This is a genomic window from Flavobacterium sp. MR2016-29, from assembly GCF_015350695.1.
Classification (GTDB): Bacteria; Bacteroidota; Bacteroidia; order Flavobacteriales; family Flavobacteriaceae; genus Flavobacterium.
The window spans coordinates 1-57,671 of the sequence record NZ_JADKPU010000012.1 but is presented as its reverse complement, the minus strand read 5'-3'; the positions used below and the strand labels follow the sequence as shown (position 1 = coordinate 57,671).

At 32.9% G+C, this 57,671-nt stretch carries 52 protein-coding genes (1 of these 52 running past the window's edge); 17 read left to right on the top strand and 35 right to left on the bottom strand.

All coding sequences use genetic code 11. The features are described 5' to 3' along the window. From clpP to IR010_RS19515, 5 genes are all read right to left on the bottom strand, one after another. Positions 1–91, bottom strand: partial view of an ATP-dependent Clp endopeptidase proteolytic subunit ClpP gene (gene clpP / locus IR010_RS19535; protein ID WP_029273195.1) — the beginning only. Its footprint begins 584 nt before the window's first position; 91 of the gene's 675 nt are visible here — the first part of the coding sequence; it begins with the start codon at positions 89–91; the stop codon falls past the left edge of the window. A 325-nt stretch (positions 92–416) separates the two neighbouring features. Beyond that, positions 417–1,739: a trigger factor gene (locus IR010_RS19530; RefSeq protein ID WP_194606034.1), complete on the bottom strand. Its 1,323-nt coding sequence runs from the start codon at positions 1,737–1,739 to the stop codon at positions 417–419. Positions 1,740–1,853: 114 nt separating this feature from the next. Beyond that, the gene (locus IR010_RS19525) at positions 1,854–2,198 is read right to left on the bottom strand and encodes a phage holin family protein (protein ID WP_029273193.1); all 345 of its coding nucleotides are present in this window, start codon (positions 2,196–2,198) and stop codon (positions 1,854–1,856) included. Between the two features lie 52 nt (positions 2,199–2,250). Then, complete coding sequence (locus IR010_RS19520) at positions 2,251–3,015, bottom strand: alpha/beta fold hydrolase (RefSeq protein ID WP_029273192.1); 765 nt, start codon at positions 3,013–3,015, stop codon at positions 2,251–2,253. A gap of 130 nt (positions 3,016–3,145) precedes the next feature. Continuing rightward, entirely contained in the window at positions 3,146–3,859 is a 714-nt protein-coding gene (locus IR010_RS19515) for a pyridoxine 5'-phosphate synthase (RefSeq protein WP_194606032.1), read from the bottom strand. 117 nt (positions 3,860–3,976) lie between these two features. Here IR010_RS19515 and IR010_RS19510 point away from each other — a divergent pair, with 117 nt between their 5' ends. The 8 genes from IR010_RS19510 (at position 3,977) to murI (ending at position 12,410) form a co-directional block, all read left to right on the top strand. Then, complete coding sequence (locus tag IR010_RS19510) at positions 3,977–4,636, top strand: CBS domain-containing protein (RefSeq protein ID WP_029273190.1); 660 nt, start codon at positions 3,977–3,979, stop codon at positions 4,634–4,636. Between the two features lie 91 nt (positions 4,637–4,727). After that, a complete protein-coding gene (locus IR010_RS19505) occupies positions 4,728–5,615 on the top strand; it encodes an NAD kinase (protein ID WP_029273189.1) in 888 nt (295 codons plus the stop codon). Between the two features lie 173 nt (positions 5,616–5,788). Further along, positions 5,789–6,472 (top strand): DUF6089 family protein, encoded by a 684-nt coding sequence (locus IR010_RS19500; RefSeq protein ID WP_029273188.1) that lies wholly within the window; start codon positions 5,789–5,791, stop codon positions 6,470–6,472. Between the two features lie 4 nt (positions 6,473–6,476). Then, complete coding sequence (locus IR010_RS19495; protein WP_029273187.1) at positions 6,477–7,217, top strand: isoprenyl transferase; 741 nt, start codon at positions 6,477–6,479, stop codon at positions 7,215–7,217. Beyond that, positions 7,150–9,906 carry an outer membrane protein assembly factor gene (locus IR010_RS19490; RefSeq protein WP_194570553.1) on the top strand — a complete coding sequence of 919 codons (2,757 nt, stop codon included), beginning with the start codon at positions 7,150–7,152 and terminating at the stop codon, positions 9,904–9,906. Before IR010_RS19495 ends, IR010_RS19490 begins: the two co-directional genes overlap by 68 nt. Positions 9,907–9,949: 43 nt before the next feature. Continuing rightward, positions 9,950–10,960, top strand: a complete 1,011-nt coding sequence (locus IR010_RS19485) for an OmpH family outer membrane protein (protein ID WP_194570554.1) — start codon at positions 9,950–9,952, stop codon at positions 10,958–10,960. A gap of 15 nt (positions 10,961–10,975) precedes the next feature. Continuing rightward, positions 10,976–11,479 carry an OmpH family outer membrane protein gene (locus IR010_RS19480; protein ID WP_228515207.1) on the top strand — a complete coding sequence of 168 codons (504 nt, stop codon included), beginning with the start codon at positions 10,976–10,978 and terminating at the stop codon, positions 11,477–11,479. 154 nt (positions 11,480–11,633) lie between these two features. Further along, complete coding sequence (gene murI, locus IR010_RS19475) at positions 11,634–12,410, top strand: glutamate racemase (RefSeq protein ID WP_194606030.1); 777 nt, start codon at positions 11,634–11,636, stop codon at positions 12,408–12,410. 4 nt (positions 12,411–12,414) lie between these two features. Here murI and IR010_RS19470 read toward each other — a convergent pair whose 3' ends face one another. Together IR010_RS19470 and IR010_RS19465 are read right to left on the bottom strand one after the other, a co-directional pair. Further along, positions 12,415–13,650 (bottom strand): aromatic hydrocarbon degradation protein, encoded by a 1,236-nt coding sequence (locus IR010_RS19470; protein ID WP_194570556.1) that lies wholly within the window; start codon positions 13,648–13,650, stop codon positions 12,415–12,417. Continuing rightward, a complete protein-coding gene (locus IR010_RS19465; protein WP_228515206.1) occupies positions 13,651–14,979 on the bottom strand; it encodes a DUF4270 family protein in 1,329 nt (442 codons plus the stop codon). Between the two features lie 281 nt (positions 14,980–15,260). Between IR010_RS19465 and IR010_RS19460 the strand changes: the two genes are divergently transcribed. The 5 genes from IR010_RS19460 to IR010_RS19440 all read left to right on the top strand — a co-directional run bounded on the left by IR010_RS19460 (position 15,261) and on the right by IR010_RS19440 (position 19,322). Then, complete coding sequence (locus IR010_RS19460) at positions 15,261–16,049, top strand: DUF6268 family outer membrane beta-barrel protein (RefSeq protein WP_228515205.1); 789 nt, start codon at positions 15,261–15,263, stop codon at positions 16,047–16,049. 16 nt (positions 16,050–16,065) lie between these two features. After that, on the top strand, positions 16,066–17,073 hold the full coding sequence (locus IR010_RS19455; RefSeq protein WP_029273179.1) for a Kelch repeat-containing protein: 1,008 nt from the start codon (positions 16,066–16,068) through the stop codon (positions 17,071–17,073). Beyond that, the gene (locus tag IR010_RS19450) at positions 17,063–17,395 is read left to right on the top strand and encodes a DUF4907 domain-containing protein (protein WP_194570558.1); all 333 of its coding nucleotides are present in this window, start codon (positions 17,063–17,065) and stop codon (positions 17,393–17,395) included. Before IR010_RS19455 ends, IR010_RS19450 begins: the two co-directional genes overlap by 11 nt. Continuing rightward, the gene (locus tag IR010_RS19445) at positions 17,396–18,502 is read left to right on the top strand and encodes a sensor histidine kinase (protein WP_194570559.1); all 1,107 of its coding nucleotides are present in this window, start codon (positions 17,396–17,398) and stop codon (positions 18,500–18,502) included. 103 nt (positions 18,503–18,605) lie between these two features. Then, positions 18,606–19,322, top strand: coding sequence for a LytR/AlgR family response regulator transcription factor (locus tag IR010_RS19440; RefSeq protein ID WP_029273176.1), 717 nt, complete (start codon positions 18,606–18,608; stop codon positions 19,320–19,322). 93 nt (positions 19,323–19,415) lie between these two features. Here IR010_RS19440 and IR010_RS19435 read toward each other — a convergent pair whose 3' ends face one another. Together IR010_RS19435 and IR010_RS19430 are read right to left on the bottom strand one after the other, a co-directional pair. Continuing rightward, entirely contained in the window at positions 19,416–19,934 is a 519-nt protein-coding gene (locus IR010_RS19435) for a gamma carbonic anhydrase family protein (protein WP_194606026.1), read from the bottom strand. Between the two features lie 6 nt (positions 19,935–19,940). After that, a complete protein-coding gene (locus IR010_RS19430; RefSeq protein ID WP_029273174.1) occupies positions 19,941–20,930 on the bottom strand; it encodes a type IX secretion system membrane protein PorP/SprF in 990 nt (329 codons plus the stop codon). A 144-nt stretch (positions 20,931–21,074) separates the two neighbouring features. On the opposite strand from IR010_RS19430, the gene IR010_RS19425 reads away from it, so the two are divergent. From IR010_RS19425 to IR010_RS19415, 3 genes are all read left to right on the top strand, one after another. After that, complete coding sequence (locus IR010_RS19425) at positions 21,075–21,974, top strand: NifU family protein (RefSeq protein WP_029273173.1); 900 nt, start codon at positions 21,075–21,077, stop codon at positions 21,972–21,974. A 153-nt stretch (positions 21,975–22,127) separates the two neighbouring features. Beyond that, positions 22,128–22,532, top strand: a complete 405-nt coding sequence (locus IR010_RS19420; RefSeq protein WP_194606024.1) for a YtxH domain-containing protein — start codon at positions 22,128–22,130, stop codon at positions 22,530–22,532. Between the two features lie 90 nt (positions 22,533–22,622). Next, positions 22,623–23,435 (top strand): mechanosensitive ion channel family protein, encoded by an 813-nt coding sequence (locus tag IR010_RS19415; RefSeq protein WP_029273171.1) that lies wholly within the window; start codon positions 22,623–22,625, stop codon positions 23,433–23,435. 6 nt (positions 23,436–23,441) lie between these two features. On the opposite strand, the gene tsaB is transcribed toward IR010_RS19415, so the two are convergent. The 7 genes from tsaB to IR010_RS19380 all read right to left on the bottom strand — a co-directional run bounded on the left by tsaB (position 23,442) and on the right by IR010_RS19380 (position 31,260). Continuing rightward, on the bottom strand, positions 23,442–24,110 hold the full coding sequence (gene tsaB / locus IR010_RS19410; RefSeq protein ID WP_029273170.1) for a tRNA (adenosine(37)-N6)-threonylcarbamoyltransferase complex dimerization subunit type 1 TsaB: 669 nt from the start codon (positions 24,108–24,110) through the stop codon (positions 23,442–23,444). Positions 24,111–24,134: 24 nt separating this feature from the next. Next, positions 24,135–25,427 carry an efflux RND transporter periplasmic adaptor subunit gene (locus IR010_RS19405; RefSeq protein WP_029273169.1) on the bottom strand — a complete coding sequence of 431 codons (1,293 nt, stop codon included), beginning with the start codon at positions 25,425–25,427 and terminating at the stop codon, positions 24,135–24,137. Positions 25,428–25,433: 6 nt separating this feature from the next. Continuing rightward, positions 25,434–26,819 carry a TolC family protein gene (locus IR010_RS19400; RefSeq protein ID WP_029273167.1) on the bottom strand — a complete coding sequence of 462 codons (1,386 nt, stop codon included), beginning with the start codon at positions 26,817–26,819 and terminating at the stop codon, positions 25,434–25,436. Between the two features lie 79 nt (positions 26,820–26,898). Next, positions 26,899–28,014, bottom strand: a complete 1,116-nt coding sequence (locus tag IR010_RS19395) for an efflux RND transporter periplasmic adaptor subunit (protein WP_029273166.1) — start codon at positions 28,012–28,014, stop codon at positions 26,899–26,901. 39 nt (positions 28,015–28,053) lie between these two features. Beyond that, the gene (locus tag IR010_RS19390; protein WP_194570562.1) at positions 28,054–29,319 is read right to left on the bottom strand and encodes an ABC transporter permease; all 1,266 of its coding nucleotides are present in this window, start codon (positions 29,317–29,319) and stop codon (positions 28,054–28,056) included. Positions 29,320–29,321: 2 nt separating this feature from the next. Continuing rightward, positions 29,322–30,566: an ABC transporter permease gene (locus IR010_RS19385; protein ID WP_194606022.1), complete on the bottom strand. Its 1,245-nt coding sequence runs from the start codon at positions 30,564–30,566 to the stop codon at positions 29,322–29,324. Next, positions 30,559–31,260: an ABC transporter ATP-binding protein gene (locus IR010_RS19380; protein WP_029273163.1), complete on the bottom strand. Its 702-nt coding sequence runs from the start codon at positions 31,258–31,260 to the stop codon at positions 30,559–30,561. The genes IR010_RS19385 and IR010_RS19380 overlap by 8 nt, the downstream gene beginning before the upstream one ends. Positions 31,261–31,436: 176 nt before the next feature. Here IR010_RS19380 and IR010_RS19375 point away from each other — a divergent pair, with 176 nt between their 5' ends. Then, a complete protein-coding gene (locus IR010_RS19375; protein WP_029273162.1) occupies positions 31,437–32,843 on the top strand; it encodes a DUF4403 family protein in 1,407 nt (468 codons plus the stop codon). A gap of 29 nt (positions 32,844–32,872) precedes the next feature. Here the strand turns inward: IR010_RS19375 and IR010_RS19370 are convergent, their stop codons facing one another. From IR010_RS19370 to IR010_RS19280, 19 genes are all read right to left on the bottom strand, one after another. Beyond that, positions 32,873–33,145, bottom strand: a complete 273-nt coding sequence (locus IR010_RS19370; RefSeq protein WP_194606021.1) for a hypothetical protein — start codon at positions 33,143–33,145, stop codon at positions 32,873–32,875. Continuing rightward, a complete protein-coding gene (locus tag IR010_RS19365) occupies positions 33,135–33,719 on the bottom strand; it encodes a DUF420 domain-containing protein (RefSeq protein ID WP_194606018.1) in 585 nt (194 codons plus the stop codon). The genes IR010_RS19370 and IR010_RS19365 overlap by 11 nt, the downstream gene beginning before the upstream one ends. A 1-nt stretch (position 33,720) precedes the next feature. Then, a complete protein-coding gene (locus tag IR010_RS19360) occupies positions 33,721–34,410 on the bottom strand; it encodes an SCO family protein (protein ID WP_029273158.1) in 690 nt (229 codons plus the stop codon). A gap of 11 nt (positions 34,411–34,421) precedes the next feature. Beyond that, positions 34,422–35,063 carry a hypothetical protein gene (locus tag IR010_RS19355; RefSeq protein WP_029273156.1) on the bottom strand — a complete coding sequence of 214 codons (642 nt, stop codon included), beginning with the start codon at positions 35,061–35,063 and terminating at the stop codon, positions 34,422–34,424. Positions 35,064–35,143: 80 nt separating this feature from the next. Beyond that, positions 35,144–35,494, bottom strand: coding sequence for a cytochrome C oxidase subunit IV family protein (locus IR010_RS19350; protein WP_029273155.1), 351 nt, complete (start codon positions 35,492–35,494; stop codon positions 35,144–35,146). Between the two features lie 18 nt (positions 35,495–35,512). Then, complete coding sequence (locus tag IR010_RS19345; protein ID WP_029273154.1) at positions 35,513–36,505, bottom strand: cytochrome c oxidase subunit 3; 993 nt, start codon at positions 36,503–36,505, stop codon at positions 35,513–35,515. A 42-nt stretch (positions 36,506–36,547) separates the two neighbouring features. Beyond that, entirely contained in the window at positions 36,548–37,135 is a 588-nt protein-coding gene (locus tag IR010_RS19340) for a heme-copper oxidase subunit III (RefSeq protein ID WP_029273153.1), read from the bottom strand. Between the two features lie 2 nt (positions 37,136–37,137). Beyond that, positions 37,138–38,040: a heme o synthase gene (gene cyoE / locus IR010_RS19335; protein WP_029273152.1), complete on the bottom strand. Its 903-nt coding sequence runs from the start codon at positions 38,038–38,040 to the stop codon at positions 37,138–37,140. Positions 38,041–38,197: 157 nt separating this feature from the next. Next, positions 38,198–40,336, bottom strand: a complete 2,139-nt coding sequence (locus tag IR010_RS19330; RefSeq protein ID WP_194606016.1) for an energy transducer TonB — start codon at positions 40,334–40,336, stop codon at positions 38,198–38,200. Then, positions 40,337–41,080 (bottom strand): deoxyribose-phosphate aldolase, encoded by a 744-nt coding sequence (deoC, locus tag IR010_RS19325; RefSeq protein ID WP_194606014.1) that lies wholly within the window; start codon positions 41,078–41,080, stop codon positions 40,337–40,339. 115 nt (positions 41,081–41,195) lie between these two features. After that, complete coding sequence (locus tag IR010_RS19320) at positions 41,196–41,516, bottom strand: VanZ family protein (protein WP_228515204.1); 321 nt, start codon at positions 41,514–41,516, stop codon at positions 41,196–41,198. A 55-nt stretch (positions 41,517–41,571) separates the two neighbouring features. Then, the gene (gcvH, locus tag IR010_RS19315) at positions 41,572–41,952 is read right to left on the bottom strand and encodes a glycine cleavage system protein GcvH (protein ID WP_029273148.1); all 381 of its coding nucleotides are present in this window, start codon (positions 41,950–41,952) and stop codon (positions 41,572–41,574) included. Between the two features lie 84 nt (positions 41,953–42,036). After that, positions 42,037–49,236, bottom strand: a complete 7,200-nt coding sequence (sprA, locus tag IR010_RS19310; protein ID WP_194606012.1) for a cell surface protein SprA — start codon at positions 49,234–49,236, stop codon at positions 42,037–42,039. Between the two features lie 23 nt (positions 49,237–49,259). Continuing rightward, positions 49,260–49,841, bottom strand: coding sequence for a Holliday junction branch migration protein RuvA (gene ruvA, locus IR010_RS19305; protein ID WP_029273146.1), 582 nt, complete (start codon positions 49,839–49,841; stop codon positions 49,260–49,262). Positions 49,842–49,907: 66 nt separating this feature from the next. After that, on the bottom strand, positions 49,908–52,199 hold the full coding sequence (locus tag IR010_RS19300; protein WP_194606010.1) for an NADP-dependent malic enzyme: 2,292 nt from the start codon (positions 52,197–52,199) through the stop codon (positions 49,908–49,910). 160 nt (positions 52,200–52,359) lie between these two features. Further along, positions 52,360–52,785, bottom strand: a complete 426-nt coding sequence (locus IR010_RS19295) for a CBS domain-containing protein (protein ID WP_029273144.1) — start codon at positions 52,783–52,785, stop codon at positions 52,360–52,362. A 252-nt stretch (positions 52,786–53,037) separates the two neighbouring features. Next, a complete protein-coding gene (locus IR010_RS19290) occupies positions 53,038–55,038 on the bottom strand; it encodes an OmpA family protein (RefSeq protein ID WP_194606008.1) in 2,001 nt (666 codons plus the stop codon). 10 nt (positions 55,039–55,048) lie between these two features. Continuing rightward, positions 55,049–55,954 (bottom strand): type IX secretion system membrane protein PorP/SprF, encoded by a 906-nt coding sequence (locus IR010_RS19285; protein WP_194606006.1) that lies wholly within the window; start codon positions 55,952–55,954, stop codon positions 55,049–55,051. A gap of 51 nt (positions 55,955–56,005) precedes the next feature. Continuing rightward, on the bottom strand, positions 56,006–57,671 hold a 1,666-nt coding region (locus tag IR010_RS19280), incomplete at its 5' end, for a gliding motility-associated C-terminal domain-containing protein (RefSeq protein WP_194606004.1).

The window sequence follows — 57,671 nt, the reverse complement described above, 5'->3', positions numbered from 1 at the left end:
GGTTCATCGCTGCTACGATTTTATCGTAATACATTGCGTTTACTCCTTGGTGCTTTGTAGCAAATTTTTTGAATTCTTTACCGTAGTTCATATTTTTAGTTTAAAGTTTGAAAGTCTAAGTCGGAAAGTGACTTAAACTGCTAAAACAAAGTTCATACCTTTTTATAAAGGGATGCCAATTTGTCCTATTTTTTTGGTTCCAAGTTTTAGGTTTCAGGTTTATTGAAGTTCGAAAACTTGAAACTTGAAACAAAATAAAATTTGAAACAAAAAAAAAGCGCCAAAAATATCTTTTTGACGCTCAAATATAACTTTTTTTATCTTTCGGTTTCTGTAATAAAATCTTAAATTTTAAAATAGAGCTTACATGCTGCTCTATGCTGAACAACTTTTGACTTTAAAACTTTTGACTTCAATTATTCTCCGTAAGAAGCTGCAATAAATTCTTCGTAAGTTACTTCTTTAGTTGTAGGATTTGCTTTTTCTTTAAACACCTCTAACAATTTTTCAGCAACAACTTGCTCAGAAAGTCTTTTTACTTCTTCTTGGTTAGATAAAACTCTAGCCACAATTCCTTGAACTTCTTCGTCAGTTGGATTTGTTTGTCCAAATTGAGCCATTTGTTGTCTGATAGCGTTTGTTGTAAAAGCTTTCAAATCTTCAAAAGTAATTTGGATGTTGCTTTGAGCCATTGCTTTTCCTTCGATTAATTGAAAACGTAAACCTTTTTCAGATCTTGCGTATTCAACTTCAGCTTCTTCTGCAGAAAGTTTTTTCTCTCCAACAGTTTGAAGCCACTTTTTAAGGAATGCAGCTGGCAAATCAAATTTTGTATTTTCGATCAAGAAATCTTGAACATCTAATAATAATTTTTGATCCGCTTGCTGTGCGAACTGTGCTTCAGCATCTTCTTTAATTTTAGCTTTTAAATCTTCAAGAGAAGCAACTTTTCCTTCACCAAAAAGTTTATCAAATAACTCTTGGTTCAATTCAGCCAATTCAGCTCCGTTGATAGCCTCGATAGTAAAGTTTACTTCGATATCTAAACCGTGAACGTCGTCATGAGCTACTTTTAAGTAATCCATTAATTGGTGATCGTCTTCGAATAAACCTTTTGTACTTACTGTAACCACATCTCCAACTTTTTTACCGATGAATTTATCTCCAGCTTTTTTGTTGAAAGTAGACACAGAAATTGTAGTTGTATTATTAATTCCTTTTTCTTCGTTTGAGAAAGTTCCAGTTAAATCAGAATCAGCATCAACTTTATCTTGTGGAATTGCTTTTCCGAATTGTTTTTGGATACGCTCTACTTGACCGTCGATTAATTTATCATCAGCCGTAACGATATATTTTACGATATTATTTTTTGCTTCTAAATCAATTTCGAAGTTAGGAACCAAACCAATTTCGTATTCGAAAGTTAGTTCTTCAGCATCCCAATCAAAGTTTTCGTTTTCTTTAGCAAGAGGAGTTCCTAAAAGATTTAATCTTTCAGATTGAATGAAACGCTCTAAAGCCAAATCAACTACTTTTTTAACTTCTTCTTGCTTAATTGCTTTTCCGTATTGTTTTTCAACAAGATCTTTAGGAACTTGTCCTTTTCTAAAACCTTTTACAGTAGCCAATGGCATTTTTTCGTTTATTCTTTTTGCTACTTGACCTTTATAATCCATGTGAACAACTGTCATTACAATCGTTTCGTTCACAGCGTCTATTGCTACTCTTTTAATATCCATCTTCTTCTTTAATTTACATAATAAAATTGGGTTGCAAAATTATAAAATTTTTGCAACCCAACCAAGTTTTTAATCTATTGTATTTGAAGCGGTTTTTAGTCTGCTTTATTTCGATTATTTATCGTCTCCCAATATTTTATATGTGATAGATTGAAGGATAGACAAAATGATACTGAAGAATAATGCTGTCCAGAACGAATCTACTGCAAAACCTCCAACAATATTAGTACACAGCAAAATAATGATTGCGTTTATAACTAATAAAAAGAGCCCCAAAGTAATTACTGTTACAGGCAAAGTCAAAATTACTAATATTGGTTTTATAAACAGATTTAGTAATCCTAAAACAATTGCAACAATAATTGCAGTAGTAAAACTGGCAACATGCACTCCCGGCAAAAGGTTTGCAATTAACAAAACCAAGGCTGCGGTAACAAGAAGTCTGAGTAATAGTTTCATATTTTTGTGGTTTAAATTTTTAATAAAAGTAATAAAATTTTTATCAAAATCATTACTCTTTCAAAAACCCAGCCGTCAATTCAAAAAACATTTTCGGATTTTCGGCATGAAGCCAATGTCCTGCATTTGGAATAGTTTCAAACTCGACTTTAGGAAAGTGTTGGCGTATTGAATCAAAATCTGAATCTAAAACATAGCCCGATTCTCCTCCTCTTATAAATAAGGTAGGTTTATCAAAAACCAAATCATCTGGCAAAGCTTTTCCGATGGCTTCTAAGTTATTATTGAAAACCGCTAGATTAAAGCGAAAGGCCAATTGTCCTGGCTCAATCCAATATAAATTCTTTAATAAAAACTGGCGTGTTCCAAAATCAGAAACATATTGCGCTACAATTGCTTCAACATCGTTTCTACTCGGTTTAACCGAAAAATCAACTGCATTTAAACCTGCCAAAATATCTTGATGATGCTGTTTATAAAACTTCGGACCAATATCTGCCACAATTAATTTATCTACAATTTCAGGATGTGTTGTTGCAAAAAGCATTGCAACTTTTCCTCCCATCGAATGTCCTAGCATATCTATTTTAGACAGTTGATTTGCTTGGCAATATTCGAAAACATCTTGCACCATCGCTTCATAAGACCATTCGTCTGAATGAAAACTGCGCCCGTGATTTCTTAAATCTAAAATATGAACCTGAAATCCAGCTTCTACATACTGTCCTGCCAAAGTCTTCCAATTATCAGACATGCCCAGAAATCCGTGCATGATAATAAATGGTTTTCCTTCGCCTTCTATTTTTGAGTATAACATCATATAATTTTTTATTGAAAAATTTATTCCACAAAGATTCAAAGGTTTTTTACACAGAGAAACACAAAAATTTCTTTGAGAATCTCCCTGTTTTTTTTGTGTATATCTGAGAATATGCCTTTACAAAATATTATTTCAATTTATTCAAATACATATTCACCACATTATCTAAACCTAGATATAGCGCTTCAGAAATTAAAGCGTGTCCTATAGAAACTTCTAATAAGCCTGGGATATTTTGTTTGAAAAACTGAATATTATCTAGACTTAAATCATGGCCAGCATTTATTCCCAACTCTAATTTGTTTGCTAATTCTGCAGCTTTTACGTACGGATCTATTCCGTTTTTATTTCCTAAATCGTATTGGTGTGCAAAAGCTTCAGTATATAATTCAATTCTGTCCGTCCCAGTTTTTTTAGCACCTTCAATAATTTCTAAAACCGGATCAACAAAAATTGAAGTTCTGATTCCGTTTCGTTGAAATTCCTGAATAACTTCTGTTAAATATTCCTGATTTTTTATAGTATCCCAGCCAGCAGAAGAAGTAATGGCGCCTATTGCATCAGGAACTAAAGTAACCTGAGTTGGTTTGCATTCTAAAACCAAATCGATAAAGTTATGCTGCGGATTTCCTTCAATATTATATTCTGTATATACAATTGCTTTTAAATCGCGTGCATCCTGATAACGAATGTGACGTTCGTCTGGACGCGGATGAATTGTGATTCCCTGGCCACCAAATTTCTGAATATCAGTTGCCACTTTTAGTAAATCAGGAACATTTCCGCCACGTGCATTTCTTAAGGTTGCAATTTTATTGATATTTACACTTAACTTTGTCATATAAATAGATAATTAATTCTAGTAACATTATATTTGTTACGACAAAAATACAAAGTAAAACGTAGCAGTTTTTGGTATTTTTTGATTATTTTGCAATGAAATATCTTCAATTGATTTATGACAGAAATTACAAACTATATCACCAATGATTTCAGAGCGATTGACAGCCAGGAAACGATAGCATCGGTTCAGGACTTTTTTGCTGATGTGGATTTTTCACATTTTCCAGTTTTGGAAAACGGAATCTTCATTGGAAGTATCGCTTCTGATGATGTTGAAACTTTTGATACCGACAAAAAAGCGATTGATTACAAATATACTTTAGAGCGTTTCTTTGCCAGAAAATCGATGATGTGGCTAGACGTTTTAGAGGTTTTTGCAAAAAATCACACTAACACGGTTCCCGTTCTTGATGAAAATAATACCTATATAGGCTATTATGAAATGGAAGATATCATGAAATTCTTTCAGGAAACTCCCTTTTTAAAAGAACAAGGCGGTATTATTATTGTTCAAAAAGGACTTTTAGACTATTCAATGGGACAAGTTGCTCAGATTGTAGAAAGCAATAACGGTAAAATTCTTGGCTGTTTTATATCTGAAGCGGATTTAGAAAATGTACATATTACAGTAAAAATTGGCGTAGGCCCAATGAATGAAATTATACAGACTTTTAGACGCTATAATTATGAAATTATTTCAGAGCATCAAGAAGATGCTTATATCAATAGCTTAAAAGAGCGTTCTGATTATTTAGACAAATACCTTAATATATAAATTAGAAATTGGTCAAGGAGAAAATTAGAAAATGATCTCAACTAAATAAATTATAAAATTAACACATTTCCTCATTATCTAATTAGAAAAAATGAAAGTAGCTATTTACGGACAGTATTATCAAAACAGTACCGAACCTATTATCAAAGATATTTTTGCATTTTTCAACTCAAATAATGTCGAAATGGTAATTGAAGAAACTTTTTTGAAAATGCTCTTTGAAAAAGAACTTATAAAAAAAGAATACAAAACTTTTTCCTCCAGCAATTCATTGGATGATAGTTTTGAAATGTTAATTAGTATTGGAGGCGACGGAACTATTTTAAGAGCAGCAACCTTAGTTCGTAATTCTGGTGTACCAATATTAGGTATTAATGCAGGAAGATTAGGTTTTCTAGCAACTGTTCCTAAAGAAAGCATTGACACCTTTTTACAATTTGTTATTGATAAAAAATATACCATCTCTGAAAGAACTTTATTGAGTTTAACCTGTGATCCAAAAAACGATGCAATCGAAGACCACTTAAACTTCGCAATGAATGAAGTAACAGTAAGCAGAAAAGATACTACTTCGATGATTACCGTTGAAACCTATTTGAATAATGAATATCTAAATTCTTATTGGGCAGATGGTTTGATTATTTCAACACCAACTGGTTCTACAGGATATTCTTTGAGCTGCGGAGGACCATTATTAACCCCAGAGGTTAAAAGTTTAGTAATTACACCTATTGCTCCTCATAATTTAACTGCCAGGCCACTTGTCATTCCTGATGATACTGAAATTAAACTTCGCGTATCTGGAAGGGAAGATCAATATTTAGTTTCATTAGACTCCAGAATAGCTTCTGTAAAAAATGAATCGGTTTTGACGATTAAGAAAACAGATTTTAAAATAAAAATGGTTGAAATTCCAGGCGAAACTTTCTTAAAAACATTGAGAAACAAATTGCTTTGGGGAGAAGACAAAAGGAATTAAGCCTTTTTCTAGAGACCTACTATACGATAATACTACTTTTTCTCGTTCTGCATGTATCGAATCCTCATTAAATGTCTCAAAATCATATTGTAAATTGAAAAAAAAGCACATTTAACCAAAGCGACGTTGATTCGTATCGATAATTATTATATTTGCACGCAATTTTGAATTAAATGAAGAAAATTTTTAATTTATTGTTATGTTTTTTCCCCTTTATTACACTAAATGCTCAAATCAATGAGATTGGTGTTTTTCTTGGCGGAAGCAACTTTGTAGGAGACGTAGGAAGCACAACTTATATTGCTCCTGAAAAACTGGCTTTTGGTGTTTTGTATAAATGGAATAAGAGTCCGCGTCATGCGTATCGCTTTTCCTATACACAATCGACAATTGCTGGAAATGATGCAGACTCAAAAGAAACAGGGCGAAGCAATAGAGGCTATAGCTTTGAAAATAAAGTAAAAGAGCTTTCTGCTGGGTTAGAATTCAACTTTTTCGACTTTAACCTTCATGATTATCATCCAAAAGTTACTCCTTATATATATTCAGGATTAAGTTACTTTATGTATGATGAATTATACATTTCAGGAGGCCAGACTAGAAAAGATAAAAATTCAAATTCGTTTGCTATACCTATGACATTAGGAATCAAATCAAACGTAACGCCTCATTTAATTTTAGCTGCTGAAGTTGGAGCCCGCTACACCTTCACAGATGATATCGACGGAAGTAATCCAAGCAATAGCAATTTATCGCCATTGCGTTTTGGAAATTTAAATAATAATGACTGGTATGTTTTCTCTGGTATTACTTTAACGTATACCTTTGGACAAAAACCTTGCTATTGCGCAGAATAATAAAATGAATTTACTAGACTCTATAGACCACACAAATTTACCCAAACATCTGGCCATTATTATGGACGGAAATGGTCGTTGGGCCAAACAACAAGGTTTTTTACGTGCATTTGGACATGAAAATGGAACAAAATCAGTAAAAAAAACAATTACAACTTGTGCCAAAATTGGTATTGAGTACTTAACATTATACGCTTTTTCGACAGAAAACTGGAATCGGCCAAAATTAGAAGTCGATGCATTGATGAAAATATTGATCAATTCTTTAAAAAAGGAGCTTGTTACTTTACAAGAAAACAATATCCGTCTTAATGCAATTGGAAATCTTGAGAAATTACCAAAATCAGCCCAAAAAGAACTTTTAGACGTTATTGATAAAACTAAAAACAATACACGCCTCACGCTAACACTGGCTTTAAGTTACGGATCACGAGAAGAATTAGTAAATGCCGTTAGAATCATCAGCGATAAAGTTAAAAATAATATAATTTCAATAGACACTATTGACGATTCAATTATAAATGAGCATCTTTACACGCAAAATTTACCTGATGTAGATTTATTAATACGAACAAGTGGAGAACATAGAATAAGTAATTTTTTGCTGTGGCAGATAGCCTATGCAGAATTATATTTTACTAACGTCTTGTGGCCAGACTTTAAAGATCAAGATTTATATGAGGCTATTATTAGTTATCAAAAAAGAGAACGTAGATTTGGAAAAACCAGTGAACAAATTAAATAATTTTTTAGTGTTACAAAAAAGAGTACAAATAGTCCTTACCCTACTTCTTTTGGGTAGTTTTTCACAAATAAAAGCACAAGATAGAGTTCCTTTTGATCAAGGAAAAAAATATATTCTTGCTAAAGTTTCTGTTGTTGGTAAAATAAGCTTCAATGAACAAACCGTGGTTACTTTTACTGGTCTTCAAAAAGGTCAGGAAATAACCGTTCCTGGTGAAGAAATCAGTGGCGCAATCAAAAAATTAGGCAAACTTGGCCTGTTCGATGAGATATCTTTTTACATTAATAAGGTAGAAAATGACAGCATTTACCTGGACTTAAATATTGTTGAACTTCCTAAGTTAAACGAAGTTAAATTTGTTGGTATCAAGAAAAGTAAGGTAGAAGGATTAATTAAGGATAACAACTTGACAAAAAATAAAATTGTCAACGAAAACTTAATCACAACTACCAAAAATTATATCGAAAATAAATATAAAAAAGAAGGTTTTTATAACACAAAAGTTACTATCACAAATACACCTGACACTATTGCCGGAAATCAAGTAAATATGCTTGTTCGGGTTGACAAAGGCGATAAGGTAAAAATAAGCAGTATTGATTTCATAGGAAACAAACAACTTACTGACGCTCAATTAAAAAGAGCAATGAAAGACACGAAAGAAAAAAACTTTTTCCGTGTTTTAAAAGCCTCAAAATTTATTCCTGAAAAATACAAAAGTGACTTAGAAAAAGTAGTAGCTGCATATAAAGAAAAAGGATATCGCGATGCTCGTATTATATATGACTCTGTTGCTTACAACAAAGAAAAAAATATGCTTGCTATTAAAATTAATGTAGAAGAAGGAAACAAATACTACTTCGGAAACATTAAATTCTTAGGAAATACAGTATACTCTGATCAACAATTAAACCGTTATTTAGGAATCAAAAAAGGAGAAACTTATAACGGAGTTTTACTTGAAAAACGAATTGCAGACAAAACTAAACCAGACGCTGAAGATATTACAAACTTGTACCAGAACAACGGTTACCTGTTCTCTAATATTAATGCTGTAGAGGTAAGAACCGCAAATGATACAATCGATTTTGAAATTCGAGTTACAGAAGGTCCTATCGCTTATTTCAACAAAATATACGTTACAGGTAACGACAAAACAAACGATCACGTTATTTATCGTGAATTAAGAACTAAACCAGGAAATAAATACAGTAAAGAAGAATTAGTTAGAACAATTCGTGAGATTGGTCAATTAGGTTTCTTTGACCCTGAATCTATCAAGCCTGAATTTAGAAATGTTGATGCTGCGGCAGGAACAGTTGATATCGAATACCAACTTGTAGAAAAAGGATCTAGCCAGGTTGAGCTTCAAGGAGGTTATGGTGGTGGAGGTTTCATCGGAACCTTAGGGCTTTCATTTAACAACTTCTCAGCGAGAAACATTTTTAACAAAGAATCGTACAAGCCATTGCCAATGGGAGACGGTCAAAAAGTAGCGCTTCGTTTACAAGGAAGTACATACTTTCAGACGTATAGTTTATCGTTCTCTGAACCATGGTTTGGAGGTAAAAAACCAGTACAGTTCAGCTCTTCTATTTCGTATAGTAAACAATTCTTGAACAATTATATTACAAGAAGTGTAGACAAAAGCAAAAGTTTTAATATTTTTACAATACAAGTCGGATTGGCTAAAAGGCTGACAGTGCCAGATGATTATTTCGTTTTATCACAATCAGTAAGTTACCAACATTATGATTTGAACAATTATAACACAGGGTTATTTACTTTTGGTAACGGAGCTTCAAGAAACTTAGCGTATACAATTGGACTTTCAAGAAGTAATAAAGGAGTGAATCCTATCTTCCCAACATATGGTTCAGAATTTAGTATTTCGGCAAAAGTAACACCTCCATATTCATTATTTAATGGAATTGATTATGGCGATTTGAAAAATCAAAAAGAATACAAAACACAATATACAGGAACGCCAACATCAGGCGCAAACGGACAGCCTCTTAACACTGGTGATTATGTAGTTGCCGCTGCTAGTGTTAATGGTTCTCCTCCTTATAATAGTGTTGGTTCTGACTTTGCAAGTGCTGATACAGATATTGCAAAAGTCGATCAGAAGAAATACAATTGGTTAGAATATTACAAAATTAAGTTTAAAGCAGACTGGTATACTAAAGTTTATGGTAAATTAGTATTAAGAACATTAACAGAGTTTGGTTTCTTAGGAGCTTATGACCAATCTAGAGGTGTCGTACCATTTGAACGTTTTTATTTAGGAGGAGATGGAATGGCGAATTACTCAATGGATGGTAGAGAAACGATTCAGTTAAGAGGTTATCCTAATAATTCACTAACTCCAGTAAATGCGGCTGGTGAGCAAATTGGAGCAACTATTTACAACAAATTCTCTATGGAGCTGCGTTATCCAATTACATTAAAAGCATCAGCATCTATTTATGGATTAGCGTTCTTGGAAGCAGGTTCATCATACCCAACTTTTAAAGATTATAACCCGTTTGACTTAAGTCGTTCTGCAGGTTTTGGTTTACGTGTATTCATGCCGGCATTCGGATTATTGGGTATCGATATGGGTTACGGATTTGATGCTCTTCCTGGTTCTGTTACCAATAAGGCAAATGGTTGGGAAACTCATTTCATTATTGGACAACAATTCTAGAAAATTCCCGTTTGGTTAAAAATCATCAAATAAAGTAATGTTTATGAAAAAGCAATTTTTATTTATATTTTTAGCCTTGATTGTAATCAATACAACTCAGGGTCAAGGAAAAACGACTCGAATCGGCTACATTGACATGGAGTACATTCTGGAAAATGTTTCTGATTACAAAGAAGCAAAATCCCAATTAGAGTTAAAAGCTCAAAAATGGAAACAAGAAATTGAAACCAAAAAATTAGAAATCAATACGAGAAAAGAGAGTCTAAAAGCCGAAAGAGCTTTGCTTACTAAAGAACTTATTGATGAGAGAGAAACTGAAATTAAATTTCTCGAACAAGAAATGTTAGACTATCAGCAAAAACAATTTGGATCTGATGGTAATTTGATTAGACAGAAAGCAGCATTAGCAAAGCCAATTCAGGACCAAGTTTTTACTGCCGTTCAAGATATTGCTGAAGCTAAAAATTATGATTTTATTTTTGATAAATCATCAGATTTGACAATGCTTTTCAGCAACAAAAGATTTGACATAAGCGATCAGGTTTTACGAGTTTTAAACAGAACTGACAAACGCGAACAATTGACTAAAAAACAATTGAAAGACCAAGAAGCGAAAGAAAATCTTGAAAATGCCATAGATGAGAACCCAGCAATGGCAGATCGACAAAAAGCATTAGACGAAAAGAAAGCAGCTAGAGAAAAACTAATTGAAGATAGAAGATTAGAACAAGAAGCGAAGAAAAAAGAATACGACGACAGAAGGAAAGCAATACAAGCCGAGAGAGACGCTAAAAAAAATGGCACGGTTTCTGAAACTGCTAAAACAACAACAGAAACAGCGAAAACTGATGCAACAGCCAAGCCAGCTGCAACAACAGAAACGGTACCTGCAACAACAGATCCTGCTGCCAGCAAAGCTGAAGAAAGACAAAAGTTATACGAACAACGTAAAAAAGAGTTAGAAGAAAGAAGAAAGAAAATAATCGAAGAACGAGAAGCGGCTAAAAAAGCGAAAGAAGCCGAAGCACAAAAATCAAATACGACCAATAATTAATTAATATTTTTAAAAATGATGAAACAAATCAAAACTTTACTAATTGCTGCCATACTAATTTTAGGAGCAAGTAACACAATGAACGCACAGGCGAAGGTTGCCCATGTTGATGTTAGCGAGATTATGTCGAAAATGCCTGCTATGCTTGATGCTCAAAATCAACTACAAAAATTAAGTGGTACATACGATGCTGAATACAAAAAAATGATTGAAGAATATCAAACTAAAATCAAAAAGTACGAAGCTGAAGCTGCAACAGTAAAAGAAGATGTAAATGCTGAACGTTCTAAAGAAGTTCAAGACATGCAAAAAAGAATTACTGATTACAGAGACAACGCTCAAAAAGAATTGCAACAAAAAGATTCTGACATCATGAAACCAATCATGGAAAAAGTTAGAGCTTCTATCCAAAAAGTTGGAAAAGCAAAAGGTTTCCAATATGTATTAGATGGTTCTACTCTTATCTTAGCTGATGGTCCAAACATTACTGCTGATGTAAAAAAAGATTTAGGATTCTAAGAACCGAATTCTTTATTATAAAAAAACTGCTCAATTCTTTAAAAAGTTTGAGCAGTTTTTTTTTACATTAAATTAAAATTAAAAAGCAAAAGAATTTGCAGATTTGAAGTAAATTAGAATATAAATTTATTCTAAAAAATACTAAATTTGTATTATGACGAACAACAATCCTATAGGCGTTTTTGATTCTGGTATTGGAGGAACTTCAATCTGGAGCGCCATCCACGATCTTCTTCCTTACGAAAAAACTATTTATTTAGCCGACAGCAAAAATGCTCCTTATGGTCAAAAAACCAAAGAAGAAATTGTTGCACTAAGCAAAAAGAATGTTGATTTATTACTTGATATGAATTGCAAGCTAATTGTCGTTGCCTGTAATACTGCAACCACAAATGCTATTCGAGAACTTCGTGCAGATTATGATATTCCGTTTATAGGTATTGAACCTGCCATAAAACCTGCTGCGAATAATTCTAAAACACAAGTTATTGGAATATTAGCTACTAAAGGAACTTTGAATAGTGAGCTATTTAACAAAACTGCTGAAATGTTTCAAAATACAACCATAATTGAGCAAGTTGGTCATGGTCTGGTACAGCTTATTGAAGATGGAAATTTGTATTCGCCGGAAATGACTCAATTATTAGAATCTTATCTTAGACCTATGATCGATGCTAATATTGATTATCTAGTTTTAGGCTGCAGTCATTATCCATATTTGATTCCGCAGATTAAAAAAATTCTTCCTGAACATATTCAGATTATCGATTCTGGTGAAGCTGTGGCACGTCAGACACAAAATGTACTGCGTGAAAGAGTTGGTTTTTCTGATTATCAAAAAAGCGAGCCTGAATTTTATATCAATTCAGATCCCGCTGTTTTAAAATCAATTTTAGAAAATAAGTATTCTGTAATCCAGAAGGATTTCTAATACACTATTCAAATTTTCGCTTGACGAACCAAATTCCATCTAAGGATAAATTAAGAGATATTTTGTGATAATTTTCTTTTATTAAATTATCTGAGATCCTTCCTTTTTGTCCATACGAATAGGAAATATTTAAAGTAGAAAATGTGTTTTCGATAGGCAGAGAAAGTCCGATAGAAATTGCTGCATTGCTGATTCTTTTTCCATCAACTTCTAAATAACCATTATCAAAATTTGCACCCATTGCATATTGAATTCTGTCCCAATATTTCCGAACATTCTTTTTAGAACTATATGTAAATCCAAGAGCAAATCGGTCTTGATTTACAAAATCTCCATACAATTCTGATTGACTGGTGTTATTCCACAAACTTTTTTCATAATCAAAAGTCATGTTTAAATTGTTTTTAAACCTCTTGCTGATCCCCACTCCTATTTCTAAAGGCATATAATAATCATCGACATCTGAAGCCACATCAGTTTCTACAGTAGTTGTTACTTCATCTGCAATTGTTTCTACCGATTGAACTTTTGAAGCTTTAATTTGAGCTGGCAATTTAACTGTTGAAGCTACTGTAAAAGTAGAATCTATTTTATATTGAGCTCCCAAAGTGGCACGCAAACCATTATAATTTGTTTTTTTGCTGATCGTTGTAAGGGTATTTGTAATCAAAAAATTCCTTTCATCGACAGTATTTCCAAATAATACCGATCCAGAAACCCCAGCTGAAAACTTCTTACCAAATCTGTATCCGTATGAAAAATCAAAGTTGTTTAATCCGCCGGAACCAACTGCAGTTAAATAATAATATTCTTGACTGTTTGTAATGGGCAATTTCAAATTAGAAATTTTAAAAGCTGCGCTGGAATACGGACGCAAAGCCACACTAAATCCTGAATTTTTAGTAACTGGAAAAGCAAAGGCCATGTGGGAAAACTGAAAGTTATTACGATTCTCTGTTCTTGAACCACTTTGATACGTCGTCGCAATTGCTTTTCCGCCAATATCAAACATAAAGTGATTTAAAGGCAGATAAGCTAATGATGCGGGATTTAAATTATTTATAAAAGTTGTCGATGGCAAAGCCATTCCTGATGATCCTATAGAAGGCAAAATACCAAAATCAGATTCATACAAACTTCCAACACCATACAATGAATATGGCGAACTTGAGATACTTTGAGAAAATGAAGTAAGCGACAATAAAATGAAGCAGCTTAAATAAATTATTTTATTTTTCATTTAATATGAGATGTAATAAATTTTCAATTGAATTTTGTTATTCAAGTGTTTCTGGTCTCCTAGAACAATTCTATTTACTGATTTAGAAATTCCAGGCAATGTCAAGATAAGAGATGACTTAGAATCTGTCTTTTTCAGCATTTCTTTCTGTAAAAAATTACCAACTGGAATGGTATATCCGATATTTTCATTGAATTCATCACTCTTCTTATTCAAAATACCGTACACTGCTGTTCCTGCAGAGTTTACTAATGATGCACTAATACGATTTAAGTTATCAGCGACATAAATTTTTAAGGAATCTGATAATGGATATTTCTCTGAATACGTATTATTAACAGGTTTTAAAATCAATTCAGCACTAACAATTGCGCCATTGTCTGATATATATTTTAACTGCTTAATATTAGGAAAATCAATTCGGCAGGCCACTCCTGTTCCTGATTGTATATAACCCTGCTGGTTGGTAAGAATACTTGATAATTTACTGGTTGAAATGGGCAAATTCTGAAGTATGGTTCCGGTTTTATCTAATGAAATAGAATTAAACTGTTTAGTAGCATCTAAAATGGTAAAATCTACAATATATGGCGTTTCTTCCGTATCAGCCTGATATTTGGAATAGTAAAGCCGAACCTTGCTCGTCGCCACATGAAAACCAATGACACTCGAGGAATTAGGATCTGACGGCACGAGAACGAGCCCTTTTAGATATTCTGAAAAACTATCAAAATCTGTAATTTCTCTTTTTTTGAGTTTTTGAAAAAGCGCTGCTCCAAAAGCATCGCTCATTTTTATATTGATAGAATCTTTTTCTGTAGGCCTTGGCTTATACGATATTGTACCGAGACTTTCATCGCTGTAAGTTAATGTAGAATTATTATAGAAACTTTTATCCTCTGCATTAGGCTTTACTTTTTGTGTTAATCGGTGTATGTCGAATGTCTGCACTTTTGTAGTATCGCCATAATAATAATTATCATACTTTAGAATCATGGATATAGAATCGAATACAAAATTTGTTGCTTCAGTATCTGATCCGCTAGTATTTAAATTATAAGAGGAAGATGCCAATTGAAAATAACTGTTTGATTTTACCTTTCCGTAAATCGGATCATCATAATTTCCGATTAAAATTCGGGCTTGGCTCGAAGTAACCAATGAGTCAAAATTTATTGTAGACATGTCGACTGTAACAGTATCGATCAAAATCGCTTTATTGCTTACAGCTAAATAATCTGACCCAACAACAAATTCTCCAGCATCTGTATCCGTTCCGCATGAAAGTAAGGTGATGGCAAAAAACAACATCAATATAAACTTGTGCATAATAAATTTTTTCAACAAATATAAAATGCACTCTTCTGCAGCACACTATAACATATACAGCTTAGCATATTTGCACTACAAATAGCAAAAAACCATCTATAATAGCGTTATAGAAACAAATCTTTGATTCAACCTTAAAAAAAGCGGTTTAGTCTATCAAAAAGTGCCATACATATATATTCTTTTTTTTAAAACCATTAGGCAACTACTTTTGAACCAATAAATAGGTAATGAAAATAAGGCTTTTAATATGTTCGTTTTTTACAATTTCATTTTTTAGTATGAAAGCTCAAGATACCCTTTCAGCAGAAATGAATTTAAAGACAGAACCTACTGATAAAATTGATTTTAATGAAACCAATATAATCGTTTCATATAATAAAAAGATAAACACTGAAAACGAGATAAAAAACACATTTGAGTATTCAAAATTGAATGTGAATTATGAGGAAGGAAATTTTTTATCGCAAGAAAATCTGGATCGATTTAATCAGCTTCAAAATAAAATTGAATTTTCACATTATGTTTCAAATTCAACAAAACTGATTTTCTCTGTAACCCCAATGGTAAATTTTCAACAGAATTTAAACATGTCGGATTTTGCAATCTTAGGAAGTTTTGAAATAGTTCAGCAATTAAATTTAAATACAAGTATTATGCTTGGTGCAGCTCGAACAACCGTTTTTGGTTATCCTAAAGTGATGCCAACTCTATCTTTAAATTATAAATTAAATAATGCGAGTGCGTTGTCTATTGGATTTCCAGATTCTAGATTTTCATATTCAAATAATATCCGAAACAAATTCAGTTTAACGAATAGCTTTAATGGAAACTTTTACAATTTAGATGAAAAGAATACGCTAAACAATGCCGAAAAAATGACTTTATCTCAAATGACTTCGGCTTTTGAATACGAAAGAAATGTAGATAAAAACTGGTTTTTAAATTTTAAGGCAGGTTATGATTTTAATAAAAAATACAATCTGATTGATTCCGACAATCATAAAGTATATGACTTTAATACAGGCAACGGATACATTCTAGGAATTGGCATCAAATACAAACAATAAATAAATTTAATACACTATGAATAATTTTAAAAAAGGAATATTATTCGCGACACTGTTCTCGACTCTCTTTCTTGTAAGTTGCAGCAATGATGATGACGATGATGATTTAATTGGAAACTGGGTGAAAAAATCAGCTTTTGATGGACCTGCAAGATCTAGTGCAACTAGTTTTGTTATTGGTGATTATGCTTATATTGCAACCGGCTATACAGGCGATGAATACTTAAAAGATTTATGGGCTTATAATTCTAATGGAGATTATTGGGAACAAAAAGCTGATTTTACTGGAGTAGGAAGAAGTTCTGCTTCGAGTTTTACACTAAATGAAAAAGGCTACATTGGCCTGGGTTATGACGGGACTAATAAATTGAAAGATTTTTATCAATACGATCCTACAAGTAATACCTGGACACAAAAAACAGATTTCGCAGGAACTGCACGTTACGCTGCAGTAGGATTTCAAGTGGGCGGAAAAGCTTATTTTGGAACTGGTTATGACGGAAATTATCTGAAAGATTTCTATCAGTACAATGACCAGGCAAACACTTGGACTTTGGTAAACGGATTCAGCGGAAACAAAAGACGTAATGCTACCGTATTTGTAATTGGCGATAAAGCTTATTTAGGAACCGGAATTAATAATGGTGTTTATCAAGAAGATTTCTGGGAATTTGATCCTTCGACTGACGTATGGACAAGAAAACGCGACATTGATAAAGATACAGATGATGATTACACATACAATGACGAATATGCTATAGTTCGCTCGAACGCATCAAGTTTCAGCATGAACAATTTAGGCTATATTGTTGGTGGAGAAAGTGTAAAAACAGTTTGGGAATACAATCCAACCACAGATCTTTGGGTTGAGAGAACTCCAATGGAAGGCGCAACAAGAACAGATGCTGTTGGTTTCGCAATCAATAATCGTGGATTTTATATGTTAGGAAGAGTCGGATCGACTTATTTTGATGATGCTTGGGAATTTAAACCTTTAGACGAACAAAACGACGATGATAATTAATATTACAAAACAATTCTTCTGGAGTAAAATCCAGAAGAATTTATTGTTTATTCTGCTTGTATTTCAATTTGCCGCTTGTGCAAAAAAAGAAACTCTTACAATAGAATCCTTTAAAACACAAACGGGCTGGGGATATACAATTGCTCACAAAAACAAAGTTTTAATAAAACAATCTGTGATTCCGGTGATCAATGATACCAAAAGTTTTTCTTCTGAAAACGACGCTTTAAAAGTAGGTAATCTAGTGGTTGAGAAACTGAACCAGCATATATCTCCAACGGTAACCAAAAATGATTTAATTTTATTGAAAATAAAATTCTAAATGAAGATCGATACCATTAAAAGCACAAGTTCAAATAAAATTTTATTCCATTGCATAATATGGGTTTTCTTTATATTGACCTCTTTAATTCAATTTTACGAAAGTCCGTTCCGAATCAATACTGATTTTTATGCGCAGTGGAGTACAGGAATTATTTTGTTTTATCTGAACTACTTTTACATGGTTCCTGCGTTGCTTTTAGAAAAAAAATATTGGCTTTATTTTGCTTTTGCATTTTCTCTTATTGTTCTTTTTATGGTCATCAGGATCAATTATTTTATTCCTGAATTCAGACATTTAAGACCTGAAAACATAGCGCCAAGAATGATGCCTTCTGATGTGAGATTTTTTGATAGAGGTCCGCACAGAAGAATAGAAATGAGACAGCCTCTTTTTTTTAAAATTGGCCCTTCTTTTTTCTATATTTTAATTATAACGATAAGTGCAATTATTAGAACACTGACTGAGTTTTACAACAATCAGCAAAATAAATTAATTGCCGAAACACATAGAACAAGTACTGAATTGATATATCTGCGCAAACAAACTAATCCGCATTTTTTATTCAATTCCCTAAACAGTATTTATTCGTTAGCACACAAAAAATCTGATTTGGTCCCTGATGCCATCGTGACATTATCCGAATTAATGCGGTATATGCTGTATGAAACTGATAATAAAACGGTGGCTTTAGAAAAAGAAATCAACTACATTCAAAATTACATCGAATTACAAAAACTCAGACTCAATAACATTGAAGACATTGTAATAAATGTTCATGGCGACACCCGCAATAAATTTATAGAACCTCTTCTTTTAATTTCATTTGTTGAAAATGCCTTTAAGTACGGAACAGACTATAAAGGTGCTGCACATGTAAAAATTAAGATTTTCATTCTAGAGAATAGTCTTGATTTCTGGATTGAAAATACTATAGAAAACTATGTGAAAGATCCTGAAAATTCTGGAATTGGGTTAGTGAATATTCAAAATCGACTCGATTTGCTCTATCCAAATGCACATAAGCTTGACATTACGCAAGACAATCAATATTACCGTGTTCATTTGAATTTAAATCTTGATGAAATACAGACAACAATTACGTAGTAAAATAAAATCAGGAATTTATGAAAATTTTAAAACTTAATTCACTGGTTTCAAACTACTTTTGAATGCCAAAACGATTTAAATAAATTTAATCCTTAACCAGATGAAATGTGTAATTATAGACGATGAGCCGTTAGCGGTTGAATTATTAGAAGATTTTGTCCGAAAAGTAGATTCTCTTGAATTGGTCAGCACTTTTAATAACGCTATTGATGCTGTATCATTTATCAATCAGACAAATGTAGATTTAATTTTTCTCGACATTCAGATGCCACACTTTTCTGGAATTGATTTTTTAAATACTATTGAAAAAAAACCTTTAGTAATTTTCACAACTGCCTATTCTGATTATGCTGTTGAAGGTTTTAATCTTGGAGCTGTTGACTATTTAGTTAAGCCTATTCCCTTTCATCGTTTTCTAAAATCTGTTGTTCGGGCACAACAAATATCGAATCCAGCGACGGCTGTTCAAACCATTTCTGAAAACACAATCTCACCAGAATTAGAACAGGATTTTATGTTTGTGAGAGCAGAATACGAAAATGTAAAAATGAATTTTTCAGATATTTTATTTATTGAAGGTCTTAAAGATTATGTAAAAATTTATACTACAGATAATAAATTTACATTGACTCTGATCAGCTTAATAAAATTAGAGAATTTGCTTTCCAGCAAGGGTTTTTCACGAATTCACAGGTCTTATATCATAAATATAAAACATGTTAAGTCGATTCAAAAAAATAAAGTTTTAATAAGCGACAAACGAATTCCGATCAGCGAAAGCTACAAAAATGCTTTTTTTGAGAAAATTAATTTGTAGATTTTTTAAAAATCCCAAAATAAAAAATTCCAGATTCCAAAGAGTCAATCACTCTTGGAATCTGGAATTTTTAATATTTTAATATTTAGTATTTTATTCGTCGTTTTTAAACCAGCCGGAATACATTACGTAATTATTTGAAATACGCTCAATTTCGCCTGCAAAATTAGATTGGTCTATATCTTTTACTTTTTTAGCCGGAACACCTGCATAAATAGTTCCAGAAGCCACAACAGTATTTTGTGTTACAACCGCCCCAGCCGCAATAATTGAATTGCTTTCGATTACGCAATTATCCATAACAATAGCGCCCATTCCTATTAAAACATTATCATGAATTGTACAGCCGTGCACAATCGCATTATGTCCTATTGAAACATTATTCCCAATAATAGTTGGGTGTTTTTGGTAAGTACAGTGAATAATAGCTCCATCTTGGATATTTACTTTATTTCCTATTTTAATAAAGTGAACATCGCCTCGAATAACAGCATTAAACCAAATACTGCACGAAGCTCCAAAACTAACATCGCCAACAATTGTAGCATTTTCAGCAACATAACAATCCTCTGGAATTAGAGGTGATTTTCCGTTTACAGACTTGATTAACATAAAAAATTAATTAATAGCCGGACAGTTACAATCGTAACGTTCCTTTTTACAAAATAAGTTGATTCCTAAAGTAATTTGGTGATAAGCTCCAGTATCAAATTTTACGTTGCCCGCAACTTGCGAATACGTATAAGCGAACATAAAATTATTGTAGTTGATTCCAATTATTGGCGTAAAATATTGCAGTTTTTGAGCTTGTATGCCACTTCCAGTATTATATTGTGCTCCGTCAAAACTTCTTCTATAAGAAAATGCTGCCCACAGGCTTCCAAAATCCATGTTTTTATAAGCTTTCATGTTTAAGTCAATTGACTTTTCTTTGGTTTGATCAAATATTTGAAGTAGTACAGATGGCTCCCAAGTAATGTTTTCTCTTTTTCCGAATACATATCCAACACTCAGCAAATACTTTCTTAAATTATCGCTTTCGTAGTCTGTATATAATTCTCTTCTGGTTTCAAGCAAGCCTTGAACAGTAGCATGAGCATAAAAATCTAAATAATTGTATGAAGCTCCAACATCTACATTAAAATAAGAATCTTTTTGAATCGATCCGAAAACGATCGGATCAAAACTTCCTCCAAATGTAGTTTCGTCTAATTGACTTTGAATAATGCCACCACTAATACCAAAGGAAAGCTGATTCAAATCAACCTCATCTCTAGAAAACATAATATGATGCGCATAAGTAAGCTTTACTCCTTTTTGAGAGTGATAACCGTTTTTATCATTAAAAACAATAATCCCTGCTCCAGAACGTTCTCCTATTCTTCCGTTAAAACTCAAAGTTTGAAGTGATGGTGCATCTTCTTGTCCGAACCATTGTTTTCTAGCTGTCAATCTAATTTTTGCACAATTTGCCGCTCCCGCCATAGAAGGATGAATCAAGTAATAATTATCAGACAAATAATCTGAATAAACTGGAATTCCTTCTTGAGCGTAAGAAAAAAAAGTGGTGATTAAAAAAACAATTAAAAACTTGATTCTTAATTTCATAATGGCAAATTAGTTTATAGATATTTTACACTCTCCATAATTTAATACGAATTATTTGAAAAGAGTCTTAATTATTTTATTAAAAAATCAAATATAGGTATTAGTAGAAAATAACTTTACTAAATTTGTAAAAAATCTACAACCATGACAAAAATCACTATAAAAGAGACTCAAAACCCCACTATATTAAAATTTGAATTTGAGGATTTCATCACAAAAACTCAAAATTTTGAATTCAAAAATATAGATGAAGCGCAAGCGTCTCCTTTAGCACAACAATTATTTTATCTTCCGTTTGTAAAAACAGTATATATTTCCGGGAATTTTATCGCTATTGAAAGATACAGCATCGTCGAATGGGATGATGTGAAAGATGCTGTTGCAGAGCAAATTGAAGCATTTGTAGACAAAGGTGGTATTATTGTAAATATTGACGAAAGCAAAGCTAAAAAACAGCCTATTACCGTTTATGGAGAAACAACTCCAAACCCATCAGCCCTAAAATTTGTTGTCAGCAGAATGTTAACCAAAAATGCTGTTGAATATAAAAACATAGATCAGACTGCTTCTTCGCCATTGGCAAAAGAATTGTTTAAATTTCCTTATGTAAAAGAAGTTTTTATTGATGAAAATTACATTTCTGTAACAAAATACGATATTAACGACTGGCAGGAAATCACTTTAGAAGTCAGGACTTTTATCAAACAATTTATCGAAAACGGAGGAACTGTTTTAGATGAAAGCTTAATTGAAGTTGCTACTAAAAATGATGTAACAAAAGATGAGGCTTTTGATAAATTAGATGTGACTTCACAACAAATTATAAATATCTTAGAAGAGTATGTAAAACCAGCCGTAGCAGCTGATGGAGGAAATATTGCTTTTGATTCTTATAACGAAAATGACAAAACAGTAAAAGTAATTTTACAAGGAGCCTGCAGCGGTTGTCCGTCATCAACATTTACTTTAAAAAGTGGTATAGAGAACATGCTGAAAAGTATGCTGAACGATGAAGCGATTAAGGTAGAAGCTTTAAATGCATAAAAATATCAGCTTAAAAATAGTAAAAGCGTCTCAAATGAGGCGCTTTTTTTATAAATCCATATCTTCCTAATATTCAATAAATTATTTAAACAATAAGCCGGCAATTCTTTAAAAAAGTTTTATATTGTCTTCTAAACTAATCAATGTAAAACTATGGGATTATCATCATTTTTTAAGAATTTATTTGGTTCAGCCAAAGATTCAGCACAAGATTTGGCTGTTCAGGCTGAAACGACTTTTGATCAAGCTAAAGAAACTGCTGCTCCTTATATTGAAAAGGCAGAAACTTTTGCAGAAGAAACATTCGCTAAAGCTAAAGAAGCATCAGAACCTGTATTTGAAAGCGCTGTAGAATATGCTCATAAAGCAAAAGATCTTGTAAGCGAATATGTTGAAAAAGCATCTGAATCCATAAGCGATGTAGTTGATTCTGTGAAAGAAAAAACAAGTGAAACGGTAAGCGACGGCAAACCCACAATTGTAGAAAATGTAATAGACGTCAGTGAGAGCACCAAAGAAACAGATGACATTATTGAAGGAGGAGCTGATAAGGAATAAAACTACTTTCTTTCTTATAAAAATAAATATTTTTATATTTGCAAAACTAATACGCCTTCTCAATTGAGGAGGTTTTTTTATTATCAAATCATGAACCTTAGTCCAGATCAAGTTAGCGGTTACGTTACAAAATTCATCGACATATTAGTTGATTATTCTCCAAAATTAATTTCTGCATTTCTTATTCTTTTTATTGGTTTGTATGCCATAAGACTAATAAACAGATTGATTAGAAAAATAATGGTTAAGAGAAATTTAGATCCGACATTAACCAAATTTCTTGCAGATATTTTATTATGGGCACTTCGAATTTTGTTGTTTGTATCGTTTATTTCTAAACTAGGAATTGAAACTTCGTCATTTGTTGCCATTTTAGGTGCAATGGGACTTGCTGTAGGTTTGTCATTGCAAGGTTCACTCTCTAATTTTGCCGGAGGAATGCTAATTATCGTTTTCAAACCTTTTAAGGTAGGTGATACGATTGAGGCACAAGGTGTTATTGCAACAGTATTAGAAATTCAGATTTTCGTAACTAAAATGCTTACTGCAAATAATCAGACTGTTTTTGTACCCAATGGCGCATTGTCAAACGGTACAATAATTAATTATTCGATGCAGGGAGAAAGAAGAGCCGATTTGACTTTTGCAGTTTCTTATGATTCAGATATCAAAAAAGCAAAAGACATACTTTTAGAGGTTTTAACTAAAAACCCGAAAGTACTTAAAAAGCCAGCGCCAGAAGTTTTTGTAAAGAATTTAACCGCAAGTTCAGTAGAATTTGCAGTGCGTCCTTGGGCTAAAAATGTGAATTATGGAGCTGTTTTTTCTGAGACTTTAGAGAATTGCAAAACAGCCTTAGATGAAGCAGGAATCTCTGTTCAGCCTTTTACGCTTCAAAAATAAATAAGTTTACTTTTTTGAAGTTGTCATCATAAAATCTTTTAAATAATAAGGCTCAAAATAAGCGACATCAACAGTGTCGCTTTTTTGATACTTACTATAACTGATTTTACTCATTGCGTTTGCCGAAGGATATTTTATTTCTTCTAAAAAAACAAAATTATCTTTCGTTAAAACTGCCTTGCACTTGTCGGCACAATCGCCTACAAAATATATTTTTTCTGTAAAGTCCTTAAATGAATTTTCATCTATAACTTCTGCCAGAATTTCTCTTTCAACTTGTAGATCAGCATTAAAAATTTCACTGTAAACTTCCATTCTTCGTGCATCAAGCATCGGAATAATTTTTCCTTCTGAAACATTTGCCTGCGAAGCCAAAGTCTGTAAAGTATCTACAGCAATCAACGGAATATTTAAGGCAAAACACAATCCTTTTGCTGCAGAAACTCCAATTCTTAAACCCGTATAAGAACCCGGGCCTTGACTTACTGCAATTGCAGCTAAATCCTGAACTGAAATTTTAGCTTCTTCAATTACTTCTTCAATAAAAACATGCAGTTTTTCGGCGTGGGAATACCCTTCTTCGGCGATTTCTTTGCAAATAATGGTTTCTCCATTTTTAGCAATAGATACTGAACAGTTTTTCGTAGCCGTTTCGATATTGAGAATAAAAGACAAAATGTTTATTTTTAAAATTGATTATTATTTTTTTGGAGCGTCAGCTTTTTTAAGCTTTACTTTATCCCCAGAATTTAAGTCTTTAGAAACTGTAGTGTAAGGTCCCGTAATCACAACATCACCAGGTTTTAGGCCGTCCATTACTTCAATGTTAGTATCGTCTTGAATACCTGTTTTAATGATTCTGATTTTAGCTTTATCTCCTACTTTTACAAACACACATTCGAATTTTTTATCGCTTTTTGGTGCGGCTTTTTTATCTTCGTTAGGATCTTCTACTTTAAAATCTTTTACTGCAGCTGTATCTGATTTTACAACAACAGAACTAATTGGTACTGCCAAAACATTTGGTTTTGTTTTTGTAATGATATCAACTGTAGCAGTCATTCCTGGTCTAAAAGGAGAATAAGCACTTGACTGACCTTCCAGCAAATCCTGATAGGACTCTTTTAAAATACGCACTTTAACTTTAAAATTAGTAACCTGATCCGATGTTAAAGTAGTACTTGCCGAATTAGAAATACTGGTTACAATACCTTTAAATTTCTTTTTTAAGTACGCGTCTACTTCAACATTTGCTTCGTCTCCAATTTTAATTTTAACGATGTCATTTTCATTTACGTCAACTTCAACCTCCATGTTATTAAGGTTTGCTACACGCATAAGTTCAGTTCCAGCCATCTGCTGTGTACCTAAAACACGCTCTCCTAATTCAACATTTAATAAAGAAATAGTTCCGTCTGCAGGGGCATAAATTAAAGTACGACCTAGATTGTCTTTGGCTTCAGTTACAGATGCTGAGGCACTTTGCACATTATAATAAGAACTTTGTCTTGTAGCTTTAGCAACTTCAAAAGTTGCAATCGATTTATCCCAGTCTGATTTTGAAATAACACCTTTATCATACAAGGTTTTATTACGCTCATAACTTGCTTTTGCTTCTTTGAAATTTGCTTCTGACTGTGATAAACTGGCTTTTGTACCAGACAAATTTGCAACAGATCGATCTAAGCCAGATGTATATAAATCTGGATTTATCTTTACTAATAAATCGCCTTTTTTTACAACTTGGCCTTCTTTGACATTTAATGCAATAATTTCCCCTGAAACCATTGACGAAAGTTTTACCTCAATTTCTGGCTGAATTTTTCCAGTTGCCGAAACAGTTTCGACAATTGTTGAGGCCACAACTTTTGATATTTCTACTTCTTTTCCTTCATCCTTATTTCCTATTACTCCCGATTTTGAAAGACCTACTAAAATTGCAATGATGACTAATGCACCACCTATTAAGAAATAAACTGTTTTTTTTGACATAATAAATTATTTTGTAATAATTGGAACTATTGGAATTCCAAAGTAGAATTCAAGTATTTTTATTTTAAACATGTAATCGTATTTCGTTCTGATAACATCAGACTGCGCATTAGTCAGTAAAGTTTGAGCCTGAGTAAAATCAAATGAATTCATTAACCCAACATCATACTTTTCTTTAGCATAATTATATGCCTGTTGTCTCGCTTCTAAAGTTACAGTCGATGATTCGTAAGTGTTTAATGCTCCTTTTGCATTCGTAAAAGCTGTATAAACGTTACGTTGCAAATCTAAACTTTTTTGCTCTAAATCTATTTTAGATTTTTCTAAACTTACTTTATTGCGTTCTACATTATTTCGCACAGCAAATCCATTAAAAATAGGCACATTTAACTGAAAACCAAAATTATGTCCTTTATTATCACTAAACTGTTGGAAAACAGGATCTGGACCTCCTAAAATTGGATCACCATTAGCATCTACTCCAATTACTTTATCACTATAACTTGCTCTGGTGTTAAACCCATAAAAACCAGAAAGTGTAGGCTGATAAGCACCTTTTGCAATAGCTACATTTTTCTCTGCAATTTCAAGATTAGTCTGAGCAAGCTTTAATTCTGTTCTTGTCTCTTTAGCTTTATTGTAAATCTCAGTTGGAGTTTGAGCCATGATGTTATTTTCATCCTTGGCATTTGTATCATCTACAACATCAAAATCTGCAAATTCTTTTAATTGTAAAAGCTGTGCTAAACTTAATTTTGAGATCAGCAAATTATTTTCCGAAACAGTAATTGCTTGCTGATCTGTTGCAATAGTAGCTTTTAGATCATACAAATCTCCTCTTGGAATTGTTCCTGCATTTACCATTTCTTCAGAACGCTTTAATCGTTTTTCATCAATTGATAATTGTTCTTTTTTAACTTTTAGCTCTTCTTTATAAGATAAAATTTGAAGAAATGCGTTTGCCACATTAAGCGAAATATCTTCTTGCATTTTCAGCAGTTGATATTGCGAAGCTATAATCGAAAGTTTAGCTCTTCGATACGTATTTTGGATTTGCAATCCTTTGTAAATATCAACTCCCGCACTTAATCCTACAGATGAATATTGAGTAGTCTGATTACGCAAAAGACCTGTAGTAACATCCTGATTAAGACCTATATTCCATGAGTGCGAAGCATTTCCGTTTACTGATGGCAGGTAATTCCCAAATGCATCTTTCTTATCGATATCAGCATTTTTTACATCAAGCTCTGACAGTTTAATTGTAATATTGTTTTCCAGTGCATATCGCACAGATTCTTCTAGTGTCCATTGTTTTGTTTGCGCTTGCGCCGATAATCCAAACCCAAAAAGAATGGCAAAAACAAGGCTATTATATTTATTTATTTTCATATATTTTGAATGAAAGCATAGCAAAGATACTACGCAAATTTAACATTTTTTAAACCCAAAAACTCTTTATAGTTTCAAATTATTTTTTCTCTCCTTCGCTGATCAAACCTTGATTCCAGATTTTAATTTTATCTGTGTTTTTAACCCCGCTTTTAACTTGAACGTAGATTCCGTCACTTACTCCAAGCACTACATCTCTTCTTTCAAATTTCTGAGGAGCTGTTTCAACTTCAACATAAGGTTTTTGAGTTTTTTTGTCAAACTGAACTAAAGATTCTTTAATTGCCAAAACTTTATCTGCTTTTTCTAAAATAATAGAAGCGTTTGCACTTAAGCCGGCTCTAATAAAAGTAGCATCTCTGTTCTCTAAAGAAGCTTTTATTTCGAACTGAATTGCACCATTTTCTGTCACTCCTTTTGGAGCGATATAAGTTAAAACTGCCACAAATTTTTTGTTTTCAATTGCTCCAACTGTAATTTCGATAGGCATTTTTTCTTTAATTTTCCCCACCTCAGATTCGTCAATTTTTCCAACAAAAATCATTCTTCCAACATCGGCAACGCTGGCAATTGTAGTTCCTTCATTAAAATTATTACTTTCGATAACTTGATTTCCCACTTTAACCGGAACATCTAAAATCATTCCGTTTACAGTAGAACGAATCAAAGTATTCGCATAACTCCCTAAAGACGAAGTTGTTCCTGTTTTTACGATATCTAAACTCTGTCTTGCTGCTGCATAGTTTTGTTTTGCTTGTGTATAAGCCAATTGCGCCGCATCAAAATCATTTGCAGAAATTACATCTTTATCAAATAAAGTTTTTTGTCTTTTATAAATTTTTTCCTGATTGTCTAATGCAATTTTAGCCGTCTGTACTTGGTTCTGAGTACTGCTTACATTGGATACGTTGGCAACAACTCTAATTTTAGCAATCATGTCGCCTGCTTTAATTTTTTCACCTGCCTTGATATACACTTGTTCAATAATACCTGAAATATTCGGTTTGATTAGGACCTCTTCATCAGGCTGAATGTTACCAGTTGCAATGGTGTTTTTTACGATCGTTTTAATCTCTGCTTTTTCTGTTTTAAAGACGATTGGCGACTCTTGATTTTTCGCATACAAATAGTAAAGTGCGCCAAAGAAAACTAAAGCAATAAAGATTAAAATGGTTACGGTTACTCCTTTTTTCATTTTGTTTTTGGTTTAATCGATTATATTTTGATTGATAATTTATTCTGTTCGCAAAGCATCTACCGGCTTTACATTAATTGCGATTTGCGCCGGAATAAATCCTGCAAGCAAACCTGATCCTACTAATATTAATAACGCAAAAAATACTACGCCTAAATCAACACTTGGGTTTGCAAACATCGTATTGCTTCCGGGGGGCATAGAATCCAGCGCCATATTTAAGAGGGCAATAATTCCGGTTGCGACTGCAATTCCCAACATTCCTGAAATAATAGTTAAAAAGATTGATTCTGATAAAATCTGACTTCGAATGGCTCTTGGAGTTGCGCCTAATGCTCTGCGAATTCCTATTTCTTTAGTACGTTCTTTAACTACAATAAGCATAATATTTGAAATCCCAATGACTCCTGAAATTAAAACCAGCGTTCCTACAAAATAAGCAATGACTTTTAAGATGTTAAACAAACTCTGCACTTTATTAAATTGTTCGTATAAATCGAAATTTCCAACCGCTCTTTCATCCTCCGGATTTATAGAATGAAGCGCTCTGATTAACTCTAAAATTTTTGGTTTCAAGTCAGTTATCGAAGTTTCATCTTTTGCGGTAAGTGCCATCCACCCTACTTTATCACCATAATTAAAAGCCTGCTGAAAAGTGGTAAACGGAACGAATATATTTTTTTGTTCCTGCTCTGCATTTCCGCCTTGCTGTTTAGAATTATAAACTCCAACAACCATAAAATTAATTCCGTTTACTTTTATGTAAGTTCCAATTGCTTCTTCTTCTTTTCCATAAAGTTCACTAATAACTCCTTTTCCAATTACAGCTATTTTTCTTCTTTCTAAAATATCCTGCTGATTGATAAAACGTCCTTTTATGATATCCATTGGCTGCTGTTTAATCAATTCTGGATAATCTCCATAAATCGTAAAAGCAGAAGTTTTTGTACCACGAACCACATTATTTGTTCCGTTAAAATCTCCCAATTGATTTCTTGGCGAAACATATAACAAATCTGGCATCGCCGCTTTTAGAGCTGCTACATCACTGTTTCTAAAATCGTAACGGCGTACTTTTGGCAAACCTTTATATGCTTTAGTGGTTGTCTGGCTCCACATAAACATTGTGTTTGTGGCAATTCCGTCAAAACCTTTTTTAACGCCATTTTCTAATCCATTGCCCGCAGCAAGTAATATTACCAAAATAAAAATACCCCAAAACACACCAAATGCAGTCAGAACCGTTCTGAAAACATTAGCTGTTAAAGCTTGTAAAATCTCATCCCAATTATCTTTCTTAAACATAATTATTCGTCTCTAAGTGCTACAATAGGTTTTATTTTGGCTGCTCTGTAAGCTGGAAAAAACCCAGCCAATGCACCTGCAAATACAAGCAAAACTAGCGTAGTCAAAGCCACACTAAAATCGACTTCTGGGTTTCTGAAATATTCACTTTGAACCATTGGCCCTACAAATTCAAGCAAGAGCAAACTCGCTAATAATCCTGTAAAACCAGCAATTGTCGTAATAAAAATAGATTCATGCAATATCATCGAAATAATAGAAAAAGGTGACGCTCCTAAAGCTTTCCTGATTCCAATTTCTTTTGTTCTCTCTTTTACGATGATTAGCATAATATTACTTACACCAACTACTCCGGCAATAATAGTACAAATTCCAACCCACCAAAAAAACAATCTGATATAAAGATTTAAGTCATAAAATTGTTTTGCTTCTTCCACCGAATTGTAAACACCAATTGCACTGTCATCATCTGGAGCAACAATATTTTTGCTTTTAAGCAGGTCTTTTATCCCTTGAGTAAATTGTTTTGACTGTGCTAAAGCTTGATCATAATCGGTTTTTTTATTCAAAACAAATTGCATCCCGCTTATTTTATCACCAGCTCCGTATGCACGCTGATTAGTGGTAACAGGCATATAAACTCTAGATTCTTCTCTTTCTCCCGAAGGATCTGTAAAAACCCCAATTACTTTAAAATTTATATTATTAACTAAAATCTCTTTTCCTATCGGATCTTGATCTTTAAACAGATCTTGTTTAACCTTCAAACCAATAGCAGCGACTTTTTCATTATTTACCATATCGGTATTATTTATGAAACGTCCATTAATAATAGTCGCATTTTCAAGAGACAAATAATCTGGAGTAATGCCTCGAAACTGATAATTTCCCGATTCTTTTCCATAACTTACAATACCTCCCCAAGTACTTCTGACAGAAGATTTTTTATCTATTTGGTCATTAAACTTTGTAATCGGAAGATCATAATCACTGTTTCTTAATTGAATTTGTCTTCCTGGGTTTAATCCTTTATAGCCTTTAGTAGTTACATTTGACCAAACTTCAATAATTCCTTGAGCATCATTTTCGAATTGTTTTTCAATTCCGTTCTGAAGCCCTTTTCCTGCACCAAGCAAAATCACTAAAATAAAAATACCTGAAGCTACAGATATTCCTGTAAGAAATGTTCTTAGCTTGTTTTTAGAGATTGCTTCGAATATTTCTTGCCAACGCTCAATATTAAACATATGATGAAGCTCTAACTTGTTCTACCATTTTATCATCGATAATTAATCCGTCTTTCAGGACTACATTTCTCTTGCACATTGCGGCAATATCAGGTTCGTGTGTAACGATCAAAATAGTTTTACCTTCATCGTTAATTCCTTGAATAAGTTCCATCACCTCGTAAGAAGTTTTGGTATCTAAAGCTCCCGTTGGCTCATCGGCCAATAAAACCTTTGGGTTTGAAGCTAACGCTCTAGCAATAGCAACACGCTGTTTTTGACCTCCAGAAAGCTCACTTGGCAAATGGTGCGAATGTGTACCTAAACCCACTTTCTCTAAATATCGCATTGCAATTTCGTAACGCTCTTTTCTTTTTACACCTTGATAATATAAAGGCATTGCTACATTATCAAGAGCAGTTTTATAATTGATCAAATTAAAAGATTGAAAAACAAAACCTAAAAATTTATTTCGATATTTGGAAGCTATCGTTTCGTTTAATTTTTTTATAGGAGTTTTGTCTAAAATATAACTACCAGAATCAGCCTCATCTAGAATTCCAAGAATATTAAGAAGCGTAGATTTACCTGATCCTGAAGATCCCATGATAGCAACAAGCTCGCCTTCTTCGATATTAAAATTAATCCCCTTTAACACATGCAACTCTGAACTTCCCATTTTATAGGATTTGTGTAAATCTTTGATTTCGATCATGGTATTGTTAAATTTTAAAACAATAATAACATATTTATTAAGTAATTTATTATAAGAAAACGTTAATAATTTCGTTTTGCTATTTGAATAAGACTCAATTCGTTGTGAAATGTTACACTTTTTTACAATAATATAATTGTTTTCTTAATTTTGCTTTACTTAAAAAAATCTTAATGATGAAGTTTTTTTCAATTCTCTCTTTATTTGCAGTACTTACAGTACTTTCCAGCTGTTCAACATCTCAAAAATTAGAAACCTTAAAACCAGAACCAGACGATGCAAGTCCTTTGGTTTATGATGCAAATCCATCTTTTATCAATTTGCCTATAACAGTAAAATTGAGTGATATTGAAAATCAAACCAATTCACTTTTAAATGGATTAATTTATGAGGATAACAATATTGAAGATGATGACATCGAAATGAAAATCTGGAAACAGGCTCCTATAAAAATTCAAAATGATCCAGCAAATCCCGATAAAAAGATAAAAACAATTTTGCCTCTAAAAGCAACTGTCAAGTATAGAATTGGGACTAAAAAGCTAGGGGTTGAACTTTACGATACACGCGAATTCAATTTGAATGGCGTAATTACTTTATCGAGTGAAGTTGCACTGACGAACTGGAAACTGAATACCAAAACCGAATTCAAATCACTAGATTGGAATGAAAGTCCAACAATGCTTGTTTTTGGAAAAAGTTTACCCATAACCTATTTAGTAAATCCCGCGATTTCTATTTTTAAATCTAAAATTGAAAAAAGTATAGATCAAGCTATTGAAAAATCTATGGATTTTAAACCAAATGTTTTATCTGCTTTAGAAAAAATCTGCACACCTTTTCAGATGAGTGACACTTACGAAAGCTGGCTGCGAATTGTTCCTATTGAGGTTTACTCAACTAACGCAAAACTTAAAAATGATTTGTTTCTATTAGATATGGGCATGAAGTGCAACATGGAAACCATCGTTGGAAAACAGCCCGAATCAAAATTCAGCTCCAGTAAAATTGTTTTAAAACCTGTTGCTAAAATTCCGAATCAAATTTCAGCTAATATTGCGGCTATTTCAACTTATATTGATGCTTCTAAAATTATGACTAAAAATTTTGCTGGCCAGGAATTTGGGTCAGGAAGCAAAAAAGTAACTGTGAAAAATGTTACGATTTGGCATAAAGATGGCAAAATGGTAATTGCACTTGATGTTTTAGGTTCTATAAACGGAACACTTTACTTAAACGGATTTCCACAGTATAATCCTCAAACTAAAGAAATTTATTTTGACAAACTCGATTATGTTTTAGACACCAAAAGCAAATTAATGAGAACGGCGAGCTGGCTGGGCCAAGGCTATATATTGAAAAAGATGGAAGCAAGCTGTCGTTATTCGATACAGCCTAATTTAGAAGAAGGCAAAAAGAGCATGGCTTCTTATCTAAAAAATTATTCGCCAATGCCAGGCGTATTTGTAAATGGCAAAATGGAAGATATTCAGTTTGATAAAATTCAATTAACCAATCAGGCTATTATTGCTTTTATAAAAATAAACGGAACAGTAAATGTTTCTGTTGACGGATTGAAATAGTTGACGAAATAAAAAAAGCAGTATAAAAATTATACTGCTTTTTTCTTTTTAGATTGGTACATTCTGTAAATAAGAACACCAATTATAGCAACAAGCAAATATGGAATTACCATTAAATACACAATACCATTATTTACTGCTTCGGCTTTTTTAACATTCGAATCACCTGCAAGCGCCGCGCGGCACATTGCGCATTGGGCATGCGAGGAAATTCCAATTAGGAAAACACAAATTCCGAAACACAACTTTTTAAGTTTAGAATTTGTTATTTTAAAATTTGTTATTTTACTTTTAATGTACATAATAAGGAGAAATCATTAAGTAAACTACAACACCTGTAACCGCAACGTAAAGCCAAAGCGGAAAAGTTATTTTAGCTATTTTTCTATGTCTGTCAAATCTTTCTGCGAGCGCTCTTACATAAGTAATTAATACTAAAGGTATAATTGCGATAGACAATAAAATGTGCGTTATTAAAATAAAGAAATAAATGTAACGTATTGCGCCAATCTTAGCCGTTTCAGCTAAATCAAGGATTCCATCGTGATTTAAATCTCCAAATTTAGTAGAATCAGCTGTCATATGATAAGCAACATACATAACTAAAAAAGCAACTCCTAATGCAATTGCTGAAGTCATTAAACACTCATGCAGTTTACGTTTTCCATTTTTAATAGCTATTACTGCCCAAACCAAAACGATAGCACAAATTCCATTTATTGTAGCGTAAATTGGAGGCAGAAATGAAAGAGGCTCAACATTAATTCCAAAATCTTTTAATTTAACTCCAAACAAGATTGCTACAACTAGCGGAATTACAATTGAAACAGCTATAATAAACTTGCTGAATTTTTTTTCTAATGAATTATCTTCCATTTTATTCTTCTAATAATATTTTAATATCTTCCTGAATATCTCTAACGCCTTTTTTATCTAAGCCATCATAGTATAAAATAGGGTTTCCAAAATCATCTTTTCTACAACGAATATTTCCATCTTTATCAATCAATGCAAATAGGCCTGAATGCTCAAAACCTCCATTTACTTTTGAATTTTCACCTGCATATAAATTGAATCCTTTGTTGGATAAATCCATAATCGTGGCTTTATCTCCCGTTAAGAAATTCCAATTCGAAGATTTTACACCAAGCAATTTAGCGTGATCTTTTAAAACTTTAGATGTATCATGAGCTGGATCAATGGTAATAGATACAATTCCGAAATTAGGATTACCAAAAAAAGTTTTTTCGATTTCCAACATACTCAAATTCATCTTGGGACAAATTGAAGGACAAGTTGTAAAGAAAAATTCTAAAACATAAACTTTCCCTTTATAAGTTTGATTAGAAATTTTAGCATTATCCTGATTTGTTAATTCGAATTTAGGTGCTGGGCCAATGGTCAATAATTTTGCATCTGACTTTGTCGTTTTCAAACCTACATTATCCAAACGATTTCCTTTAACGACTTCACCATTTTTTATTCTGTCTACAATTTTAGGCACAGCATAAATTCCGAAGATTAAAACAATAAACGAAATTCCGATATAAGATTTATTTTTAAACATATCTATAAAGATTAAAGTTCTTTTGTTGCGTTGTGATTCTTTTTAAGAGCTGCACGATATTCGTATAAAATAATTTTAAAATCATCTAACATGTCGTTGCTCAACTCTGACGGATGAAAAGTGTCATACCCTTCCTTGTATTCGTCTTTATCTTTTCTTCCTCTTAAATTTCTTTCTTTATCTACAATATAAACATTTGATGTTCCTAGATTTTCATCCAGTTTTCCTTTCAAGTGCAATTGATTATAAAATGTTTTGATTTCATCTGGAGAAGCAAAAACAAAATGCCAGCCAGAAACATCTGTAAAAGCACCTAGCGATTCTTCAATTTTTTTTGCATCATTCTCTGTTCCTAACGGACAGATAACTACAAACTGTAAATCTTTAAAACCGTTATAACGCTGATAAATCTTTTCGTTTAGATTAAAAAAATTACCTCTGTTTTTTAAAATTTCAGAACCAGAAAAACCAAGAATTGTAATTTTATCAGTTAAAGTTACTTTTTCGCCTTTAAGAGATTTCCAATTACCTAAATCGGCAATTTTAGGGGTGATCGTTGGAAGTTTAGTAAAACTATTTACTCCAGAAGCAAAAAACAAATACGCTACAATTGGCAGGACAAAAAGTACAAAGAGAACTATATTTTTTTTCATTGTTTATGCGGGAAGTTATTGAGGTACAAAAATAAAAAAATCCCGATAGTTATCGGGACTCTTTTCGAATTAATATCATGTTAAAAATTCCACTTAATGGTAGAATCTTTAAAAACCCCATAAATATAATGTCCTTCTGTCAACAGAATAAACAATAAATATAAAACTAGGAAAATAACTGGTGAAACAACAGACCATCTAAGACTGCTTTTTTCACCTTCCATGTGCATGAATGCCCATACTATATAATAAGCTTTGAAAATTGTTAGGATATAAAAAATCCAGTTCAACAAATTCAAACCTACAAAATGATTACCCTCTAAAAATCCAGGCTTCAAAATACCTAGAATAACTTCTACTGTAGTTACTACTGATAGTAATGCAAAAACAAACCAGATTCTTTTTGTATTTGATACGTGTTCGTGTGACATAATAATTAAAATCTAAAATTAAACTAAGTAGAAAACTGTAAATACAAATACCCAAACTAGATCGACAAAGTGCCAGTATAAACCAACTTTCTCTACCATTTCATAGCTTCTTCTTTTCTCATAAGTACCTAATAATACATTAAAGAAAATAATGATATTAATGATAACTCCAGAAAATACGTGGAATCCGTGGAATCCAGTAATGAAGAAGAAGAAATCAGCAAACAATTTACTTCCGTATTCGTTTCTTGTAAGGTTTGCACCTTCTACTACATATTTTGCAGAACTCAAACGAGATTCAGATTCTGCTCTGCTCAAAAGTTTTTTGCTCTTTTTTCCGTTTTCAACAACAATCTGTTCTGTTCTTATCAACAATTCAGGATGTGCTTTAAAACCTGCTTGAACTTCAGCAACCGAATATGTAGATACTGATTCAGCACTTTCCATAAACCATTTCCCTTTAGCTCTAGTAAGCGCTTCAGGTTGTTCAGGCAATTTTACAGCAAAATCTTCAAGAGCTACTCTTTTACCGTCCTTATCAACAAACTGCAATAAACTTCCTCCTACTGTTTCAACTGCACCATATTCTCCTTTTATGAAGTTTTTCCATTCCCAAGCTTGAGAGCCTACGAAAATAAGACCTCCAATAATAGTTAAGAACATGTAAATAGCAACCTTTGTTTTTTTCAAGTGATGACCTGCATCAACAGCCAAAACCATTGTTACAGATGAGAAAATCAAAATAAAAGTCATCAAGGCTACATAATACATTGGAGCCGAAACGCCATGCATAAATGGGAAGTGAGTAAACACTTCGTCAGCCAAAGGCCAAGTTTCAATAAATTTAAATCTAGAAAAACCATAAGCAGCAAGGAATCCAGAGAATGTCAAGGCATCTGATACGATAAAAAACCACATCATCATTTTACCATAACTTGCTCCTAATGGCTGGATATCTCCGCCTCCCCAAGTTTTTTCGTCGTTATTTGCAGTAGTAACTGTCGCTTCCATAAAAGATATTCGTTAAAAAGTTCCCAAATTTACGTTTTTTTCTTATTTAAAGAAATATAAAAATAAAAATAAATATACCCATAATAAATCCAAAAAGTGCCAATACATCGCACCTAGTTCTATACCAAGAGTTTGAGTCGAATTGTATTTTTGTTTAAAATGATTATAAATTATAATTAAAAGTGAAATTAGCCCGCCAGCCAAGTGTAATAAGTGCGTTACCGTCACAACATACAGAAAAGTTGTAGTAATTGAGCTACCTTGTCCTGTAAAATAATAACCGCTGTCTACAATTTGTCCAAAACCAACAAATTGTAAAACTACAAACAAAATTCCTAAAGCTAATGTCCCTAAAAGCAAAGCTGTCGTAGCGCTTCTATTGTCTTTTTGAATCGCTTTTTTTGCTAAATAAAAAGTAATACTGCAACCTATAATAACAGCTGTACTGTAATAAAATGCTGTTGGCAATTCAAAATTCTTCAACCAATCAGCTCTTGATTTACTTACTACAAATGCACTTGTAAGTCCGGCAAACATCATGGTCATACTTACCATTGCGAATAACAAAATCAGTTTTGCTGACTTTGATTTTCTTACTTGTTCTTCGCCTGTTGTCATTGTCATTTCCATAACTATCTTAAAAATTTATCTACTATAAATACTATCTGCAGCAACGAAATATACGAAACGCTAACCAACATTAACGTCCTTGCTGATTTTGCAGTACGCAATTGATACAATTTTACTGCGTAAAACAGCATCCACAATCCTAATAAGAACACTAAAACCGCCGCAATTGGCGAGATAAACAATTGTCCTGTATAGCCTAGAACAGGTAATAACGATGCTATAATAAGCCAAATTGTATATAAAATAATCTGCAGAGCAGTCCCTTTATCTTTTTTTCCTGTTGGAAGCATAAAGATTCCTGCTTTTTCATAATCTTCATATAAAAACCAGCCAATTGCCCAAAAATGAGGGAATTGCCAGAAAAACTGAATTAAAAATAACGTTCCAGCTTCAATACCAAATTCACCTGTCGCCGCAACCCATCCTAACATAAATGGAATTGCACCGGGAAAAGCGCCAACAAAAACAGACAACGAAGTTACTGTTTTTAAAGGTGTATAAATACTTGTATATAAAAATATTGAAATAGCGGCAAACATTGCAGACTTTGCATTGATCGTATAAAGCAAACTAATTCCAATAATAGTCAGTAAACTTGCCACAAACAAAGCCATTTTTGGAGACATACGTCCTGACGGAACGGGGCGGTTTTTAGTTCTGTCCATCAAAGAATCGATGTCTTTTTCTATTACCTGATTGAATGCATTTGAAGCTCCAACCATGCAATAGCCACCGATAGACAAAACCACCAAAACACTCCATTTAAAAGGGTGTTCATTATTTACACCTAATAAATATCCCGCAATAGAGGAAAACAAAACACTAATAGCTAAACCTGCCTTAGTGATCTCTTTGAAATCTAGAAATATTGATTTTAGTGAAATTGTATTTTTAGTAGCGTTCAAACCTTTTATTGTTTGTATATTTTTTTGAGTGGTGCAAATGTACAAATTAGATTGTAGAATCTAGAACTATAAATTTAGATTTTTTCAATAAAACCTTTACAAAATAAGGACTTGCAAATCTTTAACACAATTATTTCGAAAAATCTTATTAAAAATACTAGTAATCAAAATACCAATTAAAGATATCAGAACGCAATCCGATAGTAAACCAAGTTGTGTTTTGTTTAAAAGTTGTAGCTGTATCTTTTGTGGGATCAAAGTTTCTATAGATAAAACTTCCAAACAATTTCAGGTTTGTCATTGGGTTTATTAAATATCCTCCTTGGATATCAGCAATAAAAACATTTGTTTTATTACCCTGCCCTATTTTTACACCTGAATCATATGGACGATTTTCATCATAACTCTTATAAATATTCCCACCGTAATTATAGCTGTCTTCTGCTGTATCAAAATCTAAACCTCGCTTGCCGACTGTGAATTTTGCATCTCCAAAATAACGCCCTTTGTGATAACGCCCAATCGCAACAAATTCCTCAAAATTTCCACCCCATTGGTGCCCTATACTTTGATTATTGTGACCGTAATTTGTAATAACAGCGCTATGTGAGTACACGTACGGACGGACATGATTGTATTCTAACTGCAGCAATAAATCTTTTACTTTAAAAGCATTGAAGTATTTAGCCCCTAATTGATATCCATATTTATTTCTCCAGCTATTATTTCCTTCTTTTATATCTCCCAATGAAAATTCATCTAATAAAAATTGAGCATATAAATTAACATTATTATTCCATTTATATTTTGATGTGAATCCAAGAAGGGCATTTCCACTTCTAGACGACGATGCAAATTCTACCGAACGGTAAAAAATAATCGGGTTTACAAAATTGATATCAAAACCTCTATTGTTTGTATCTGTCCAAACAACTGATTCAAAGAAACCTAAATTAAGTTTATTCGAAACATTCCAGCTTAAATAATGATTGGCCATGAATTTTGTCGCGTATGTTTTATCAACCGTAACATCAGGACGAACATCTTTAAGCCACATATAAGTATTTGTATATTTGATTTTCCAGAAAGTAGTATTAATTTTAAAATACGGATACGGGCTTGCTCCATCACTTTCTAGCAATGAACGATATCCATCTCCAATAAAATTCCTGCCATATCCCAGCTGCAGATCAAAGATTTTACTTGGTGCGTAGGTAATATTTGCTTCTGCCAAAGGAAAGTCATAAGAATCTGTTTTGAATCGCTTAGCAATTCCAATTCCAGGAATTATGGCAGGATTTCCTCCTGAAGGCTTTAGCGTTTCAGCATAATCATTATAGTAACCTGCAAATCTTCCCTGACTTTCAAAAATGGTTGTTGTAAAATTTATTTGTTTTCCTAAGCCACCTCTAAAATTCAACGCACGGGTATTTACATAAGTATATGAAGCATCAAGATCAGAAGCTTTGCCCATTTGCAGATCTACAATAGGATTTAATGCCAGCCAATAATCTTCACCTTGAATCTGAACCAAATTTTCATTCCACCATTTTCTTCCCAACCAAGTCAAAACGTTTTTTTGAAGCGATTCATTTACTGCTTTCAAATTATAATATTTAGAAACCTCAGTATAAGTATACGGTTTTGAAGCCGTGTGATTATTAGCTCCAACTTGGTTCATTGCGCTATCAAATTGTGCATAATAGCTATGAGAAAATGGAATATTCAAATGACTTTCAAATTCAGGATTATTGTACTTTTTATACACAATACTATCTAATTCTGTCATTGGCTTTTCTACTGGACGCAAAATTTCAGCTGCAGCTAAAGCTTCAGAAGCAATTTGATCTGCGCTTTTTAATGGCAAATCAATCGAAATTGTATATTTCGAATAAGTAGGTTTACCGTTATAAGTTGAAGGTTTTATTTTAGGAAATTTACCAAAAACACGTTTTGCTTCTTCAGATAATTCATCATTTGCTGCATTTATATAAATCACTTTAAAAACACCTTCTGCATCAACTTCAAAAAGCACTTTTACCTCGCCTTTATAATTAGTTTGTTTTAAATTTTCTGGAACTTCAAAATTTTGGAACACAAAATCCTGCACTTCTTTATAAAAACAATTTTCGAGTTTTTTAGATTCTAAATTTTCACAATTAGGAAAAACAGGAAATTGCTCCGTTGTAAATCCAGGTTTAACAGAGGAATTATTTTCTTGGCAAAAGGCGGATAAAGAGGCGAATATCAAAACAAAAGATAAAGCACTTTTATTTAAGCAGATTTTGGTTTTCATTTAATATTGATTTGTAGTATTTTCTCCATTAGCAATTAATTTTGCTGCTGAAGTTCCGATACGTTTAACTCCTAAACGAATCATTTCTATTGCATCATCATATGAACGTACACCGCCCGCCGCTTTAACTGGCAAAGGAGATGCATTTTCTAACATCATAATAATTGTTGGAATTGTTGCTCCGTTTGGCAAATCATTTTCAGTTTTAAAAAAACCTGTTGATGATTTTACAAAAACCAAAGCATAATCTTCTTCCTTAAAATTTGTAATAACAACATTTTTTATCAAAGCCGAAAGCTGAATAATTTCTTTATCCGTTAAAGCTGCAACTTCTATAATCCATTTTACTGTTTTGTTATTGGCTAATCCTATTTGAGTTCCAATTAAGATTTCTTTTTTTACTAAAGTAATGTCACCATTTTTGAAAGCTTCATAGTTACAAACAAAATCCAAGTCATCAGCTCCATTTTCAATAGCCTCATTTGCTTCTTTTATCTTAGTTTCCAAATCTGAGTTACCTTCTGGAAAATCTATAACTGTACCAACCAGCAAAGTCGAATTGGCTTTTAAAATCATTTCTTTAGCCAAACTCACCTTTTCTGGGCGAATCATAATTAGCTTAAAACCTTCTATAATTGCTTCGGCAATAGTATTTTTAACTACAATATTATTTTCTTCCTCTGAAAGTCCAGCTTGAGAGGCAGTTTTTAAATAAGTCGAATCTAAATATTGCTTAACATTCATGATTATACTATTACATTGAATGGCACAAAAATACATTTTAAATTGAAAAAAAGTGCTCTTTGCAAAGCTTCATTTTATTCCAATAAAAAACCCACCGAAGTGGGTAATTATATTCTTATATTTTGTCAATTTGCTTTTTAAAAGCTATTGCTGTAAAAACACCAATTAAAGCTCCAAGTGCATTTGCTAAAACATCAGTCACATCAGCTGCTCTCGTGATTGTAAAAACACCTTGCAGTATTTCGATTGTAATTCCGAAAAAAACAGAAAATATAAACGAAATAAAATAGGCCTTAAAATCATCCGGTGCTTTTCCTTTAAGCTCCTTTTTGAAGAACAAAATCCAAGAAATTGTAAATCCAAAATGAAAACAAAAATGTACAATTTTATCTATACTTGGGAAATTTACGGCAGGAATATTACTTGCATCTGTCAAACAAAAATAAGTGATTATACCTGAGCATAAAATTGCCCAAATTAACAGCAGTTGTTTAGGCACCAATAAGTTCTTTATAAGCTTCGTCAGATAGTAAAGTATCTATTTCTGATGCATCAGCAATTTTTATTTTAATCATCCATCCAGCTCCGTAAGGATCAGAGTTTACTGTTTCTGGAGCACTTTCTAGGCTTTCATTAAAAGCAATAATTTCTCCTGTTAAAGGCAAAAATAAATCCGAAACAGTTTTTACAGCTTCAACGGTTCCAAAAACCTCATCTTTATCAAGTGTTTGATCTAAAGTTTCTACTTCAACATACACGATATCTCCTAATTCTTTTTGTGCAAAATGAGTAATTCCTACAGTTGCAACATCTCCTTCGATGCTAACCCATTCGTGATCTTTTGTGTACTTTAAATTTGCTGGTATGCTCATAATAGTATGTTTGAAATTGATAATTGAATTTTTAAGCCACAAATGTAACAATCTTCTAATGAAATCTAGTTTAGAAACTAAAAATTAATTTCCAAAATTATATCGAAGCGTGAATCCTGATCTAATATTTGTTAACGGAAACGACGTTGAAATTACTGCTTTTGAAAATGAATGATCGTAATAGAATATAGCAGTCAAGTTTTTGCTGAATGCATAATCTGCTGTCAGTTTTAATGACCAAATATTTTGACCTGCTGCCAATTGATTGTTGTCATAATCTAAATAGCGCACTAATGTTTCATTATTTCTAAAAGAAAAATCAGCTTTTATATTGATGTCACTTTTGATAATTCCTGTTGGATTATCTGCTAATCTAGAAGAGAAAATAACATCTTTAAAACGATATCCCATACCAACAACATATTCAATTCCCTTAACTTCTGTCAACAAATTATTATCAAAACTCATTGATAATGCTCTGTCTTTTTTGATTTCAGTAAGCAGACGCAATGAACTCTTCAACTCAAAATCTACTCGGATAAGCGGGCTAAACTGCTCAACCAAATTGACATTAGACATAATTGTTTTGTTGTAAAAATTGGTATTTATATCTTGTCCGCCTGGGTTTTCATTATAATCAAAATTTGACCTAAACTGATTTATAGTATAAGATGCTCTGTAATTATGCTGTAATGAAAAACGTTTAAACTTATCTTTAAAATATTTGTAGCGCATCAAACCGTTGTATTTTATACTCCAGTTTGGAATTGGGAAACTTCTAAAAATATCTGTTGAACTGCTTGATGCATTTCCTCCAGAATATGCCGCCAAAAATGATGGCAATAAAACCGCCTGATTGCTTTTTGTAAAACCAATAGGATATCCTTGATTGGCAGTATACAAAGCATAATTAGCATCTGTTTCTGCCGGAATAGGATTATTGGCATCCCCATATCTCGGAATCACACTGCCTGCGCCGTAACGCTCCTCAGCCAAACGATTTGCAATAACTAAACGATTATTTCTAAAATCGTCAAAAGCGGCAGATTGTGTTTCATTACTAGTTGCAAAAGAAGTTTTTATCAATACTGTTGAAATAGAAAACATTCCATAAGTATAAGGTGACAAAGGCATATATTCTCCATTAACAACACTATATTGCTCAGATGAATTTTCAGAATATGCGCGATCCATTGTTAAATCAATTTTTAAATCTGGCAATAAGTCTATATTAGCTGTTACTTTTAAAAGCTTATTGGTTACCTGAGTAAAATTTTGATTGAAATTATCATAATTCGTTAACCAGCCATTTTTTGCTGCTTCGTAACGAACATCATCTTGACTTCCAAAAACAAATCCTAATGATGGTTTTGAAGTTCCTAAGAAACCAACGCTTGGTGTATAACCTGGTAAAACAGTTCCGCTATTTTTAGTATAATTAACCTGAATATTTTTTACACTTGTCAAAATTCCAATCATACTATCATAAAAAGGACTACTGCTGGCAACCGGTTTGGCTGTATTAACAATTTTCTCACCTGGTTTCGGAGGTGTTGCTGGTTTTGCTTTTGCTGCTTTAGCGCCTGGAGTCAAACCTAAATACTTGTACAACATATTCATATTAAATGTTGTTGTCAATGTATTTGAATTTGCGTTTTGAATCGTATTTCCTAAATTATATGAAGTCCCGTCCTCATCAACAAATTCAGATAAAGCAGTCGAAGATCTTTGCCAGCTGTAATCTGCCGTATACGAATAACTCGCTTTTACAAAACTTAAAACGGGAATTTTATTGATTGGCAGATCCCAATTCACAATAAACTGCTGCAAGTGCTGATTTGGTGTTCCTATGTCAAAATAATTATCCCAAATATTAAAATCTTCTTTAGGCGTATTATCTTCATTCAAATAATTTTTTACAATATTATTTGATGCTGCAGTATAATTTATTTTTACAGATTTTGTCAAATTATAACCAAATCCGTATTGATAATTAAACGCAAAATTTCTTCTGTAAAGAGGATCAAGACCAATTCCCTCAACCTCAACTTGTCTGTATTGCTGACGGTTGCTTTGTCTTAAAATATTAGTATTAAAAGTAATATTAGAAGGCAAATAATTAAAATTAAAATCACTTAAGAGCTTCCAATAATCACTTTTCTTCATGAATTTGGTCTGTTTAAAAGGAACAACTTCTTTAGGCTGAAAAGTGTATGCATAATTCACAGCCGAATTCGACTGCTGATCCTGATAATCTTCTACTTCATAATCATGACGATCTACTTGGTTGTAGGACTGCGAGAATGTAAAGTTTTCGACATCATAAACGTGTGGTTTTTGTTCTGGTGCTCTATCTTTTCTAACTCCTATAAGATTAACACTTGTACGTTTTGTATAATCTACAGCACGAGTCCTGATATTATCTTTTTCTGCTTCATCAGTGGTTTCTCTAAGCAACTGATCTAATTTTATATCTTGATTAAAAGGATCGTATTCTGGTGTAATTACTTCTTCACCAATTGCATAATTAAATGGCAAATTAATTCCCCATTTGCGTGGCAATAATTTTCCTAAATTTAAATTCGTTACAATATTATATTGCTGAATATCTTCACGGTCTCTTTCGTTTGCTCCTTGTTCTAAAGATCCAAAACCAATCGTACTTTTTTTACCCGTTGCAGAAACAGTTGCAAAATCGGCCATATTGGTATCAACATTTAATAATGCCGCCATTCCGCCTTTATTATCTAAATCAGACATACGAAGCTCGTTAAACCAAACTTCTCCTTTAATATCTTTATGATCTGCCCTGCTCTTTACTCCGACCATTAAATTTCGAACCAAACCAAAATTTGGATTTCCTTTTATACCTAATCTTAATTTACTGTCACCGTCTCCACCATTTAAACTTAAATCGTCATCAGGATAATATACGCCATTAATATCTCGCTTATCTGAATTGATGTCAATACTCATTGCCTTAATTTTCATTTTGGTCAATAACTCAAGTGCCAAATCGATATTATTATCATCCAGCCAAACCTGATCAGGACTTATAGTACAAGATCCGCCGGCACCGGTAACTTTTAACGGAATTTCGACTTGATAATAGTTTTGTGTGAAGTCATTACCAAAACGAATAAAACCAACCATTTCATCATCTAACAAAGTGCTTTCGTTTGGAAGAGATTCTGCGTGCAAAAACATTTTAAGTTTCTTGTATTGACGCATATCAACACTTACATTTTTAAATACTGCTCTAGAATCTTGGTACTGCAATCCAGCTCCTCCAACTCGAACTGCTAGAGATTGCTCATTTTGATTGATAATTGTATTATTATTGTACAATTGCTCTCGCTGCACTCCAGGAGGAATCACATAATTTACCGGGCATTTTGTACTGTTTTCTTGAATATTAACTGCAGCAACATCAAATTCAACTCCGTCATCATCTGGATTTGTATCATTAGCATCAAGAGTACCTGTATATCTTCTCCATTCTCCTCTTACTAAATCTAAAGCTCCAAAACGAACCGTCATTTGATCATTAAAACCAGTCATAAACATACGCATGAAACGGATTGATCTAAAATCAGTAATATTCCCGATTGTATTTTGTGGCTGCGAAACAGGAATTTTAAACTGAATCCATCTTGCAGTTGTTGTCCCGCCGTTTGGCAATTCAACATTGCTAACTTCACGAATATCAGTAATATAATTTTGTCCAACCTGCATTCCAGGTCTAACATCAACACTATATTCATAATATGCGTTAATCGTATTCATTGTATTGTCACGATTAATATCTTCAACGTCAGGCAAAGTTGTTGCCCCTCTATTCGGATCATCAACACTTACGGCTGAGTTCCCTTCAACACCATTATATTGCTTGTAGCGGTCTAAAACTCCTCCATCTGTATTCAAATAATACTTATAATCATCAGCTGCTGGATCTGCTTCTCCTGCGTAATTGGTATAGATAGAACCCTCTCTTGCGCTTGGCAAACCGTCAAGACCAACATCTTGGCTTTTACGATTGTCTGTATTGGTATCAAATGCATAAATTAAAGATTGAGATGCCGGAACATCTCCCCAAAGCGGTTGTGGGTTTACCAATACCTGATCTGGACCTAAACCATTTTCATATTGTTTTCTTCCGTCTTTTAATACGTCTTCAGAAATCTCACCTAAATTGAAGTAAATTTTACCTGTGTTATTCGTTGATGCTTCTCCATTTCCAACGTAAGGATCAAGTACCCAAAACTGAATATACTCTACATTTCCTTGTTCAAAATTAGTAGAGTTTAGAGAACGCATAATTCCTCCAAAATTGGAAGTAGCCGGACTTGTACCAAAACTTGGATTGTTATTATAAGGCCCTCTATCAGCCGGGAAATAAGTTAAATCAAGCGTATTAATGACTTGAATTTGGCCTTGAGCAATATCTGTATTTGGATAAAGTTCTTTACTGTAAACCCTTCTTGTTGTATTTAATGACAGATCATCATTTGAAATACCGGAAGGTTTTGAAGAGTAAAAAATTGGATCAATCGTATACCATGCCAATTTTGCACGTTTATAGCCGTACTCTAAAGTATTGGAGTTGGCATTAAAAGTATTGTCATTTATTGAATTCAAAAATGGTGTAGAGGCTAAACTCCAAGCATAAGCTGATCGCATATCGATTGTAGATTGTGAGCCTTCGAAATCATCAACATAAATAGTAGCTTCGCCCTCAAAATCGCTTGCTTTTGGCGCATCTGGTTTTAAGAATGCAATTTCTCCGCGTACCGAAAGATTTGATGGAACATCAGTATCAATATTCGGAAGTTTATTTACTAATCTCGTAAAGAAAGGAACCTCTGTTGCGTAATTTCCATTAAAACCAAAAATCGTGTTGTTTACAGATTCTTGTCCGTAACTTGATTTTTGTGTAAAAGGTCTTTCGGTCATTTTTAAATATGTACCGCCAATAACAAATTTTTCTGAAATTTTATGTTCAATATTAAAACCCATGAATCTTCGAGTCTGTTGCCCGAAAATAGAATTGTTTTCTAAAGAAACTTCAATTGGTGTATTCGAAGCCTGAAGCGAAGGATCTAAAATCTGCACACGGCCCAACTGATAATCGACACTGTAATCGATTCCTTCAACTAAAACCCGACCTGCCGCAGTTACCACAACAGAACCTTGCGGTACATTAAATGCTCCGATAGGAATACCATTATTTCCTGAAGATTTGTATTTTCCTCTCAATAAAAATTTATTTTTATCACTGTCCTGCAAAGCTCCAGATTGAGTATTTCTATACATGTTTCTAAATACATATTTCTGCTGGTTTGCATTATAAGTATTTGGATCATTATACGTTTCTCCAGAACCTGAATTTTGTAATTTTTTAAACAATAATTCCCCAAAAGGTTCTTTAGTTGTAAAAATGATACGCCCGTTTTGTACATCAACTGTTATACCTGGAAGGTAATCAAAGAAACCATCTCCGCCTGTCTGTGGATCGTTGTTGTAGTTTAATCGGTCTAAGTTGAATACATTTAATAATGGAGTTTGATCTACTTTATTATCTGCTGTAGGATTGGCCGGAAATGTCGTTCCTGAAACTGGCGTAATATAATTTATAGGCGAAGGATCTGTATAAAGAATATTTAATCTAAAATCGTCTTGTTTAATTTGATAAGCTTGTGGAATTTGATACACGTTTTTCATCATCAAATTCCAAACTGGATTTTGTACGTTGGTCAAATTGCTTTTAAGCATTTTCAAGATCAAACTCTGAGAAATAATCGCCTGATTTGCATTATTGTTTCCCGTAACAACTGTAGCGTCAACTCCATCACTACCAAATTCTCCTACTTGGTAAACCTGACCTCCAACAGTGTATTCAAAAGCAACGGCTAAAATTTCATCATTTGCCAAACGCTGCTGTAAAGAGATATATCCTAATTGTGAATTAAAAGTATATTCGTTCGAAGTTAATTTTCGTGCATTTTCTAAAACTGAATAATCTGTTCCTTCACTTACATTCGTATTATTAAAACCTGATTTAGCAGTTACAATTTCTCTAATATTCGAATTTAAATACGAACCCGCCTGTCCAATTGCAGCAGGATTGTATTTATTATTATCGTTATCTGTTGGAGAATCTGGAGCATTATTAAAGAAACCAGCTGAAGAACTGATAACCACAACTTCATTATCTGTAACTCCTGTAATCTGTCCCTCACCTAAATCTTGAAGGGCAATAATATTTCGCAAGTTATTACTTGTTGTGCTAACTCTGTTTTGTTTGTTGGTTACCCAAACTTCTAATCTTGTTATCTGTACACGGCTATCAATAAATGGATAGTTTTTTAAAGAAGCATCATATTTATTTCTAAAATACTGAGATAAGAAAAAGTGTCTGTCATTGTCATAGTCTAAAGCATACAAATCAAAATTTTGAACTGTTCCGCCACCTTCTGCAACTATACTCTTTGTTTGAGATTTTTGTTCCGAAAAAACACCGGTTACAGTAGTTTTGCCAAATTGAAGTTTTGTCTTAACTCCAAATAAACTTTGTGCTCCACGAATAAGAGTACTGTTTAAAGGCATGCTTACATTACCAACTTCTACGTTTTGAACAATATCATCTTCTGAAGGCGTATAGGCAAGTTTAAATAAGTTTTGAAAAGCAAATGTAGACTGAGTGTCATAATTAGCATTTACCGCTAATCGAGTACCTACTTTACCCATTAAACTCATACTGATTCGCTGATCAAAGTCAAATGTAAGGCTTGATCTGTTTCGAGGTGAGAATGAAGGATTATCTTGTTTAGTGTAACGAACACCTAAATCCATTTCAACTGATCCTGTAGGCTTTACATCGATAGTATTACTTCCAAAGATACTTTCAAAAAGACTTGAATTGACATAATATCGAGGGAGCAGATCTTTTTTTGCAGCTTCACTTCCTGTCTTTTTACCGTCAATAGCATCAGATTTTTTTCTAAAATAATCTCTTCTAGATTCCTTCAAAACTAAATCTTCGTACTCTCTGGGAGTTAAAACAAGAGGATAATTGATATTGAAGCCATCAACTGAATTGGTATAAATATAACGGTCTGTAACCGGATCATATTTATAACCTGAAAGTACGCTTGGTGGATCTTTCAACTCTACTTTTCCTGTAGAAAACTGAGTTTTAGTTGTATCTTGAACTGCTGGATTTACTTGCGATCGCAAAACATTACCGCAAAATAAAACCAGTAAAAAAATACAAATTTTACGCATACAATTCGTTTATGTTAGTTGAGTTACAAGCTTTTTAAAGCTTTTTTTATGATTGCTTCTACTGTAGCTTCCGGATCCTCTTTTACAATCTTTTCTACTACTTTTTCTGAAGTTTTTCGAACAAAACCTAAAACTTCCAAAGCAGATAACGCTTCATCTCGATTTGTATTGTTTTGAACTACTGAAACTTCGTCTAAATCGTATAACTTTAACACTTTTTCCTTCAAATCAAGTATAACTCTCTGTGCTGTTTTGTTTCCAATACCTTTGATAGATTGTATCACGCCAACATCTCCAGAGGCAATAGCATTGATAATTTGTCTTGGCTCTATTGAAGATAACATCGTACGCGCGATATTGGCTCCAATACCCGAAACTGAAAGCAGCATTCTAAATATTTCGCGTTCCGATTTTTCGACAAAACCAAATAAAGTATGCGCATCTTCTTTAATTAGAAGATGCGTATACAATTTTATAAAGTCAGCATTAGGAAGTAATGAAAAAGTGTGTAATGATATATTTACATGATATCCCACACCTCCGCAATCAATTACAACTTCTGTAGGATTCTTTTCAACTAATTTTCCCTGCAAATGTGCTATCATAGTATAATTTATAGTAATCAAATATAATAAAAATAAGACAATATTATTCGATCCTTATTATATCGACTATTTAGCTAATTTATTCTTTTTATTTTCTTTCTCCTGAGCATCAATAACTGCGATTGCAGCCATATTTACCATCTCTTCAACACTTGCGCCTAATTGGAAAATATGCACTGGTTTACCCATACCCATCATGATAGGACCTATAGAATTTACCTTGTACAATTCTTTCAATAATTTATATGTAATATTTGCTGATTCTAAGTTAGGGAAAACCAAAGTATTTACTTTTTTACCTGCTAATTTAGAGAAAGGGAATTTTTCTTGAAGCATCTCTGGATTTAATGCAAAGTCAGCTTGAATTTCTCCATCAACAATCATATCAGGATAATTTTTATGCAAATATGCAACTGCATCTCTTACTTTTGAAGCATTTTGATGTGTTGATGATCCGAAATTTGAATATGAAACCATCGCAATAACAGGCTCAATTCCAAACATTTTAGCTGTTTTAGCAGTCATGATCGCAATATTCACCAAGTCTTCTGAAGATGGATTGATATTTATAGCAGTATCCGATAAAAACATTGGTCCTCTTGAAGTCAGCATCATATTTGCTGTTGCAACAAGAGAAGCTCCTTGTGCTTTATCAATTAACTGCAACATTGGTTTTACTACGGTAGGGTAACTTCTTGTATGACCTGTTACCAAAGCATCTGCTTCACCTTCGTTTACCATCATTGCTGCGAAATAATTTCTTTCACGCATGTATTTTTGAGCGTCGAGTAAAGAAACGCCTCTTCTTTCTCTTGTTTCCCAATATGAAGTAGCAAATCTATTTCTTCTTGCCTCTTCTTCAGTAGTTTTAGGATCAATGATTTCAATTTCGGCATCAAAACCTAGTTCAGCTTTAAGCTCTAGAATTACGTCTTTATTTCCTAATAGAATTGGAAAACCGATACCATCTTCATAAACAATTTGAGCTGCTTTTAAAACGTTTAATTGGTCTGCTTCTGCAAAAACAATTCGTTTAGGATCTAATTTAGCACGATTTGTAATCAAACGCACCATTTTGTTATCATTACCCATACGTTCGCGAAGCGCATCTTCATATGCGGCCCAGTCAGTAATAGGATTTTTAGCAACTCCAGATTCCATCGCTGCTTTTGCAACAGCCGGCGCTACTACAGTAATTAATCTTGGATCAAATGGTTTCGGGATAATATAATCTCTTCCGAAACCTAATTTTGTTGCACCATAAGCTACGTTAACTTGTTCTGGAACTGGCTCTTTTGCTAAAATAGCTAAAGCTTTTACAGCTGCCATTTTCATGTCTTCGTTAATTTTAGTCGCTCTAACATCTAAAGCTCCTCTAAAAATATAAGGAAAACCTAAAACGTTATTTACCTGATTAGGAAAATCTGAACGTCCTGTAGCCATAATAACGTCTTTACGAGTTTCTGTAGCTAAATTATAATCGATTTCCGGATTTGGATTTGCCATTGCAAAAACAATCGGATTATCTTTCATTCCCAATAACATTTCAGGAGACAAAATATCTCCTGAAGAAAGTCCGATAAAGACATCTGCATCTTTTACAGCTTCAGCTAACTCAATTTTAGGACCATCGACAGCATATTTTAATTGTAATTCTGATAGTGAAGGATTATCTTTTGTTAAAAGTCCTTTACTGTTATACATTAAAATATTCTCCACTTTTACACCTAATAAAACATACAAATCAGTACAAGCTATTGCAGCCGAACCTGCGCCAGAAACTACCATTTTTACGTCTTCAGCTTTTTTTCCTGCTAATTCAAGTGCATTAATCAATGCTGCAGATGAAATGATTGCAGTACCATGCTGATCATCGTGCATTACCGGAATATCTAATTCTTCAACCAGTCTTCTTTCAATTTCAAAAGATTCTGGCGCTTTAATATCTTCTAGATTTATTCCTCCAAAAGTTGGGGCAATATTTTTTACGGTCTGAATAAATTCTTCTATATCTTTTGTTCCGATTTCGATATCAAAAACATCGATATCAGAGAAAATTTTAAACAACAAACCTTTTCCTTCCATAACTGGTTTAGAAGCTTCTGGGCCAATATCCCCAAGTCCTAAAACAGCTGTACCGTTTGATATAACGGCAACTAAATTTCCTTTTGCTGTATATTTATAAACGTCATCGACGTTTGCTGCAATTTCTAAACATGGCTCAGCAACACCTGGCGAATAAGCCAAAGATAAATCTCTTTGGGTTGCATATTTTTTTGTTGGAACTACCTGAATTTTTCCTGGAGTTGGCTCTGAATGGTACAGTAACGCGTCTCTTCTTTTACTCTCTTTGTTCATTATTTTTTAGCTTTTATTCTAGCTTACAAAGATATAAGTCTTGGTTTAAAAAGGCGTCTTTTTATGGCTTTCTTTTCTTAAAATAAAATATTTAGCGGTCAAAAAAAAATAGTCCACTGTTATTTGGACTATTTTTAAAAGTATATTTTTAAGAACTATTTTACTGCGAAATATAAGAGTTTAAATGATTTATGGTATCTTTTTGAATTTCTATAATTGCTTTTACAACATCGCTGATCGAGATTATTCCAACAACAGTTCCATCTTCTAAAACTGGTAAATGTCGGATTCTCTTTGTACTCATCAGCTCCATACAATCTTCGATATTGTTTGAAAGGTTTACTGAAAAAACGTTACTTTCCATAATTTCATGTACAAAAGTCTCTTTTGATGACTTGTCTTTTAAAACGATTTTTCGAGCATAATCTCTTTCAGACAATATTCCTTTTAAGTCGGTTCCATCAATCACGAGGATAGCCCCAATGTTTTTTTCTCCCATTACTTTCAACGCTTCATATACGGTTGTTGTTGAAAGCACCGAATAAACATTTTTCCCTTTTGCGTTTAGTATTTGATTTACAGTCATATCTGAAAAATTTTAGAACTATAAAGTTAAAAAAGAAATGTATATAAATTACAGCGAAATCGATTTTTTAAAAGTTAATTAATTCATTTTAAACATAATACATGAAATTTAAAAAAATCAAAATTTTCTCATAAATAAAGGAATGATTTAGAGGTTTTTTTTGTGAATAAATCATCAATTTTGATTATAAACACTTTTACAAAAAAGCCTTTTCTAAATTTAGAAAAGGCTTTTTTATGCTTTAGATCTATTTTACATATTCGTAATAATAAATTCACTTCTTCTGTTTTGCTGATGCTCTTTCTCTGTGCATTTTACACCATCGGCACATTTATTTACTAATCGTGTTTCTCCATAACCCTTCGCGTTTAATCGGTTTGCATCAATTCCTTTCTGAACCAGCCATTCTTTAGTTGATTGTGCTCTTTTATCTGAAAGAATTTGATTATTTGAAGCCGATTGACGACTGTCTGTATGCGAACGAATATCAAGTTTTATATTTGGATATTGATTTAAAACATCTACTAATTTCAGCAATTGAGGTTCAGATGTTTTTTTGATAGTTGCTTTGCCTAGATCAAAAAAGTTCATTGGAATATGAAGTAATTTAGCCAAATCTGTTCCAACTTTTATAGAACCAAATTTCACCGGCGCTATCGTTACTTTTTTAACATTTATTACTTTAGCGGTCATTGGCACAAAATTCTTTTCAATAGAAATTGGCAAAACTGTTTTTCCTGTTTCTCTCTTGATTGCTATTGAAATTTGTTTTACTCCGTAATCATCTTTAGCGGTTCTTATTGCATATTTTTTACCGCATTTTACCTTCGGAAACAAATAATTTCCATTTCCATCTGACAAAACATTTAAAACTAAATTGAAATTTTCATCAAACAAAGTTAGAGATGTATTTGCTATTGCTTCTTTTGATTCAGCATCAGTTACAGTTCCCATCAAGTCTTGTTCACAAATTAATCTTCTGGTTTCTGTAAAGCGATAAATATCATCTAAACCGTGACCGCTTTCTCTATTAGAAGAAAAAAATCCGTTTCTGTTTTTACTGTCAATAGTAAATCCAAAATCATCTTGCTTGCTATTTATTGGCTCGCCTACGTTCTGTATATCATCTAAAGTGCCGTCGTTGTTTATTTTTGAAACAAAAATATCAAGCCCGCCCAATCCTGGACGCCCGTCAGTTGCAAAATAAAGTTCGTTATCTCCTGAAATAAAAGGAAAAGTTTCTCTTCCTTCAGTATTAATTGAAGGGCCTAAATTCTTTGGTTCTCCAAAACTGCCATCTTCATTTATAGTTACTTTATATAAATCAGACTGCCCTAAAGTTCCTGGCATATCTGACGCAAAATACAATGTTTTTTCATCCAGACTTAACGCAGGATGGGCCGTACTGTATTGATCGCTGTTAAACGGAAGCTCTTTTATATTTATCCATTCGTCTTCAACCAATTCTGCTTTGTATAATTTTAAAAGCGTTACTTTATTTTCGCTTCTTCCTCTTTTTCCATCAATAAAATTATTTCGTGTAAAATACATTGTTCTGCCATCTTTTGTAAAAACAGGAGTTGACTCGTTGAATTTTGTATTTTCTTTTTTCTGAAAAAGTTCTGGATTCCCAACACTTCCGTCAGGCATTAATGCAGCCTTGTATAATTTTGAAAACGATTTATTTGTCCATTTAAAATTGTTTTTTGCCACTCCGCCAGTATCTCTAGCCGAAGTAAAAACTATTTTGTTATCATAAACAACGCTTCCGTAATCTGAATAAGGAGAATTAACTCCGGCATCGGCAACTTCAAATCGACCAGAATTTGATTTTATTTCTTCTAAATAATTTTTATCATTTCGTACTAAAGCTGCTCTTTTTTCTAAACCTGCTTTTTGATTGAATTTCTCTAAAACCTCATCTGCCTTGCGATAGTTTCCTGCTGATTTTAAACATTGGGCATATCGGTATAAATATTCAGATTCTTGGTTTTCATTTATTAAAAACAATTCATCATACCATTTTACAGCTTCAGTTAATTCTCCAATAAAGTAATATGAATTTCCTAATCGCTGTACAATTTTCTCATCCTTTACACCTTTTTTTACAATGTTTTCATAAGCTTTTATAGCATCCGCGTAAGCGTATTCATCATATTTTTTATCTGCGTAATTTGTATTAATTGTTTGAGCGTTTGTTTTGAAAAAAACACATAGAAACAAAACGGCATAGCTTAAATTTTTAATTCTCATAGTAGTTTAATTAGAAGAATCTTGGGGATGTCATTTTATTATAATTATTAAAAAACTCGAAACGAAGGAAAATTTCATGCGATCCAGAATTGTATTTTCTTAAATTCGTTGTTTCGTGATCATAACCGTATCCTAGATACAAACCGTCTGAAATTTGAAATCCTGCCATAGCACTTAATGAAGCACTCCAGCGATAAGCAACACCAAGCGTAAACTTGTCATAAAACATAAAATTGCCCGAAACGTCAATCTGTAAAGGAGCGCCTTGAACCATTTTTGTCAACAATGCTGGTTTGAATTTAACATCATAATTGATATCAAAAACGTAACCCGCCATAAAATAATAGTTTATTTTTTCTTTGAAAATAGCCGTATCATTGTCATCGTAACGATTTGTTTCGATAAAATTAGGAATAGATAATCCTAAATAAGCTTTGTCTGAATGCCAATAAACTCCTGCTCCAACATTTGGTGTAATTCTATTTTTTAAATTTTGAAATTGAGGATCATCTTGATTTTCATAACTTAATTTACTCACATCAAGATTAAAAATATTTGCAGAAGCTTTTATTCCGAAAGAGAGTTTAAAAGTTTCAGAAGTTGGAATACTATATGATAAATCTGCCGATAAATTATTCTCGTTAGTGGGTCCGATTTTATCGTTTACTAAAGAGACACCCAATCCTAATTTACTATTATTTAAAGGCGTATTGATTGAAAAAGTACTGGTTTCTGGTGCTCCATCAAGCCCAATCCATTGTGTACGGTATAACCCAAAAACACTTAATACACCTCGTGAACCCGCATAAGCAGGATTGACTGAAATTGTATTATACATGTATTGAGAATACTGAGCATCTTGCTGCGCTGAACACACAACCGAAAAAAACATAAAAACTAAAATTAATCTCTTCATTTAATAAGCTTTAAAAACGGTCTAGTTGAAACTAAACCGTCTATCATTTTTTTATTTATTGATATAAACGTAACCGGACATTTCATGCTGATTTGAATCACTATCTCTATATTTAAGGATATAGAAATACGTTCCAACCGGAAGTCCGTCTGATTGTTTTACGGTTGCTCGTCCTGCTGAGATTCCCACAAAAACTCGATCTTCATTATTATAATGATCAATATCAAATACCAGAACTCCCCAACGGTTATAAATTTCAACCGTATTGTCAGGATAACATTCCAATCCTTGAATGTAGAATCTTGCGTTTTTAGAATCTCCATTTGGAGAGAAAGAATTCATGACTTTTATCTGACAGCCGTTTAAGTTCAATACCGTTGGATTATCTCCTCCGTTACTTGCATCATCAGATTTATCATCAACAGTAATTCCTTTTTCACTTGAACCAGATACAGTCGCCTGATTGCTTACACTGCCTCGATTAATATCATCTTGAGTTATTTTATATTGAGCTGTAAAGGTATTTTCATCTGATTCGCCCGGCTCTAAAGTAATTGGCTGTCCAGAAACTACAACTCCTGGCAAAGGATCAGAAATCTTAATATTTTTTAATGGAACGTTACCGGTATTTGTTACTTTAAATTTATATGTAATAGTCTCTCCTGCATTTGCAAATCCACTTGCATTTTCGTCATTAAAAACAGCAGTTTTTATAATGGCAATATTAGGAACCTCAACAAATACATTTAATGTTGCTGTACTGCAAATAGATGAATTTGCTTTTTCACAAACTTGGTATGTTAATGCATAATTTCCTCCAGGTGTATTTGGTTTAACATTTACAGTTCCGTCTGAATTAAATTCAAAATACGGACTTTGTGGAGTATTAGCAATTACAACATTTGCTGGATTAATTGGCAATCCATTTAAAACATCATTCGCTAAAACATTAATAAACTCAAGTTCTCCGTTAATTCCATCTACATTTGCTCCCAAATCATCTTTTGTAATAATCACTGTTGGCAGAGAAGCTACAGTGTTGACTACGGTAACTTTTACAATTGCCTGACTGCAATTTGACGAATTTGAAGCATCGCAGATTTGGTATGTTAACTGGTAAATTCCTGATGCTGTTCCTGATTTCACATCAACCGAACCGTTGGCATTCAAAATCAAGTTAGCATTTGGAACAACAGTACTTAAAACAGCATTTGCTGGATTTATAGAAACTCCGTTTAAAGTATCATTATCATATATATTTAATGATGTACTTATTCCTTTATTAGTGTCTATTGGCCCTGCAGTATCATTATTTGCTTTGATTGCAAAAGTTGGTCTTGCATTACATTGTGGCGTTGCTGTCGGGTAATTTACGGCAACATTTACAGTAGGGTTTAATGAAAATTCCATCGTAACTCCTGTTCTGGTATTTTCAAATCCGTCAGCACCTTCAATCCATTGGCCATTTGTCAATAACCATCCTGGCCAATCAACACCAGTACCATTTCCATCAACAATTGCACCTGGCCATAAAATAGTACCATTTAGTGGTAAATTGGTCTGAGTTGCAACTACATTATTTGCACTGTCGATCCATTTTACTGTTAATAAATTATTTGGTGTAAAATTATCCGGTGTAACGGTGTATGATACATACGGAACATTATTTGAGCAGTAACTTGTTGCAGTTACAGTCATTATAGGTGCGGTTACAGTT

Excerpts from the sequence above, each read along its gene's own strand:
- IR010_RS19390 (WP_194570562.1), bottom strand. The coding sequence starts at position 29,319 with ATGTTTAAGAAAGATAATTGGGATGAGATTTTACAAGCTTTAACAGCT.
- IR010_RS19350 (WP_029273155.1), bottom strand. The coding sequence starts at position 35,494 with ATGTCACACGAACACGTATCAAATACAAAAAGAATCTGGTTTGTTTTT.
- IR010_RS19425 (WP_029273173.1), top strand. The coding sequence starts at position 21,075 with ATGACAAAAATCACTATAAAAGAGACTCAAAACCCCACTATATTAAAA.
- IR010_RS19355 (WP_029273156.1), bottom strand. The coding sequence starts at position 35,063 with ATGAAAAAAAATATAGTTCTCTTTGTACTTTTTGTCCTGCCAATTGTA.
- IR010_RS19480 (WP_228515207.1), top strand. The coding sequence starts at position 10,976 with ATGATGAAACAAATCAAAACTTTACTAATTGCTGCCATACTAATTTTA.
- ruvA (WP_029273146.1), bottom strand. The coding sequence starts at position 49,841 with ATGATAGCACATTTGCAGGGAAAATTAGTTGAAAAGAATCCTACAGAA.
- IR010_RS19405 (WP_029273169.1), bottom strand. The coding sequence starts at position 25,427 with ATGTCAAAAAAAACAGTTTATTTCTTAATAGGTGGTGCATTAGTCATC.
- IR010_RS19340 (WP_029273153.1), bottom strand. The coding sequence starts at position 37,135 with ATGGAAATGACAATGACAACAGGCGAAGAACAAGTAAGAAAATCAAAG.
- IR010_RS19435 (WP_194606026.1), bottom strand. The coding sequence starts at position 19,934 with ATGTTAATCAAGTCTGTAAACGGAAAATCACCTCTAATTCCAGAGGAT.
- IR010_RS19520 (WP_029273192.1), bottom strand. The coding sequence starts at position 3,015 with ATGTTATACTCAAAAATAGAAGGCGAAGGAAAACCATTTATTATCATG.
- IR010_RS19460 (WP_228515205.1), top strand. The coding sequence starts at position 15,261 with ATGAAAGCTCAAGATACCCTTTCAGCAGAAATGAATTTAAAGACAGAA.
- IR010_RS19415 (WP_029273171.1), top strand. The coding sequence starts at position 22,623 with ATGAACCTTAGTCCAGATCAAGTTAGCGGTTACGTTACAAAATTCATC.
- IR010_RS19440 (WP_029273176.1), top strand. The coding sequence starts at position 18,606 with ATGAAATGTGTAATTATAGACGATGAGCCGTTAGCGGTTGAATTATTA.
- IR010_RS19375 (WP_029273162.1), top strand. The coding sequence starts at position 31,437 with ATGAAGTTTTTTTCAATTCTCTCTTTATTTGCAGTACTTACAGTACTT.
- IR010_RS19525 (WP_029273193.1), bottom strand. The coding sequence starts at position 2,198 with ATGAAACTATTACTCAGACTTCTTGTTACCGCAGCCTTGGTTTTGTTA.
- IR010_RS19465 (WP_228515206.1), bottom strand. The coding sequence starts at position 14,979 with ATGCACAAGTTTATATTGATGTTGTTTTTTGCCATCACCTTACTTTCA.
- IR010_RS19345 (WP_029273154.1), bottom strand. The coding sequence starts at position 36,505 with ATGGAAGCGACAGTTACTACTGCAAATAACGACGAAAAAACTTGGGGA.
- IR010_RS19455 (WP_029273179.1), top strand. The coding sequence starts at position 16,066 with ATGAATAATTTTAAAAAAGGAATATTATTCGCGACACTGTTCTCGACT.
- IR010_RS19485 (WP_194570554.1), top strand. The coding sequence starts at position 9,950 with ATGAAAAAGCAATTTTTATTTATATTTTTAGCCTTGATTGTAATCAAT.
- IR010_RS19365 (WP_194606018.1), bottom strand. The coding sequence starts at position 33,719 with ATGGAAGATAATTCATTAGAAAAAAAATTCAGCAAGTTTATTATAGCT.
- murI (WP_194606030.1), top strand. The coding sequence starts at position 11,634 with ATGACGAACAACAATCCTATAGGCGTTTTTGATTCTGGTATTGGAGGA.
- IR010_RS19500 (WP_029273188.1), top strand. The coding sequence starts at position 5,789 with ATGAAGAAAATTTTTAATTTATTGTTATGTTTTTTCCCCTTTATTACA.
- IR010_RS19290 (WP_194606008.1), bottom strand. The coding sequence starts at position 55,038 with ATGAGAATTAAAAATTTAAGCTATGCCGTTTTGTTTCTATGTGTTTTT.
- IR010_RS19370 (WP_194606021.1), bottom strand. The coding sequence starts at position 33,145 with ATGTACATTAAAAGTAAAATAACAAATTTTAAAATAACAAATTCTAAA.
- IR010_RS19470 (WP_194570556.1), bottom strand. The coding sequence starts at position 13,650 with ATGAAAAATAAAATAATTTATTTAAGCTGCTTCATTTTATTGTCGCTT.
- IR010_RS19450 (WP_194570558.1), top strand. The coding sequence starts at position 17,063 with ATGATAATTAATATTACAAAACAATTCTTCTGGAGTAAAATCCAGAAG.
- IR010_RS19420 (WP_194606024.1), top strand. The coding sequence starts at position 22,128 with ATGGGATTATCATCATTTTTTAAGAATTTATTTGGTTCAGCCAAAGAT.
- IR010_RS19510 (WP_029273190.1), top strand. The coding sequence starts at position 3,977 with ATGACAGAAATTACAAACTATATCACCAATGATTTCAGAGCGATTGAC.
- IR010_RS19385 (WP_194606022.1), bottom strand. The coding sequence starts at position 30,566 with ATGTTTAATATTGAGCGTTGGCAAGAAATATTCGAAGCAATCTCTAAA.
- IR010_RS19295 (WP_029273144.1), bottom strand. The coding sequence starts at position 52,785 with ATGACTGTAAATCAAATACTAAACGCAAAAGGGAAAAATGTTTATTCG.
- IR010_RS19380 (WP_029273163.1), bottom strand. The coding sequence starts at position 31,260 with ATGATCGAAATCAAAGATTTACACAAATCCTATAAAATGGGAAGTTCA.
- IR010_RS19430 (WP_029273174.1), bottom strand. The coding sequence starts at position 20,930 with ATGAAATTAAGAATCAAGTTTTTAATTGTTTTTTTAATCACCACTTTT.
- gcvH (WP_029273148.1), bottom strand. The coding sequence starts at position 41,952 with ATGAGCATACCAGCAAATTTAAAGTACACAAAAGATCACGAATGGGTT.
- deoC (WP_194606014.1), bottom strand. The coding sequence starts at position 41,080 with ATGAATGTTAAGCAATATTTAGATTCGACTTATTTAAAAACTGCCTCT.
- IR010_RS19285 (WP_194606006.1), bottom strand. The coding sequence starts at position 55,954 with ATGAAGAGATTAATTTTAGTTTTTATGTTTTTTTCGGTTGTGTGTTCA.
- IR010_RS19505 (WP_029273189.1), top strand. The coding sequence starts at position 4,728 with ATGAAAGTAGCTATTTACGGACAGTATTATCAAAACAGTACCGAACCT.
- sprA (WP_194606012.1), bottom strand. The coding sequence starts at position 49,236 with ATGCGTAAAATTTGTATTTTTTTACTGGTTTTATTTTGCGGTAATGTT.
- IR010_RS19490 (WP_194570553.1), top strand. The coding sequence starts at position 7,150 with ATGAGGCTATTATTAGTTATCAAAAAAGAGAACGTAGATTTGGAAAAA.
- IR010_RS19330 (WP_194606016.1), bottom strand. The coding sequence starts at position 40,336 with ATGAAAACCAAAATCTGCTTAAATAAAAGTGCTTTATCTTTTGTTTTG.
- IR010_RS19515 (WP_194606032.1), bottom strand. The coding sequence starts at position 3,859 with ATGACAAAGTTAAGTGTAAATATCAATAAAATTGCAACCTTAAGAAAT.
- IR010_RS19400 (WP_029273167.1), bottom strand. The coding sequence starts at position 26,819 with ATGAAAATAAATAAATATAATAGCCTTGTTTTTGCCATTCTTTTTGGG.
- IR010_RS19495 (WP_029273187.1), top strand. The coding sequence starts at position 6,477 with ATGAATTTACTAGACTCTATAGACCACACAAATTTACCCAAACATCTG.
- IR010_RS19395 (WP_029273166.1), bottom strand. The coding sequence starts at position 28,014 with ATGAAAAAAGGAGTAACCGTAACCATTTTAATCTTTATTGCTTTAGTT.
- IR010_RS19530 (WP_194606034.1), bottom strand. The coding sequence starts at position 1,739 with ATGGATATTAAAAGAGTAGCAATAGACGCTGTGAACGAAACGATTGTA.
- IR010_RS19445 (WP_194570559.1), top strand. The coding sequence starts at position 17,396 with ATGAAGATCGATACCATTAAAAGCACAAGTTCAAATAAAATTTTATTC.
- IR010_RS19360 (WP_029273158.1), bottom strand. The coding sequence starts at position 34,410 with ATGTTTAAAAATAAATCTTATATCGGAATTTCGTTTATTGTTTTAATC.
- IR010_RS19300 (WP_194606010.1), bottom strand. The coding sequence starts at position 52,199 with ATGAACAAAGAGAGTAAAAGAAGAGACGCGTTACTGTACCATTCAGAG.